50 protein-coding genes and 1 pseudogene (1 of these 51 running past the window's edge) are annotated in these 56,264 nt (G+C 74.4%); 27 read left to right on the plus strand and 24 right to left on the minus strand.

Features of this window, described 5'->3' with window-relative positions; all coding sequences use genetic code 11:
* From HNR61_RS12075 to HNR61_RS12085, 3 genes and pseudogenes are all read right to left on the minus strand, one after another.
* Positions 1-182, minus strand: a pseudogene (locus tag HNR61_RS12075) (MFS transporter); the annotation flags it as partial.
* Positions 183-510: 328 nt separating this feature from the next.
* Complete coding sequence (locus HNR61_RS12080; protein ID WP_182843242.1) at positions 511-1,161, minus strand: 3-oxoacid CoA-transferase subunit B; 651 nt, start codon at positions 1,159-1,161, stop codon at positions 511-513.
* A complete protein-coding gene (locus tag HNR61_RS12085; RefSeq protein WP_182843243.1) occupies positions 1,161-1,940 on the minus strand; it encodes a CoA transferase subunit A in 780 nt (259 codons plus the stop codon). Before HNR61_RS12085 ends, HNR61_RS12080 begins: the two co-directional genes overlap by 1 nt.
* A 454-nt stretch (positions 1,941-2,394) precedes the next feature.
* On the opposite strand from HNR61_RS12085, the gene HNR61_RS12090 reads away from it, so the two are divergent.
* Positions 2,395-3,321: a 3-hydroxyacyl-CoA dehydrogenase family protein gene (locus HNR61_RS12090; protein WP_182843244.1), complete on the plus strand. Its 927-nt coding sequence runs from the start codon at positions 2,395-2,397 to the stop codon at positions 3,319-3,321.
* Between the two features lie 37 nt (positions 3,322-3,358).
* Entirely contained in the window at positions 3,359-5,248 is a 1,890-nt protein-coding gene (locus tag HNR61_RS12095; protein ID WP_182843245.1) for a helix-turn-helix domain-containing protein, read from the plus strand.
* Between the two features lie 45 nt (positions 5,249-5,293).
* On the opposite strand, the gene HNR61_RS12100 is transcribed toward HNR61_RS12095, so the two are convergent.
* Together HNR61_RS12100 and HNR61_RS12105 are read right to left on the minus strand one after the other, a co-directional pair.
* A complete protein-coding gene (locus HNR61_RS12100) occupies positions 5,294-6,634 on the minus strand; it encodes an MFS transporter (protein WP_312897866.1) in 1,341 nt (446 codons plus the stop codon).
* 586 nt (positions 6,635-7,220) lie between these two features.
* Positions 7,221-7,820 (minus strand): TetR/AcrR family transcriptional regulator, encoded by a 600-nt coding sequence (locus tag HNR61_RS12105; protein ID WP_182843247.1) that lies wholly within the window; start codon positions 7,818-7,820, stop codon positions 7,221-7,223.
* Positions 7,821-7,911: 91 nt separating this feature from the next.
* Between HNR61_RS12105 and HNR61_RS12110 the strand changes: the two genes are divergently transcribed.
* From HNR61_RS12110 to HNR61_RS12120, 3 genes are all read left to right on the plus strand, one after another.
* Positions 7,912-9,342, plus strand: coding sequence for an MFS transporter (locus HNR61_RS12110; protein WP_182843248.1), 1,431 nt, complete (start codon positions 7,912-7,914; stop codon positions 9,340-9,342).
* Positions 9,343-9,426: 84 nt separating this feature from the next.
* On the plus strand, positions 9,427-10,350 hold the full coding sequence (locus tag HNR61_RS12115) for a YobF C-terminal domain-containing protein (RefSeq protein ID WP_182843249.1): 924 nt from the start codon (positions 9,427-9,429) through the stop codon (positions 10,348-10,350).
* A gap of 172 nt (positions 10,351-10,522) precedes the next feature.
* Positions 10,523-10,723 (plus strand): hypothetical protein, encoded by a 201-nt coding sequence (locus HNR61_RS12120; protein ID WP_182843250.1) that lies wholly within the window; start codon positions 10,523-10,525, stop codon positions 10,721-10,723.
* 96 nt (positions 10,724-10,819) lie between these two features.
* Here the strand turns inward: HNR61_RS12120 and HNR61_RS12125 are convergent, their stop codons facing one another.
* Positions 10,820-11,464, minus strand: coding sequence for a flavin reductase (locus tag HNR61_RS12125; protein WP_182843251.1), 645 nt, complete (start codon positions 11,462-11,464; stop codon positions 10,820-10,822).
* A gap of 122 nt (positions 11,465-11,586) precedes the next feature.
* Positions 11,587-13,044 carry an MFS transporter gene (locus tag HNR61_RS12130; protein ID WP_182843252.1) on the minus strand — a complete coding sequence of 486 codons (1,458 nt, stop codon included), beginning with the start codon at positions 13,042-13,044 and terminating at the stop codon, positions 11,587-11,589.
* Between the two features lie 134 nt (positions 13,045-13,178).
* Here HNR61_RS12130 and HNR61_RS12135 point away from each other — a divergent pair, with 134 nt between their 5' ends.
* The gene (locus HNR61_RS12135; protein ID WP_182843253.1) at positions 13,179-13,592 is read left to right on the plus strand and encodes an ArsR/SmtB family transcription factor; all 414 of its coding nucleotides are present in this window, start codon (positions 13,179-13,181) and stop codon (positions 13,590-13,592) included.
* Positions 13,593-13,777: 185 nt separating this feature from the next.
* Here the strand turns inward: HNR61_RS12135 and HNR61_RS12140 are convergent, their stop codons facing one another.
* A complete protein-coding gene (locus HNR61_RS12140; protein WP_220509283.1) occupies positions 13,778-14,377 on the minus strand; it encodes an ABATE domain-containing protein in 600 nt (199 codons plus the stop codon).
* Positions 14,378-14,466: 89 nt separating this feature from the next.
* Between HNR61_RS12140 and HNR61_RS12145 the strand changes: the two genes are divergently transcribed.
* The 3 genes from HNR61_RS12145 to HNR61_RS12155 all read left to right on the plus strand — a co-directional run bounded on the left by HNR61_RS12145 (position 14,467) and on the right by HNR61_RS12155 (position 17,233).
* On the plus strand, positions 14,467-15,258 hold the full coding sequence (locus HNR61_RS12145) for an MBL fold metallo-hydrolase (protein ID WP_312897868.1): 792 nt from the start codon (positions 14,467-14,469) through the stop codon (positions 15,256-15,258).
* Positions 15,259-15,355: 97 nt separating this feature from the next.
* Positions 15,356-16,615 (plus strand): MFS transporter, encoded by a 1,260-nt coding sequence (locus HNR61_RS12150; protein ID WP_312897869.1) that lies wholly within the window; start codon positions 15,356-15,358, stop codon positions 16,613-16,615.
* A gap of 339 nt (positions 16,616-16,954) precedes the next feature.
* The gene (locus HNR61_RS12155; RefSeq protein WP_067828776.1) at positions 16,955-17,233 is read left to right on the plus strand and encodes a GlsB/YeaQ/YmgE family stress response membrane protein; all 279 of its coding nucleotides are present in this window, start codon (positions 16,955-16,957) and stop codon (positions 17,231-17,233) included.
* Between the two features lie 68 nt (positions 17,234-17,301).
* Here the strand turns inward: HNR61_RS12155 and HNR61_RS12160 are convergent, their stop codons facing one another.
* The 3 genes from HNR61_RS12160 to HNR61_RS12170 form a co-directional block, all read right to left on the minus strand.
* Positions 17,302-19,230, minus strand: coding sequence for a CASTOR/POLLUX-related putative ion channel (locus HNR61_RS12160; RefSeq protein WP_182843255.1), 1,929 nt, complete (start codon positions 19,228-19,230; stop codon positions 17,302-17,304).
* A gap of 230 nt (positions 19,231-19,460) precedes the next feature.
* Positions 19,461-20,405, minus strand: a complete 945-nt coding sequence (locus HNR61_RS12165) for a DUF11 domain-containing protein (protein ID WP_182843256.1) — start codon at positions 20,403-20,405, stop codon at positions 19,461-19,463.
* A gap of 277 nt (positions 20,406-20,682) precedes the next feature.
* Positions 20,683-21,150 carry an Lrp/AsnC family transcriptional regulator gene (locus tag HNR61_RS12170; RefSeq protein WP_312897870.1) on the minus strand — a complete coding sequence of 156 codons (468 nt, stop codon included), beginning with the start codon at positions 21,148-21,150 and terminating at the stop codon, positions 20,683-20,685.
* A gap of 124 nt (positions 21,151-21,274) precedes the next feature.
* Here HNR61_RS12170 and HNR61_RS12175 point away from each other — a divergent pair, with 124 nt between their 5' ends.
* On the plus strand, positions 21,275-22,303 hold the full coding sequence (locus HNR61_RS12175) for a zinc-binding dehydrogenase (protein ID WP_182843257.1): 1,029 nt from the start codon (positions 21,275-21,277) through the stop codon (positions 22,301-22,303).
* A 3-nt stretch (positions 22,304-22,306) separates the two neighbouring features.
* On the opposite strand, the gene HNR61_RS12180 is transcribed toward HNR61_RS12175, so the two are convergent.
* Positions 22,307-23,221, minus strand: a complete 915-nt coding sequence (locus tag HNR61_RS12180; protein ID WP_182843258.1) for a VOC family protein — start codon at positions 23,219-23,221, stop codon at positions 22,307-22,309.
* Positions 23,222-23,528: 307 nt separating this feature from the next.
* Between HNR61_RS12180 and HNR61_RS12185 the strand changes: the two genes are divergently transcribed.
* From HNR61_RS12185 to HNR61_RS12220, 8 genes are all read left to right on the plus strand, one after another.
* Complete coding sequence (locus tag HNR61_RS12185) at positions 23,529-24,551, plus strand: MvdC/MvdD family ATP grasp protein (protein ID WP_182843259.1); 1,023 nt, start codon at positions 23,529-23,531, stop codon at positions 24,549-24,551.
* Positions 24,552-26,390, plus strand: coding sequence for an ABC transporter ATP-binding protein (locus HNR61_RS12190; protein ID WP_182843260.1), 1,839 nt, complete (start codon positions 24,552-24,554; stop codon positions 26,388-26,390).
* A gap of 93 nt (positions 26,391-26,483) precedes the next feature.
* Positions 26,484-27,596 carry an FUSC family protein gene (locus tag HNR61_RS12195; protein WP_182843261.1) on the plus strand — a complete coding sequence of 371 codons (1,113 nt, stop codon included), beginning with the start codon at positions 26,484-26,486 and terminating at the stop codon, positions 27,594-27,596.
* A 7-nt stretch (positions 27,597-27,603) separates the two neighbouring features.
* Positions 27,604-28,368, plus strand: a complete 765-nt coding sequence (locus HNR61_RS12200; RefSeq protein ID WP_182843262.1) for a helix-turn-helix domain-containing protein — start codon at positions 27,604-27,606, stop codon at positions 28,366-28,368.
* A complete protein-coding gene (locus HNR61_RS12205) occupies positions 28,368-29,213 on the plus strand; it encodes a hypothetical protein (RefSeq protein ID WP_182843910.1) in 846 nt (281 codons plus the stop codon). Before HNR61_RS12200 ends, HNR61_RS12205 begins: the two co-directional genes overlap by 1 nt.
* 226 nt (positions 29,214-29,439) lie before the next feature.
* Complete coding sequence (locus HNR61_RS12210) at positions 29,440-30,117, plus strand: helix-turn-helix transcriptional regulator (protein WP_182843263.1); 678 nt, start codon at positions 29,440-29,442, stop codon at positions 30,115-30,117.
* 47 nt (positions 30,118-30,164) lie between these two features.
* The gene (locus HNR61_RS12215; RefSeq protein WP_246442632.1) at positions 30,165-30,521 is read left to right on the plus strand and encodes a DUF3703 domain-containing protein; all 357 of its coding nucleotides are present in this window, start codon (positions 30,165-30,167) and stop codon (positions 30,519-30,521) included.
* A 10-nt stretch (positions 30,522-30,531) separates the two neighbouring features.
* On the plus strand, positions 30,532-30,969 hold the full coding sequence (locus HNR61_RS12220; protein WP_182843264.1) for a GNAT family N-acetyltransferase: 438 nt from the start codon (positions 30,532-30,534) through the stop codon (positions 30,967-30,969).
* 36 nt (positions 30,970-31,005) lie between these two features.
* Here the strand turns inward: HNR61_RS12220 and HNR61_RS12225 are convergent, their stop codons facing one another.
* Positions 31,006-31,506, minus strand: a complete 501-nt coding sequence (locus HNR61_RS12225; protein ID WP_246442634.1) for an Lrp/AsnC family transcriptional regulator — start codon at positions 31,504-31,506, stop codon at positions 31,006-31,008.
* A 155-nt stretch (positions 31,507-31,661) separates the two neighbouring features.
* On the opposite strand from HNR61_RS12225, the gene HNR61_RS12230 reads away from it, so the two are divergent.
* Positions 31,662-35,108: an indolepyruvate ferredoxin oxidoreductase family protein gene (locus tag HNR61_RS12230; protein WP_182843265.1), complete on the plus strand. Its 3,447-nt coding sequence runs from the start codon at positions 31,662-31,664 to the stop codon at positions 35,106-35,108.
* A gap of 297 nt (positions 35,109-35,405) precedes the next feature.
* Here the strand turns inward: HNR61_RS12230 and HNR61_RS12235 are convergent, their stop codons facing one another.
* A complete protein-coding gene (locus tag HNR61_RS12235; RefSeq protein WP_182843266.1) occupies positions 35,406-36,179 on the minus strand; it encodes a metallophosphoesterase in 774 nt (257 codons plus the stop codon).
* 242 nt (positions 36,180-36,421) lie between these two features.
* Entirely contained in the window at positions 36,422-37,396 is a 975-nt protein-coding gene (gene dapD, locus HNR61_RS12240; protein ID WP_182843267.1) for a 2,3,4,5-tetrahydropyridine-2,6-dicarboxylate N-succinyltransferase, read from the minus strand.
* Between the two features lie 218 nt (positions 37,397-37,614).
* Between dapD and HNR61_RS12245 the strand changes: the two genes are divergently transcribed.
* Together HNR61_RS12245 and HNR61_RS12250 are read left to right on the plus strand one after the other, a co-directional pair.
* On the plus strand, positions 37,615-39,285 hold the full coding sequence (locus tag HNR61_RS12245; RefSeq protein WP_182843268.1) for an alpha/beta hydrolase: 1,671 nt from the start codon (positions 37,615-37,617) through the stop codon (positions 39,283-39,285).
* A 114-nt stretch (positions 39,286-39,399) separates the two neighbouring features.
* Positions 39,400-39,924: a hypothetical protein gene (locus HNR61_RS12250; protein WP_182843269.1), complete on the plus strand. Its 525-nt coding sequence runs from the start codon at positions 39,400-39,402 to the stop codon at positions 39,922-39,924.
* A gap of 6 nt (positions 39,925-39,930) precedes the next feature.
* Here HNR61_RS12250 and HNR61_RS12255 read toward each other — a convergent pair whose 3' ends face one another.
* Entirely contained in the window at positions 39,931-42,276 is a 2,346-nt protein-coding gene (locus HNR61_RS12255; RefSeq protein WP_182843270.1) for an ATP-binding cassette domain-containing protein, read from the minus strand.
* A gap of 102 nt (positions 42,277-42,378) precedes the next feature.
* A complete protein-coding gene (locus tag HNR61_RS12260; protein WP_182843271.1) occupies positions 42,379-43,002 on the minus strand; it encodes a helix-turn-helix domain-containing protein in 624 nt (207 codons plus the stop codon).
* Between the two features lie 239 nt (positions 43,003-43,241).
* On the opposite strand from HNR61_RS12260, the gene HNR61_RS12265 reads away from it, so the two are divergent.
* Positions 43,242-44,684 (plus strand): carbon-nitrogen hydrolase family protein, encoded by a 1,443-nt coding sequence (locus tag HNR61_RS12265; protein ID WP_182843272.1) that lies wholly within the window; start codon positions 43,242-43,244, stop codon positions 44,682-44,684.
* Positions 44,685-44,689: 5 nt separating this feature from the next.
* Here the strand turns inward: HNR61_RS12265 and HNR61_RS49890 are convergent, their stop codons facing one another.
* Entirely contained in the window at positions 44,690-45,484 is a 795-nt protein-coding gene (locus HNR61_RS49890; protein ID WP_182843273.1) for an IPT/TIG domain-containing protein, read from the minus strand.
* 54 nt (positions 45,485-45,538) lie between these two features.
* Positions 45,539-45,919, minus strand: a complete 381-nt coding sequence (locus HNR61_RS12275) for a winged helix-turn-helix transcriptional regulator (RefSeq protein ID WP_312897871.1) — start codon at positions 45,917-45,919, stop codon at positions 45,539-45,541.
* Positions 45,920-45,995: 76 nt separating this feature from the next.
* Here HNR61_RS12275 and HNR61_RS12280 point away from each other — a divergent pair, with 76 nt between their 5' ends.
* Positions 45,996-46,652 (plus strand): NADPH-dependent F420 reductase, encoded by a 657-nt coding sequence (locus HNR61_RS12280; protein WP_220509284.1) that lies wholly within the window; start codon positions 45,996-45,998, stop codon positions 46,650-46,652.
* A gap of 20 nt (positions 46,653-46,672) precedes the next feature.
* Here the strand turns inward: HNR61_RS12280 and HNR61_RS49130 are convergent, their stop codons facing one another.
* Positions 46,673-48,553, minus strand: a complete 1,881-nt coding sequence (locus HNR61_RS49130) for a WD40 repeat domain-containing serine/threonine protein kinase (protein WP_182843276.1) — start codon at positions 48,551-48,553, stop codon at positions 46,673-46,675.
* 79 nt (positions 48,554-48,632) lie between these two features.
* Positions 48,633-49,520 (minus strand): LysR family transcriptional regulator, encoded by an 888-nt coding sequence (locus tag HNR61_RS12290; protein ID WP_182843277.1) that lies wholly within the window; start codon positions 49,518-49,520, stop codon positions 48,633-48,635.
* A gap of 84 nt (positions 49,521-49,604) precedes the next feature.
* On the opposite strand from HNR61_RS12290, the gene HNR61_RS12295 reads away from it, so the two are divergent.
* Positions 49,605-50,159, plus strand: a complete 555-nt coding sequence (locus tag HNR61_RS12295; protein WP_182843278.1) for a NuoB/complex I 20 kDa subunit family protein — start codon at positions 49,605-49,607, stop codon at positions 50,157-50,159.
* Between the two features lie 410 nt (positions 50,160-50,569).
* On the opposite strand, the gene HNR61_RS12300 is transcribed toward HNR61_RS12295, so the two are convergent.
* Positions 50,570-51,817 (minus strand): macrolide family glycosyltransferase, encoded by a 1,248-nt coding sequence (locus tag HNR61_RS12300; RefSeq protein WP_376770253.1) that lies wholly within the window; start codon positions 51,815-51,817, stop codon positions 50,570-50,572.
* A gap of 63 nt (positions 51,818-51,880) precedes the next feature.
* Here HNR61_RS12300 and HNR61_RS12305 point away from each other — a divergent pair, with 63 nt between their 5' ends.
* Together HNR61_RS12305 and HNR61_RS12310 are read left to right on the plus strand one after the other, a co-directional pair.
* Complete coding sequence (locus HNR61_RS12305) at positions 51,881-52,492, plus strand: TetR/AcrR family transcriptional regulator (protein WP_182843280.1); 612 nt, start codon at positions 51,881-51,883, stop codon at positions 52,490-52,492.
* A gap of 104 nt (positions 52,493-52,596) precedes the next feature.
* Positions 52,597-54,294 carry an ExeM/NucH family extracellular endonuclease gene (locus HNR61_RS12310; protein ID WP_182843281.1) on the plus strand — a complete coding sequence of 566 codons (1,698 nt, stop codon included), beginning with the start codon at positions 52,597-52,599 and terminating at the stop codon, positions 54,292-54,294.
* 58 nt (positions 54,295-54,352) lie between these two features.
* On the opposite strand, the gene HNR61_RS12315 is transcribed toward HNR61_RS12310, so the two are convergent.
* Entirely contained in the window at positions 54,353-54,589 is a 237-nt protein-coding gene (locus HNR61_RS12315) for an EF-hand domain-containing protein (protein ID WP_067815634.1), read from the minus strand.
* Between the two features lie 256 nt (positions 54,590-54,845).
* Here HNR61_RS12315 and HNR61_RS12320 point away from each other — a divergent pair, with 256 nt between their 5' ends.
* Entirely contained in the window at positions 54,846-56,207 is a 1,362-nt protein-coding gene (locus HNR61_RS12320) for a serine/threonine-protein kinase (protein ID WP_182843282.1), read from the plus strand.
* A gap of 7 nt (positions 56,208-56,214) precedes the next feature.
* On the opposite strand, the gene HNR61_RS12325 is transcribed toward HNR61_RS12320, so the two are convergent.
* On the minus strand, positions 56,215-56,264 hold the 3' portion of the coding sequence (locus tag HNR61_RS12325; protein WP_182843283.1) for an STAS domain-containing protein. The gene runs 325 nt beyond the window's last position; only the last 50 of its 375 coding nucleotides appear in the window; its start codon lies beyond the right edge, outside the window; its stop codon occupies positions 56,215-56,217.

A 56,264-nucleotide genomic window follows, 5' to 3' on the forward strand; every position in this document is an offset into this window, starting at 1 on the left:
AACGTCCCCACCAACGGATCAGCGGTGGGAAAGAACAACTTGTTGAACACCAGCGCCGCGGCGCTGCCGTACAGGAAGAAGTCGTACCACTCGATGGTCGTGCCGATCAGGCTGGCGCCGACCACGCGGCCGATGCCGCCCGAACGGGGCGGTCGAGGTGCGGAGACGGTGTCGTCGGTCATGGGATCGCTGCTTCCTGGGTCGCGGTGGGACCGGTGTGAGGGATGAACGGTCACGGGACGGGCGCTGGAAGTGATCTGAATCACGTGCGCGGCTGTGACAGGGAACGTTAGGTGCTGGCCGTATCAGGGGCTACGTGAACGACGCCCACATTTCGGCGCCGGACCAGTGGACGGACCACACACCGTTGACGGGGCGGAGCGCGGAAGGCCGGCGGGGACGGCCGCCCAGCTACCGCCTCTGGTGTGGGCGGCCGTCCGGTCCGTGCCCGTAGAGCCTTCGTGTCGTCGCCGTGGGATGGGTGAAGGCCCTACGGGCGGTCAGGGGTGATCAGGCGCCTCGGACGTGCTCGGGGACGGCGACCGGCGCGCCGGTCGCGGCCCTGACGTCGTCCGGGGTGACGCCGGGCGCGGTCTCCACGAGCCGCAGGCCCTCGGGGGTGACGTCCAGGACGCACAGGTCGGTGATGATCCGCTGGACGCAGCCGACGCCGGTGAGCGGCAGGGCGCACTCGGCGACGATCTTGGGGCTGCCGTCCCGCGCGGTGTGCTCGGTCAGGACCAGCACGCGGCGGGCGCCGTGCACCAGGTCCATCGCGCCGCCCATGCCCTTGACCATCTTGCCGGGGATCATCCAGTTGGCCAGGTCGCCGCGGGCCGAGACCTGCATCGCGCCGAGGACGGCGATGTCGATGTGGCCGCCGCGGATCATGCCGAACGACAGCGCCGAGTCGAAGAAGCAGGCGCCCGGCAGGACGGTGACGGTCTCCTTGCCCGCGTTGATCAGGTCGGGGTCGACCTCGTCGTCGGCCGGGTAGGGGCCGGTGCCGAGGATGCCGTTCTCCGAGTGCAGGACGATGCGCACGCCCGGCGGGAGGTGGTTGGGGATGAGCGTGGGCAGCCCGATGCCGAGGTTGACGTAGCTGCCGTCGGTGAGCTCGGCCGCGGCGCGGGCGGCCATCTGCTGGCGGGTCCAGGGCATCAGCGCGGGGTCCTCTCGGGGGCCGGTCCGGTGACGGTGCGGCGCTCGACGGGCTTGTCGGCGGCCTGCTCGGGGGTGAGCGCGACGACGCGCTGGACGAACACGCCGGGCAGGTGGACCTGGTCGGGGTCCAGCTCCCCCGGCTCGACCAGCTCCTCGACCTCGGCGATGGTGACGCGCCCGGCCATCGCGGCCAGGGGGTTGAAGTTGGCGGCCGAGCGGCGGAAGACCAGGTTGCCGTGCCGGTCGCCGCGGGCGGCGTGGACGAGGGCGAAATCGCAGGTGATCGCCGGTTCCAGGACGTACTCGCGGCCGTCGAACCGGCGGGTCTCGCGGCGCGGGGAGGCCACCGCCACCTCCCCCAGGGCGTCGTGGCGCCAGGGCAGGCCGCCGTCGGCGATCTGCGTGCCGACCCCGGCCGGCGTGTAGAAGGCGGGGACCCCCACCCCGCCGGCGCGCAGCCGCTCGGCGAGCGTGCCCTGGGGGATCAGCTCCACCTCCAGCTCACCGGCCAGGTACTGGCGGGCGAACTCCTTGTTCTCCCCCACGTAGGAGGCGGTGACGCGGGCGACCCGGCCCGCCGCCAGCAGGATGCCCAGGCCCCGGCCGTCCACGCCGCAGTTGTTGGAGACCAGCCGCAACCCGCCGGGGCCCCGCTCGTGCACGGCGCGGATCAGCGTTTCGGGAACGCCGCACAGCCCGAACCCTCCCACGGCCAGGGACGCCCGGTCCCCGATGTCGGCCACCGCTTCGGCGGCGGTCGCGATCACTTTGTCCATACGGGATCTCTCCATGTTCCGAGCGGTCATGAGGGGATGGGGGAAGGGGGCGCCCACGCGGGACCGGAAAGCGCGGCCTATGCTCTCGGGCGAGCGGGTCGCTGGAATGGGCGCCGAGACGCCGACCATTACAGAGCGCCGTTCCCGGAACCATCTATGGCGTTCGCCCACACAATTCGAAACTCCGGGTGGATTCCACTCACATTGCCGAGGGAAGCCCGCCTCCGGCGCCCGGGGCGCGTCACCGCCCGCTGAGGGCCGCGGATCCGCCCGGCGGGGCAGGGGCCGGTTCACACCCCGCGGGAACAGAGGTGTGAACCGGGCACATTGAACCGGTTCCACCCCCGGCCTAACGTGTGGATCCGGGGAGCCGCGGGGCTGCGGTCACCGCCGCGACAGGGCGGCCGACCAGCGGTCGGGCTCCATCATCGACCCACGGAACGGGGCTTGGCTCATGACTCGGTTCGGCATCGTCGGCGGCGGCCTCATGGGCCACGGGATCGCCGTAGCGCTAGCGAAGGCCGGCCACGATGTCGCCGTTCACGACGTGGATCCCCGGACCATGGCCACCTTCCACCACCGCGTCGGGCCGGCGCTGGCCCAGTGCGGGGTCCCGAGCTCCCGGTCCGGGCCGATCGGCGCCCGCATCACCACGGCGTCCACGCTGGACGGCGTCGCGCGGGAGGTGGACGTCATCGTGGAGGCGGTGCCCGAACGGCTGGAGGTCAAGCACCAGGTGCTGGCCGCGCTGGAGGCCGCCGCCGCGCCCGCGACGCCGATCTGGACCAACACCTCGGTCCTGTCGATCACACGCGTGGCCGAGGCGATGGCGCATCCCGGCCGGCTGGCCGGGGTGCACTGGTGGAACCCTCCCTACCTGATCCCGCTGGTCGAGGTCGCCCCGGGCGCCCACACCGACCCGCGCGTCCTGGACGACGCCTGCGACCTGCTCACCGCCATGGGCAAGACCACCGTGCGGCTGCGGCGCGACGTTCCCGGGTTCGTCGGCAACCGCCTGCAGTTCGCGCTGGTGCGCGAGGCGCTGCACCTGCTCGACCAGGGGGTGTGCGACCCGGAGACCATCGACACGGTCATGCGGTCCAGCCTGGGGCTCCGCTGGTCGGCCGTGGGCCCCATGGAGAACGCCGACTACATCGGCCTGGAGCTGACCCGCGACATCCTCCGCAACCTGGCGCCCCACCTGTCGACCGAGGGGGAGGCGTTCCCCAGCCTCGACAAGCCGCTGAACGAGGCCCGGAACGGGCGTTCCACCGGGGAGGGTCTACTGCCCTGGCCTCCGGGGAAGGAAACCGAGGTCGCGCGGCGTCTCGGCGCCGGAATCCGCCGCAACCTCGCCCGGCCGACGACGGTGCCGGGCTGAGGACGGCACCGAACAGACCCGACTTCACGATGAGGTGATGACGGTGGTCCCAGAGGATTCGTTTCTCCGGCTGCTTCTCGAGGACGCCGACGTCGACGCGTTCGACGCGCTGGTGGAGCGCGCGCGGGCGGCGGGGGCGTCCGCCGAGCGGCTGGCCCACCTGAAGCGGGAACGGGCCGTCGGGCTGCGGCTGCGCGAGCTGCTGGCCCGGCACCGCCGCAACGAGGCCGAGCTCCAGCTGCTCAACGACACCGCCAACGACCTGGCCTCCATGCGGGACCTGGACTCGATCCTGCAGGCGATCTCCGATCGCGCCCGCCGCCTGCTGGACTGCGACCTGGCCTACATCAGCCTCAGCGACCGCGATCGCGGGGACTGCTACATCAAGGCCGCCTCGGGCAACATCTCCGGGCTGCTGCACGAGCTGCGCCTGCCCCGGGGCACCGGGGTGGGCGGCATGGTCGCGCGCACCGGCGAGCCCTACAGCGTGCCCTCCTACATGGAGGACGAGTCGATCATCCGCACCCCCGAGATCGACCGCACCGTGATCGCCGAACGCATCGACTCCCTGGTCGGGGTGCCCCTGAAGATCAAGCAGGAGGTCATCGGGGTGCTGCTGGCCGCGCACCGGGGCATGCGCGCCTTCAGCGGCCACGACATCAGCGCGCTGGCGATGCTGGGCGCCCACGCGGCGGTCGCGATCGAGAACGCCCGGCTGCTGACCGCCTCACGGTCGGCGGTGGAGGACCTGCGGGTCGCCAACGCCACCATCGGCTCCCACATCAAGGACCTGGAACGCGCCGCCGACGTCCACGAGCGGCTCACCAAGCTGGTCCTGCAGGGCCGGGGGGTCGACGACGTGGCCCAGGCCACCGCCGACGTGCTGCCCGGCGAGGTGGTCGTGGTCAACGAGCACGGCGGGGTGGTCACCGCCACCGGCGCCGTCACCGCCACCGACGCCCAGGAGCTGGCCGCCGTCAGCGCCCGCGCCCGCGCCTCGGGCCACACCCTGGTCCAGGACGGCCGGTGCGCCGTCCCCCTGATCACCGAGTCCGAGGACCTGGGCGCGGTGGTGCTGCTCGGCCAGACGCCCATCGGCGACACCGACCGCCGCATCCTGGAGCGCGCGGCGCTGGCGGCCTCGCTGGTGCTGGTGACGCGGCGGCGCGTCGCCGAGGCGCAGGCCCGGGTCGGCGGCGAGCTGCTGGCCGAGCTGCTGGCCAGCGAACCCCACGACCTGGACCTGCTCCAGCACCGGGCCCGGATGCTCGGCGTCGACCTGGACGCCTGCCGCACCATGATCGTCGCCCAGACCGACGGGGCCTTCCACGAGGGCGTCCACACCATGACCGCGGCGCTGGCGCGCCGCCAGCGCGGCCTGGCCACCCACCACCAGGGGGCGGTGGTGCTGCTGCTGCCCGGCGAGGACGCGACCGCCGTCGCCCACGCCGCCGTGCGCGAGCTGGCCCGCGCCTGCCACCATCCGGTCACCGCGGGCACGGCGCGGGCCACCCACGTCACCCGGATCGCCGCCGCCCACGCCGAGGCCGCCCGGTGCATGCGCACGCTGCTGGCCCTCGACCGGGTCGGGGACATCGCCGACGCCCGCGATTTGGGGTTCGTGGGGACGCTGTTCAACGGGCGGCCGGACGTCCCCTCGTTCGTCCGCGCCACGATCGGCCCGGTCATGGACTACGACCGCGCCCACCGCTCCGAGCTGCTCCACACCCTCGAGGTGTTCTGCGCCAACAACCAGAACACCAGGAACACCGCCCAGATCCTCCACCTGCACGCCAACACCGTCACCCAGCGGCTGAACCGCATCACGCAGCTTCTGGGCGAGACGTGGCGGCAGGCCGACCACCTGCTGGAGATACAGATCGCGCTGCGCCTGCTCAAGGTCAGCCAGCAGGAGACCCCGCGGTGACCGGCGCGGTGACCGGCGCGCGGTGACCGCGGCGAGGGTCCGCGTTCAGCGGGGGTGCGCCGAGCGCCTCGGCCGGTGCCTGCCCCGCCGGGCCCGGTGGCTGGTGCGCGCCGCGGGGCGGGTCAGGTCGTGGCCGCGGGTCTCGACCGCCAGCGCGACCGCGACGCTGGTGATGGTCGCGGCGAGGCACAGGTAGAGGGCCACCGGGACGAAGGAGCCGTGGTCCTTGAGGAGCTTGATGGCGGTGACGGGGGCGAGGGCGCCGGCGAAGACGGAGGCCAGCTGCGCCCCGACCGACGCCCCCGAGTAGCGCACGGCGGTGTCGAACAGCTCCGCGATGAACGCGGCCTGCGGCCCGTACATCGCGCCGTGCAGCAGCAGCCCCACGGTGACCGCCAGCGTGATGGCGGCCGGGTCCCGGGTGTCGAGCAGGGCGAAGAACGCGAAGGACCACAGCGTCATGCCCACCGAGCCGACCAGGGTGACCGGCTTGCGGCCGACGCGGTCCGACAGCGCGCCCCACAGGGGGATGGCGACGAAGTGGACCGCCGAGGCGATCAGGACGGCGTTCAGCGCGGTGCTCTGGGGCAGGCGCAGGTGCGTGGTGATGTACACCAGCAGGAACGAGGTGAGCAGGTAGTAGGAGACGTTCTCCCCCACCCTGGCGCCGATCGCGGTGAGGACCTGGCGCCGTCCGGTGCGGAGCACCTCCAGCAGGGGCGCCCGCCGCCGGACGCCCCGCGCGGCCTCCGCCCTCGCCCTGGCCCGCGCCTGGAGGAAGATCGGCGTCTCCGACACCGACAGGCGCATCCACAGGCCGAGCAGCACCAGGGCGCCCGACAGCAGGAAGGGGATCCGCCAGCCCCAGCCCAGGAAGGCCGCCTCGGACTGGACGGCCACCAGCGCGGCCAGCACCCCGGTGGCCAGCAGGTTGCCGCCGGGCGCCCCGGCCTGCGGCCAGGCCGCCCAGAACCCGCGGTGCCGGTCCCCGCCGTGCTCGGAGACGATGAGCACCGCGCCGCCCCACTCGCCGCCGAGCGCGAACCCCTGGAGCAGCCGGAGCAGGCTCAGCAGGACCGGCGCCCAGACGCCGATCTCGGCGTAGGTGGGCAGCAGCCCCATCGCGAACGTGCAGCCGCCCATCAGCAGCAGGCTGCACACCAGCAGCCTCTTGCGGCCGAGCAGGTCGCCGAAGTGCCCGAACACCAGCCCGCCCAGCGGTCGCGCCACGAAGCCGAGCGCGTAGCTGGTGAAGGCCAGCAGCGTGCCGGTCATCGGGTCGGAGGCGGGGAAGAACAGCTTGCCGAACACCAGCGCGGCGGCGCTGCCGTACAGGAAGAAGTCGTACCACTCGATGGTCGTGCCGATCAGGCTGGCACCGACCACGCGGCCGATCCCCCCGGGGGGTGCGTGCCTGCCTCCGGCGAGGGATCGCGCCCGCGCCACGAGATCACCGTCGTCTTTCCGCCGGTCGTGCCAGGGCATGGGGCGTCGGGCGGGGCGTGGTCCCTCTCCCCCGCGCCGATGCCCTTCCCTTCCGGCGCGTCGAGCACGGCCGAGGCGACGGCCGCGTTCACGGTCAGGGTCTGGGTGTTTCCCCGTACGGGCCCGTCACGGCCCGCCGGTGCTGGGCTGCGGCCGGGCCGGGGGGATCGTCACCCGGCCCGGCCACAGGTCTGGAGGTGTTCCGCGGGTCAGGCCCGCGGTGCCCGGTCAGGCGCGGGTGCCGCCGATGACGTGGTGGGGGTGGGGTGCGGCATCGAATTCTCCTATCCGTCGGCGCCCGCATGAGGGAAACGAATCACGCGGCTCGGTCGGGCGGACGGAAGGCCAGGGGTGGGCCCGAGTTGGTTCCAAATTAGAAACCCGGGATTCACCGGCCGCTATGGGGATCGGCCCCACTCTTTTCGGCCGGACATGTGCGCCGTGCCGGTTGGCGGCCGTCACGCCGCGATTCCGGCACCGTCATCGATCATGGCCGGGGCGGCGGAGAGGGCTCGGTCAGCACCGACAGGACCGTCCTCGTCACGACGTCGCCGGCGTCCTGCGCCGCCAGGCGGCCCGCGCGGAGCTGTTCGGCCGCCCCGTGCAGGATGTACTGCACGACGTTGACCAGCCAGTCGGTCGGCAGGTCGGTGCGGAAGACGCCCTGCCGCCGCCCGCGGCGGATCAGGTCGGCCATGCGCCGGGCCGGCTCGTCGTGCAGCTCCCGCACCCGCCCCGCGGGCAGCGCCTCCTCGGCGGCGGCCAGCAGGGCCGCGGACTCGGCCACCAGTTCCCAGCTCGGCGCCAGCAGGCGGGTCATGGCCTGGCGGGGGTCCCCGGTCAGGTCCAGGGCCGACAGGGTCCGCTCGCCGTCGCGCAGCGCGTCGGTGAGCGCGGCCTCGACCAGGTCGGCCCGGGTGCGGAAGTGCCCGTACAACGTCATCCGCCCCACGCCCGCGGCCTTGGCGATGTCGTCGACGGTGGCGCCGGGGACCGAGCTCAGGCAGGCGCGCGCGGCGGACACGATGCGGGCGATGTTGCGTTCGGCGTCGGCGCGGCGCCTGCCGCGGACGGTGGGTTCGGCCATGCCGTCACCCTATCTCGTACTCACGGATACGAGTTATAGTCCTCCCATCAACTCGTACATGAGAGTACGAGTTACTGCGTGGAGGGATCCGATGACCCGACAGTCAGCAGAACGGGCGGGCCAGGCACCGCCGGACGGGCCGCACCCGGCGCGGTGGCGCATCCTGGGCTTCCTCGGGGTGGCGCAGCTGATGCTGATCCTGGACGTCACCGTCGTGGCGATCGCGCTGCCCCACATCGAGACCGACCTCGGGCTCAGCCGCGAGGCGCTGACCTGGACGGTCAGCGCCTACACCCTCACCTTCGGCGGGCTGATGCTGCTCGGCGGCCGGATCACCGACCTGCTGGGCGCCAGGCGCGTCGTGCTCGCCGGGCTGCTGGTGTTCACCGCGGCGTCGCTGGCCACCGGGCTGGCGGGATCGGCGGGGACGCTGGTGGGCGGCCGTGTCGCCCAGGGGGTCGGCGCGGCGCTGCTGTCACCGGCGGCGCTGTCGCTGGTGGTGGCGCTGTTCGACGGCCAGGAGCGCAACAAGGCGCTGGGCGTGTGGTCGGCGCTCGGCGGCGGGGGCGCCGCGCTCGGCGTCCTGCTCGGCGGCGCGCTGACCGCCGGTCCCGGCTGGCCGTGGGTGTTCCACGTCAACGTCCCCATCGGGCTGGTGATCGCCGGGGCGCTGGCGGTCCTGCTCCCGGCGCGGCGGGTGGCCGCGGCGCGGCCCGGGCTCGACGTCGTCGGCGCGGTGGTGGTGACGGCGTCCTCGGCGTCGTTGATCTACGCGCTCATCGCCGCCGGTGAGCACGGCTGGCTCACCGCGCTCACCGGGGGTCTCGCGGCGGCGGCCGCCGTCGGCTACGCATTGTTCGTGGCGTGGCAGCGGCGGGCGCGCTCGCCGCTGATGGACGTGCGGCTGCTGGCCCGGCGGCCCGTGGCCACCGGCGCGTTCCTGATCTGGATGGCCACCGCGCTGATGATCGCGGTGTTCTTCCTCGGCACCTTCTACTTCCAGCACGCCCGCGGCTACGGCGCGATGCGCACCGGGCTGCTGTTCCTGCCGGTGGCGCTGGCGACGATGGCCGGGGCGGACCTGACCGGACGCGTGATCGGCCGCCGGGGCGCGCGCACGCCGGCCGTGGCGGGACCGGCGATCGCGGCGGCCGGCATGGCCGTCCCGGCGTTCTGGACGCATCCGGTCGGCGTCGTGGCCGGGGTGACCGTCGCGGCGGCGGGCACCGGCGCGATGTTCGTCGTCGCCTCGGCGACCGCGCTCGGCCAGGTGGCGCCGCACGAGGCGGGGATCGCGTCGGGCATCGTGAGCACCTTCCACGAGTTCGGCGCCTCCTTCGGCGCCGCGGTCGTGTCCAGCGTCGCGGCCGCCAGCCTCGTCGGCACCACGCTGAGCGGCTTCACCAGGGGGTTCACGGTGGCCGCCGTGGCAGCGGCGGCCGGCGCGATCGCCGCCGCGCTGATGACCCCCGGCCGTCAGGACGCTCCTCCCCCGGCGACCGCCGCCCCCGGGGAGGTCTAGGAACGCGGCTGGGCCGACCACACTCCGGCCTGGAACGGGGACGGGCTTGACCCTGACACCGTGTCAGGCGGGACGGTGCCGGGCATGGACGTCACCTACATCGGCTCCGGGCCGTACTGCTACGCCAACTCCCTCGCGATGCTCCTGGGCGGCGAGGCGCCGCCGCCCGCCGTGATCGAGGTCCTGACGGGCTCCCCGTACGGGATGGAGCTGATCGGCGGCCGGCTGCCGCTGTTCGACCCGTTCGGCTGGGATCCCGAGATCGGGCTCGACGCCGCGATCGGCCTGCTCGGCTGGGAGTGCGAGCGCGTGGACGGGGGGACGGCCGCGGAGGCGCTCGACCGGCTGCGCCGGGCCGTCGCGGCCGGTCCGGTGCTGGCCGGGCCGCTGGAGATGGGCCTGCTGGCCTTCCAGCCCGGGTCGGGCAAGGCGGTCGGCGCCGACCACTACCTGGTGGTGCTGGAGGTGGGCGACGGCACCGTGCTCGTGCACGACCCGCAGGGCTACCCGTACGCCACGCTTTCGGTCGACGCCTTCGCCGAGGCGTGGCGTGGCGAGTCGGTCGCCTATCTGGACCGGCCGTTCCGGATGCGGCACCGGTTCGTCCGGCGCGAGCGGGTCGGCCCGGAGGAGGCGTTGCGGCGGTCCCTGCCCGCCGGGCTGGCCTGGCTGGGCGGCCGGACGGACGTGGCGGTCCCGCCCGGCACGCTGGGGCAGGCCGAGGCCGCCGAGCGCACGGCCGAGCTGGTGGAGGCGGGGCTGGATCCCGAGATCAGGGGGCTGTGGGAGGCGTTCGCGGTGCGGGTGGGCGCCCGCCGCCTCAACGACCTGGCGGCCTGCCTGTCGTCCCTCGGCCTCGACGCGGGCGCGGCCGTCGCCGCGGAGCAGGCCCGCATCGTCGGTGGCTTGCAGGGTCCGCTGGTGGCGGGTGACGACGTCGCGGTCGCGGCGGGCCTGCGCCGCCTGGCTCCGACGTACGAACGCCTGCGGGCCGTCCTGTCCCGATGAAGCCGCGGATAACGAACGAGCGTGACATGTCCGCCTCGCGACAGCGTTTCGTGAATACGGATCACTTGGCGGAGCGTGGAGGCCGTGCTGACGCGGTCTCGTTGCCCAACTGAGAGCACGGTCGTGGCACGGCAGGCGGCGGATCCGCGTCGGGTCGGCCATGATGGACCCGATGAACGCGCAGTACCAGGGTGGTCACGAGAACGGTCCGTCGTCGGCGCAGGACGGTGCGGAGGACGTGGTGGCCCGGCTGAAGGCCGAGGTCGCCGCCGCGGTGACCTCGCTGCGCCGCCAGGTCACGCAGTTGCGCGCCCTGACCGCCGAGGGCGAGGCGGCGCGGCGTCCGGCGTCCGCGCCCGATGCCGCCGAATGACCGGCGGGCCGGGCCCGCGCGTCAGGTGCCGTTCCGGTCGGCGGCGGGCAGCGCGGGCGGTGGCTGCCGGTGCCGTGAGCGTGGCGCGCGGAGGGGCTACCGTGACGCGGCGCGGGCGAGGGACCCGTGCGGCATGTCCCAGCCCTCGGCGAGCCTGGACGGGTGCACCACCCGCCCCTCGCCGAAGAACTCGCAGAACTTCATGATCAGCGGGTCCCAGGCGAGCGGGTCCACGTGGCCCGTTCCGGGGATGACGAGCTCCTCCTCGACGTGGGCGCGGAGGACCTCCACGTGGAAGGCGGTGGCGCTGACGGAGGGACCGGCGAACGGGTGGTGCGCGACCAGGCGGCACTCCAGCTGGATCGGGCACTCCGCCACCCGGGGCGGGGCGACCAGCTCCGACTCCTGCTCGGTCAGTCCGGCGGCGGAGAACTTGTCCGGCTCGTAGCGGTATCCCTGCGCGGCCTTGTGGTCGGGCACGACCGGCCTTCCCGTCGTCAGCGCGAGCCGGTCGACGGCGCCGGCCATCGAGGACGAGGGCAGGTTCAGCACGCACTCCCGTTCACGCAGCAGGTTCGCCGCGGTCTGGGCGCTGTCGCCCAGGCCGAGCATGCAGTGCCGTCCCAGCCACCACGCCGAGGACATGGGGGCCAGGTTCGCCGTGCCGTCCTCGTTCCGCGAGCTGATCAACACCACCGGGGTCCCGAAGTACAGCACCTTGAGACCGGGGACCACGTGCATTCCTCCGCCTTTCCTCGAAAGCCTCGCCGGACGGGCCCGTCGCCGCGTACGGGCCCGTCCGACCCTCCCTCCCGGTGGGCCGGGCGCGCTGGCGGGAATCCGACCGGACGTTCTCCGCGGCGTCAGCGCGAGGCCACGGCCTCCGGCGCGGACGGCTCCCCCGCGGTGGGCGCCGGCGCCGCCGCGCGCGGCAGCGCGAGCGTGACGAGCAGGCCGACGACCATTCCGGCCGCGGTCAGCAGGACCACGACGGACTGCCCGTGCGCGGTGGCGGCGCGCAGCGCCTCGCCGGTCCTGCCCTCGGTGCCGAGGTCGGCGAGGACGGTGAGGACCGCGAGCCCGATGGCGTTGCCGATGTTGAGGGCGGTGGACGCGATCCCGTTCGCGACGCCCTGCTCGCGCGCGGCCGTGCCGGTCGCCGCGGCGATCCACATGGCCGTCCAGACGACGCCCTGCCCGACGCCGGAGACGACGAGGCCGGGCACGAGCAGCCCGTACCCGGCCTCGGGGGCGAAGCCGGGCGCCATCGCGGCCGTGCCCACGGCCCCGACGCCGAAGCCGATCAGCAGCGTCGCGCGGGTGCCGATCCGGGTGGCGAGCCGCTCGCCGAGCTGGGTTCCGGCGGCGATCGCGAGCGAGGGGACGAGGAAGGCCAGCCCCGTCCGCAGGGCGCCGTAGCCGTGCACGCCCTGCATGAGGACGGTGAGGAAGTAGGGCAGGACGCCGAACGTCGCCATGTAGAGGAACGTGACGCCGGTCCCGACGGTCAGGCTGGGGTTGCGGAACAGCCGGAAGGGCATCAGCGGGTCGGCGCTGCGCCGTTCGATCACCGCGAACGCCGCCAGCAGGGCCAGGGCGAGCACGGACGCGCCGGTCACCGGCGGGCTCGTCCAGCCCAGCTCGGGCCCTTCGACGAGGGCGAACACCAGCAGCGTCGCGCCGCCGGTGACGGTCAGCGAGCCCGGCAGGTCGAACCGCCGCCGTTCCCGGCGCGCCGGGCCACGGGGGATGACCGCCAGGGCCGCCAGCGCGACCAGCCCGGCGAGCGGGACGTTGACGTAGAAGACGGCCGGCCAGCCGAAGTTCTCGGTGAGCACGCCGCCGAGCAGCGCGCCGATGGTCAGGCCGCTGGCGCCGGCGCCGCCCCAGACCGCGAGCGCGCGGTTGCGCGGCGGCCCCTCGGCGAACAGCGTGTTGATCAGTGAGAGCGTGGCGGGCAGCAGCAGCGCCCCGCCGACGCCCTGCACGGCGCGGGCGGCGATGATGACGGCCGGGCCGCCCGCCAGGCCGCCCGCCAGCGACGAGACGGCGTACAGCGCCAGGGCGAGCACGAAGACGCGGCGGCGGCCCAGCAGGTCGGCCGCGCGGCCGCCGAACAGCAGGAAGCCCCCGGCGAACACGACGTAGGCGCTGACCACGAGCTGCTGGGTCTGGCCCGGGAAGCCCAGGTCGGAGCCGATCTCGGGCAGCGCGACGAACACGATGTCGAGGTCCAGCGCGTAGATGAGCTGGGCCAGCGCCAGCAGGGCCAGGGTCCAGCCCGGCCGGTGTCCGGCGGCCTGTCTCTGCGGAACGGACATGCGGATGCGCCCTCCACGGGATGGGGGGTCGGCGGGGACGCCGCCGACGTACGACTGTACGCATACTTGCGTACAGTCGTACGAACGGCAACCGTTCGCGGCGGATTGTTCGTCAGTAGTAGTACGGTGGGACCGTGAGGTACCGGCATCCCGACCGCGACCAGATCCGGATCGACGGCGTCCTGTCGGCCCTGGGCCATCCGGTGCGGCTCGCCGCCGTTCGCGTACTGGACCAGGGCGGGCGGCGCAACTGCGGCAGCGTCCTGGAAGCCCTCGGCGTGGCGGCGAAGTCGACGATGACGCACCACTGGCGCGTCCTGCGCGAGAGCGGCGTCATCCGGCAGGAGCCGTCCGGCCGGGAGAACCTGCTCACCCTGCGCCGCGACGACCTCGACGCCCGGTATCCGGGCCTGCTGGACGCCGCTCTCGCCGGCGCCCGCACCGACGGGGCGGAGCCCTCGGACGCTCCGTCCACGTCGGGCGGTGACGCGCGTTCGACCACGGGCGACAGGCCCCGCCCGCAAGCCGGACCCGGTTCGACGCGCTGATCGAGCGGTTTCCAGCAACCGCCACGGAGTGGCGGAAGCCCTCCCACCCACCTCCGGCGGAATCGGCGCGCCGCACGGCCGCCGGGCCGGTCAGCCCCCCTTCGACCGGGCGCGCCGGGCGCATCGACGCGCTGATCGAGCAGCTTCGGGCGATCGCGACGGGGCGACGGAGGCCGCCAGGCCGGTCAGTCCTCCTTCGGCTGGGCGCGCCGGGCGTAGGCGCGGGCGGCGCGGGCGCGGTCGCCGCAGCGGACCGAGCACCAGTGCCGGCGGCCGTGGCGCAGCAGGTAGCGGTTGCAGGGCGCCGAACCGCAGGCGGTGAGGCGCTCGGCGTCGGGGCCGGTGAGGAGGTCGGCCGCGTTGGCCGCGAGGACGGCGAGCGCGCGGTCGAGGATCTCGTTGGTGGGACACGGGACCGCCCGGTAGGGGCCGTCCTTGTCGTCCCAGTACAGCAGGGGGGCCGTGGGGGCCCTGGTCAGCGCGTCGTTGACGGCCGCCAGGGCGGCGGGCAGGGCGGGCACCCCGGCGACGCGGGAGGCGAACAGTCCCCTGACCTGCTCGCGCAGCGAGCGCAACTGCGTCGCGCACATCTCCTGCACCCCGGCGTCCTCCGGGGCGAGCCCGCGTTCGGCGAGCCACCGGTTCACCGCCGCCGGAGTGCCGAGGAGGTCGACGAACTGCCCGCCGGGCAGCGCGATGACGCTGTTGACGAAGTCCAGGGCGAGGTACTGCTCCGCCCCCGGAGCGGGGGGCAGCACGGAATCGGCGGTCGGGGGCTCGCTCATGCTCCTCATGGTACGGGTTGCGTTCATCCATGAGAAACAACTACGGTCACTTCACGGTTGAACAAGCACCAATCCGTGAGGAGATCCCTGTGTCCTCTGCCGACCCCACCGGCGGGCGGTTCCCCGTCCGCGTCTTCGGCGGCCCGACCGCCCTGTTCGAGTACGGAGGGCTGCGCTTCCTCACCGACCCGACCTTCGACGCCCCCGGCGACTACCACCAGGGGGGCCGCAAGATCCTGACCAAGACCGCCCCCGCCGCGGGCGGCCCCGCCGACCTCGGCCGCGTCGACGTGGTCCTGCTCTCCCACGACGAGCACCCCGACAACCTCGACGTCTCCGGCCGGGCGCTGCTCGCGGACGTCCCGCTCACCCTCACCACGCCCGGCGGCGGGCGGCGCCTGGGCGAGGGCGCCCGGGGGCTGGCCGACTGGGAGTCGGTCGAGCTGGACCGCCCCGGCGGCGGCACGGTCACCGTGACCGGCGTGCCGGCCGTCCACGGGCCCGGCCCGCGCGAGGAGGTCGAGCCGGTCACCGGCCAGGTCGTCGGGTTCGTCCTGACCGGGCGGGACCTGCCCACGGTCTACGTCAGCGGCGACAACGCCTCGCTCGACGCGGTGCGGGAGATCGCCGACCGGTTCGGCCCGGTGGACACCGCCGTCCTGTTCGCCGGGGCGCCCCGCTTCCCCGTCCTGTTCGACGGCGCGCTCATCGTGCTCGACAGCGCCCAGGCCGTCGAGGCCGCGCGGATCCTCGGCGCCCGCCGGGTGGTCCCCGTCCACTACGACGGCTGGGCCCACTTCACCGAGGGCCGCGCCGAGCTGGTGGCCGCCTTCACCGCCGCCGGGCTGGCCGACCGGCTGGACCTGGGCGACCGGGGCTGACCGGACGGGCCGGGCCCTCCCGCCCGGCCCGCCGGGTCCGCCCGCCGTGACCACGGCGCCGTCCGGCCGGATCGCGCCCACCGAAAGAGCTGATCTCGTGACGAGTACCGTGCCCGGCCGGGCGGAGGCCCCGCCGCGCTCCCGGGAGCAGCGCCGCGTCCTGACCGTCCTGGTCGCCGCCCAGATCCTCAGCGGCGCCGGGCTGGCGGCCGGGGTGACCGTCGGCGCCCTGCTCGCGCAGGACATGCTCGGCTCCACCGGCCTCGCCGGCCTGCCCAGCGCGCTGGGCACCGCCGGGTCCGCGCTGGCGGCCGTCGCCGTCGGCCGCCTGTCCCAGGCCCGGGGCCGCCGCCCCGGCCTCGCCGCCGGATACCTGGCCGGCGCCGCCGGCAGCGCGGGCGTCGTCGCCGCCGCCGTCGTGGGCAGCCCCGTCCTGCTGTTCCTCGCGCTGTTCGTCCACGGGGCCGGAACGGCCACCAACCTGCTGGCCCGCTACGCCGGAGCGGATCTGGCCGCCCCCGCCCACCGCGCCCGCGCCGTGTCCACCGTGCTGGTCGCCACCACCCTGGGCGGCGTGGCCGGTCCCGGTCTCGCCGCTCCCGCCGGGCACCTCGCCCACGCCCTCGGCCTCCCCCGCCTGACCGGGCTGTTCCTCCTCGCCGGCGTCGCCTACGCGACGGCCGCCCTGGTCCTGGTCGTCTGGCTGCGTCCCGACCCGCTGCTGCTGGCCCGCGACCTGGAGGCCGAACGCGCCGCCACGGCGCACGCGCCGCCGGAGGAGCGGCCGCGTCCGGCGTCCGGAAGCCGCCGCTCCGGCGTGCTGGCGGGCACGCTGGTCATGGCGCTCACCCAGCTCGTCATGGTCGCGATCATGACGATGACGCCCGTCCACATGCACGGCCACGGCCACGGCGCCGCCGCCTCCGGCCTCGTCATCGCCCTCCACCTCGGCGCGATGTACCTGCCCTCGCCCCTGACCGGCCGGCTCGTCGACCGCCACGGCCCCCGCGCGGTCGCCGCCGCCTCCGGGCCGGTCCTGCTGGCCGCCGGGGCCGTCGCCGCCGTCGCCCCCGACGGCTCGGTCGCCCCGCTCGCGGTGGCGCTCGCGCTGCTGGGGCTGGGCTGGAACCTCGGTCTCGTCACCGGCACCGCGATCGTCACCGACGCCGTCCCGCCGGCCACCCGCGCCCGGGTCCAGGGCCTGGCCGACGTGGTCGTCGCCATCGCGGGGGCCACCGGCGGCATGGCCTCGGGCCTCGTCGTCGCCGTCGCCGGGTACCCGGCCCTGGCCCTCGGCGGCGGCGTCCTGGCGCTGGCCATCGTGCCGGCGGCCGTCGCCGCCGAACGCGGCCGATGAGCACGGCCCCTTCGGCCACGACGGCGAACGGCGGTGCGGACCGGCCGGTCACCGGCCCGACCCGGCGCCGGTCGTGGCCGACGCCCGGGATCCGCGCGGAGCCTGATCATCGTGGTCTTGCCCGCGCTCTCCGAAGGCCGTCGGAGACAGGACCGCCGATCGGGATTCCCGGCAGATCCACGCCCCTCCCGCGCCGGCGACGGCCCCCTTCAGCGGGCTGTCACGGGTCACGGGCGGCCTTATCGGCGGCCGCCGCGCGGTACCGCTGTCGAGTTCGAAGGTGAATATCGCCAAATTCGGGCATAGGGGGTGCGGCAGCTCAGACAAGGAGGACGGACAGTGACCGTTACCGGCATCATCACCGCGATCGTCATCGGTGCGATCATCGGCGCGCTCGGACGGCTGGCGCTGCCGGGGCGGCAGCCCATCGGCATCCTGCTGACCATCGGCGTCGGCATCGTGGCCGCGCTGCTCGGCACCGCGATCGCCCAGTCGGTCGGCGTCGCCACCACCGACGGCATCGACTGGATCGAGCTGGTCTTCCAGATCGGCCTGGCCGCCGTCGGCGTCGCCGCCGTCGCCGCGTTCCGGCGACGGGGCCACGGCACCCACCGGTGACGGAACGCGAAGCGGCGGCGCGGAGCCGAGGCTCCGCGCCGCCGCTTCGCGTTCGGCGGCGCGCCGCCTCACTCCTCGGTCAGCACGATCACCCGGTCCGAGGCGGTGAGGGTGAAGGGCGCGGCCTTGTCGGGGTTGAGGACGACGCCGTAGTCGGGCGGCTGGTGGAAGCGGCCGCCGAGCCGGTATCCGAGCGCGGTCTCGCCGCGCCGCCGGGCCGCCTCGATGAGGGTGGCGAAGTTGGCGGTCACCCCGGGCCGCAGGTAGGCGGGGGCGGGCTTGAGGTAGATCTCGGCGCCCTCGGGGGACAGCAGCTCCATGAACACGTCGTAGAGGTGCCGGTCCTCGCTGACCTGGGCGAGGACCTGGTTGATGAGCTTGTCGCTGACCACGAAGTCGTCGGCCTTGGTCACCACCGCGATCTCCCGGTTGGTCTCGTCGTTGATCTCGCTGACGATCGAGTAGGGGTCGCCGAGCCGCTCGGCCATGTCCCGCAGGTGCAGCAGCGTGACCAGGGTGCGGGCGTCGGAGTGCTCGGGGGGAAGGTCGAGGTCGGCCAGCACGATGATGCTCTGGTAGGAGCCGACGTCCAGGCCCTCCAGGCTGGGGCGGTCGGTGGGCGCGCACCGGGTGAAGCCGAACGTCGTGTTGACGGGCCGGGGCAGGTCCGCGGTCGGGTCGGGGCGGTCGGCGGCGACGTGCAGCGTCGAGCCGGGGCGGGCGAAGCCGTCCAGCTGCCTGATGATCTCGGGGGCGCGGTGGTTCCAGCCGATCAGCAGCGTGCGCTCGGGAAGGCGGCGGCCGGGGCCCGGGGCGGCGATGGCGTCCTCGACGACGGGCGGCGCGGCGCGGGACGCCAGCTTGATCAGCACGTCGTCCTCGGCCAGCACGATGACCTTGTCGTCGGACCGGGCGACGGTGTCCATCGGCGGGTTCAGCGTGACCGCGCCGTCGGCGTGCCGGAACCCGATGGGGACGCCGAGCTCGTAGGCGTCCAGCAGCCGCCCGAACGTGCGTCCGGCCAGCGCGGGCTCGGCGTGCAGGTACAGCTCGTGGCCCTCGAAGTCGAGCAGCTCGGTGAAGACCGCCGACAGCCCGGCCTCGCGGTGGGACTGCACGATGAGCCGGATCGCCAGGTCGTCGGCGTCGATCACCTGGGCGGCCGGTCCGGCGGCCAGCCGGGCGGCGGGCAGGTTGGTCGAGTCGTGCATGGCCGCGATCACGTGCGGCCGGTGGTCGGGCTCCCAGGTGCGCGCGCCCAGGGCCAGCAGCACCTTGATCACATGGGTGTCGGGGTCGTCGACGGGCGGGGACAGCACCACGATCGAGCGGGCCGTGGCGGGGCTGACCAGTTCCAGGTCGGCGACCTTGAGCGGGTCGCCGCGGCGGCAGATGACCTTCGTGCGGCCGGTGCCGCCGATCCGGGCGCGGATGGCCTCCTCCATGTCGACGCGGTCGCGGTCGGCCAGGATCGCCACATACGAGCTGCTCCGGCTCTTGTTGGCCTCCACCAGCTCGGCGACCACGGTGAACACGTGCTCCGACCAGCCCAGCAGGACGGTGTGGTCGCGTTCGATGATGCGCGACCGCCCCTTGCGCAGTTCGGCGATCTTGTTCTCCAGGCCGGTGGTCAGCACGCCGATCAGGGCGCTGACGATGAAGATCCCGCCGACCGTCGCCGTCAGCATCAGCGCCAGGTAGGGGCCGCTGCCCCGGTCGTCCCCCATCGTGCCGGGGTCGAGCGTGCGCAGCAGGCTCCGCCAGACCACGCCCGGCCAGTGGCCGTTGTCCCGCGTGTCCCGGGGCGCGATCAGCACGGCCGCCGACGCGACGGTCAGCACCAGCGCCAGCGACGCCAGCCCGAGCCAGCCGATGAGGGCGGGGGTGCCCTTGGCCATCGTGTTGTCGAACCAGTACCGGAGACGCTCCCGGACGCCGACGCGGCTCACCGGACGCCCCCGGCGCGGACGCGGAACCCCGGACTCCGAGTTCGCCATGCCCCGTTCCCGCCCCCTCTGTGACCGGGGCGCCAATCTACTGCAAAGATCACGCCAAGAAGGGGCGGCCGGTGATGCGCCCGGCCCGGCCGGCTGGACATCACCCGCGACGCCCGCCGCCGCCAGGCGTTCGGCGTGAGCGGCCACCACTGCCCGGGGCGGCCGTCACGTGGTGACGGCCGCCCCGGGGCGGGAGCGGCCGTCAGCGGTCGTGCGGCGGGACGCGGCCGTCAGTGGCGGGACCGCGACGAGCGGACGTGCGAGCCGATGACGATCACGCTGCCGGCCCCCAGGACCAGCAGCGACAGGACGACGAGCCAGTTGACCGACGCGCCGGTGCGGGGCAGGCCCTGGACCGGCGCGCAGGCGCCGTCCGGCTGCTGGGCCCGGGTCATCCCGGGCGGGCACGGCGACGGCGCCGGGTCGACCGGGGCGGGCTTGGACGTGGGCGTGGGCTTGGGCGTCGGCGTGGGCTTGGGCGTCGGCTTGGGCTTGGGCGTGGGCTTGGACGTCGGCTTGGACGTGGGCGTGGGCTTGGGCGTGGGCGTGTTGGCCGGTTCCGTGCGCCTGGCGGGCTGCGGACGGTGGGGCTGGGTGACGTGGCGGGTCTTGGGCGTGGCCTCCGCCTTGGTGACCGCGGCCTCGTCGCGCTCCTTGGCCCGGGTGGCCACCGCCTTCTGCGGCTTGACCGGCTTGGGCCGCGCCACCACGAACGACGCGCGCGACCTCGCGGTGCGCCCCCCGTAGGTGAGGACGGCGGTGTTGGTCAGCCGTTTCCCGGGGCGGGCCTTCTTGTCCACCACCGCGGCGATCGCGACGGTCATCGAGCCGCGGTACCGCAGGTGGGCCCACCGGCACCGCACCACGGTCCGGGCCGCCCGGCAGCCCCGCGCCCGCGCGGACGTGGCCGAGACCCCCTCGGGCAGGCGGTCGGTCAGCCGCACGTTGTAGGCGGGCACGAGGCCGACGTTGCGGATGACGACGGTGTAGGTGATCCGTTGACCCGGCAGCGGCGTGCGGTCCGACACCCGCTTGGACACCTTCAGTCGCGGTGGGGTCGGCGCTCCGTCGGCGGGCGCGGCCGCCGTGGCGGCCGCCGGAAGGGCGAACAGGGTGGCCGCCGAGACCAGGGAAGCGGTGGCGGCGCGTTGCTGTGAGCGTCGGGTGACGCGCATATGGAGGTTCCCATCGTGCTGGACCGGCAGAGATGCGGAAGGTCGACGCGGCGATCCGACCTCGTGGGAGGCCGCCACGACTACTCTCTGTATTCATGCGTTCCGGCGTGGTCTTCGGCAACAGGGCACGCGCGGACGGCGGGTCCCGATCGGGCAAATTCGAGTTCCAGAGCCGGTCCGGCGCCGGCCGCCACGCCCTCGAAGTCCGTTCTGACCGTAGAGTTCTCACGCGCGCGTGCTGCTGGTGGAGACGGGCCGGACGTGTGCCGCGAGCCCGCTAGGCGGCCGGGCCGCCGGGGTCGGGGAGCCATGCCGTGACGTCCACGTCGCGGACGTGCACGGGCTCGGAGAGCACCACGCCGGTGGTGGTGTCGCCCAGCTCGGCGAGGCGTTCGATGACCTGCTCCAGGTGCGGGGCGTCGCGGACGGCGATCGCCAGCTCGTAGCAGTTCTCCCCCGTGACGTGGGCGCACGACAGCACGTTCCCCATCGCCAGCAGCCGGTCCCGCAGGTCCCGCGCGCTCCCGACCGAGCGGTGGCGCGGGCGGAGCGAGACGTGCGCCCGCAGGCCGAGTCCCAGCCGGGCGAGGTCGAGGTGGGCGCCGTAGCCCCGGATCACCCCGGAGTCCTCCAGCCGCCGCACCCGCTCGGCGACGGCGGGGCGGCTGAGCGAGACGCGGCGCCCCAGCTCGGCGAGGCTGACGCGGGCGTCGCGGGACAGCTCGCGGAGGATCGCCAGATCCACCGCATCCACGTTCGACGATCCGGAGACGGACACGCGGTATCACCTTCCAACCGTCGGTTCCGGCGGCGATATCCCGTCGTTGTGCCATGGGCGGACGGGTGGTCGCAGCCTACTGTGATCGTCCGTGAGAGCCACTGTTCTGGAGGCGGCCGGGCAGGTCCGTCTCGCCGACGTCCCCGACCCGGTGATCGAGCGGCCGGGCGACGCCCTGGTGAGGGTGGTCCTCGCCGCCGTGTGCGGGTCCGACCTGTGGCCGTTCCGGGGGCGGGAGCCGTTCACGCCGGGCGACCGCATGGGCCACGAGTGGATCGGGGTCGTGGAGGAGACCGGCGCGGACGTCGGGCGCCTGCGCCCGGGCGACCTCGTCCTCGCGCCGTTCGCCTTCGCCGACGGCGCCTGCGGGCCGTGTCGCGACGGGCTGTTCACCTCGTGCCCCGACGGGGGCTTCTGGGGCGGGCGCAACGACGGCGGGCAGGCCGAGGCCGTGCGCGTCCCGTTCGCCGACGCCACCCTCGTGCCGGTGCCCGGGGGCGCCGACGACGGGCTCCTCCGGCGGCTCCTCCCGCTGACCGACGTGATGGCGACCGGCGTCCACGCCACCGTCCTGGCCGACGTCCGGCCTGGGTCGGCGGTCGTGGTGATCGGGGACGGCGCCGTCGGGCTCTGCGCCGCCCTCGCCGCCCGCCGGGCCGGGGCCGAGCGGATCTTCCTGGTCGGCCGCCACCCCGGCCGCGCCGACCTGGCCCGGCGCATGGGCGCGACCGACGTCCTGGACGCCGGCGACCCCGCGACCGCCGCGTTCGTCCGGGAGGAGACCGGGGGCGGCGTCCGCGGCGTCGTCGAGTGCGCGGGCACCCAGTCCGCGCTGGACCTCGCGCTCGACCTGGTCCGGCCCGGCGGCGTCATCGGCTCGGTCGGCGTCCCCAACGGCGTGGACGGCGTGGACCTCTACCGGCTGTTCCGCCAGAACATCGCCCTGCACGCCGGGGTGGCGCCGGTCCGCCGCTATCTGGAGCCCCTGCTGAAGGAGGTCCTCGCCGGGCGGTTCGACCCGTCGCCGGTGCTCTCGGCCGAGCTGCCCCTGCGCGACGTCGCCCACGCCTACCGGGCCATGGACGCCCGGCAGGCGGTCAAGGTGGCGGTCCGTCCCTGAGCCTCAGGGTTCCTGGCGGAAGACGATCGCGGCGCCCAGGGCGGCGGCGGACGGCACGAACACCTCCCCCGCGCCGGTCCGGGCGGTCGGGACGTCGTGGTCGCGGAGGAGCCGTTCGGTGGCGGTGATGTCGCGCACCGCCACCGTGTAGGCGGCGAACGCCGGCAGGGCGGCCGGGCGTTCGCCGGGGAGCAGGTCGCCGAGCGCGGACGCGGCCACGAGGGTGACGTTCGCGCGGCCCTCCCGCGGCTCGCCGAGGTAGGCGCCGTAACGCTCCCTCACCTCGGGCACCTCCCGGTCGGCGACGCAGAGCACGCATCCGACCAGGCCGGTCGCGCCGTTGGGATGGTCGGTGCCCCGCGGGTCCTCGACCGGGGCGTTCTCGGCGAACCCGACCCTGCCCTCCGGCACGCGCCCGGGAGGCAGGCCGGGGGCGGAGATCTCCAGGTAGCGGGCGGGCTCCATCACCGTCCCCGCGGCGGTCTCGACCGGGCGCTGGACGGCGTGCACGCCGCCGTGGGGCACGCCGGCCGCGGTCAGGCGCGCGGCGACGGCGTCGATGTCCGGGGTGTCGACGATCGCGATGTGGAGGCCCTGGAAGCGCCGCAGGAACGACGCGATGTTGTCGGTGGTGGCGCGGATGACGGCCGCGAGGCCCGGCAGCTTCCCGTCCGGCACCCGGAGCGGGAGCGGGCGGGCCCCGGCCGGCGTGCGGTCGGGGTCGATCACGGCCACCAGCTCGACGAAGTCGCGGGGGAAGTACACGTGGGCGTTGGCCACCCCGCACGGCCCCTCCCCCGGAAGGACGGGGTAGGCGGGCGGGGACACGGTGAAGCCGAGCCTGCGGTACCGCTCCGTCGCCGTGTCCATGTCGTGGACGACGTGTCCGACGTGGTGCAGGCCCTCGATGTCGCCCATGGGGGCCACCTCCGTTGCCAAAATTCTGGTAGTTACTGTCACTTGAGAGTAAACCATCATCATTGGGTGCGACAGAAGAGCGAGTCTCCACGCGAGCACAAGAGGGTGGGACGGCCGGATGCGGCCAAAAGGGCGGCTTGTTCGACGAAGATGATCTATGTCACGGTGATCGCGAGTTCGATCGGCGATCTTCGGCAGGACCGGTCGCCCGCTGACGCACCTCTCGCACGAGAAGGGCACGCCCATGAACGTCGTCCTCCTGCGTCCCCCGCCCGCCCGCCTCCCCGACGACGTCCGCGCCTGACGCATGGCCCGCGAGCGGAGCCAGGTCCTGATCCTCACCCAGGACTTCGACCCCACCGTCGACCCGGTGGTGCGGAGCCTGGACGAGCGGGGGGCACGGGTCGTCCGGATCGACCTCGGCTACTTCCCGAGGCGGCTGACCCTCACCGCCTCCGACTTCGACGGCGGCCACCGGCGGCTGCGGCACCGCGACGGCCGGATCGACCGCGAGCTGGACCTCGACGCGCTGTCCGGCGTCTGGTACCGGCGGCCCACCTCGTTCGACTTCGGCGAGGAGATGACCGAGGCCGAGCGGGAGTTCGCCCGGAACGAGGCGCTGATCGGCGTCGGCGGGATCCTCCGGTCCACCGACTGCCTGTGGGTCAACCGCCCGGACCTGGACGCGGTCGCCGACCTGAAGCCGTACCAGCTCACCCTCGCCCGGAAGGCCGGGATGCGGGTGCCGCGGACCCTGCTGACCAACGACCCCGACGAGGTCGCCCGGCTGCTGGACCGTGGCGAGCACCGGCTCGTCCACAAGTCGCTGAGCGGCGGCGTGGTCCACCACCCGGGGGCGTCCCCGTCGGGGCTGTTCACCACCGTCGTCGGCGCGGAGACCCGCGAGCACGTCGAGCGGGTGCGGCACACCGTCTGCCAGTTCCAGGAGTACGTCGAGAAGGCCCACGAGGTGCGGCTCACCGTCATCGGCGACACCTACTTCCCGGTGACGATCGACTCGCAGTCCGACGACCGGACGCGCGTCGACTGGCGGGCCGAGCCGGAGGTCCGTTACGGCGACTACCGGCCGCTTCCGGACCGGGTCGTCGAGCAGACGCGGGAGCTGCTGGACGGGCTCGGGCTCGTCTACGCCGCCGTGGACTTCATCGTCACGCCCGAGGGCGAGCACGTCTTCCTGGAGGTCAACACGAACGGCCAGTTCATGTGGATGCAGAACGACCTCGGGCTGCCGATGACCGACCGCATCGCCGACCTGCTGGCGGAGGGGGGAGCCTTCCGGCGCGGCGAGGTGCGGCAGGTCGGCTACTAGATGGACGACCCCGCCTCCGCGCCGGTCACCGCCGCCGAGCTGACCGAGCCGCCCCGGATCGAGCTGCGGCGGCTGCCGTCGCTGGTCGGGTCGGCCGTGCGGCTCGTGCTGGCGGCGGCCCGCCGGGAGTTCCTGCTGGTCACCGTCTTGCAGGCGGTGGCGGGGCTCGGCCTGATGCTGCCCATCCTGGGCGGGCACGAGCTGCTGAACCGGATCCTGGCGTCCGGGAACGGCGCGGAGGCGCGGAGCGTGCTGGTGCCCGGGGTGGTCGTGCTCGGGCTGCTCGGCGTCATCGGCCTGGCCACCGCGGTCGCGGCCTCCCGCGACGACGTGCTCAGCGAGCTGATCAACCGGCACGCCATGGGGCGCATCCTGGACGTCGCCTGCGCGGCCGACCTGGAGCGGTTCGAGCGGCCCGAGTTCCACAACCGGCTCGAACGCGCCTCGATGAGCGCGCGGATCCGCCCCCACCAGCTCGTCCAGGGGCTCGGCGCGCTGAGCAACGCGCTGATGGGCACCGCGGGCGTCGCGCTCGCGCTGCTGACGATCGAGCCGCTGCTCGTCCCCGCCACGCTGCTGGCGGGCGTCCCGCTGTGGCTGGCGGGGCTGCGGAGCGGGCAGCTGCTGTTCGACACGCTGTTCCGGCTCACCCCGGCCGAACGCGAGCGCAGCTACCTGCTGGAGATCCTCACCAACCGGCGCTCGGCCGTGGAGATCCGGGCGTTCGGGCTCGCCCCGTACCTGCGGGGCCGCTGGGACCGCCGCACCGACGAACGCCTCGCCGAGATCCGCGGCACCGCGCACCGGCGGCTGCGGATCACGCTGGCGGCCCGGTTCGTCAGCGGCGCGGCGCTGGCGGCGGTGCTCGGCCCGGTGGTCGCGCTCACGGCGGCCGGGCGGCTGCCGGTCGCCGACGCGGGCGCCGCCGTCACCGCCGTGCTGCTGCTGGCGTCGCGGCTGCGGACCGCCGCGGCGGGCACCGACCAGCTGTTCGAGGCGGCCCCGTTCGTCGAGGACCTGCGGCGCTTCCTGCGCCCCACCGCGCCGCCGGCCGCGCCGGTCCCGGCGCCGCCGCCGTTCCGCAGGCTCACGGTGGAGGGCCTCGCCTTCACCTACCCGTCGGCGGACCGCCCCGCGCTCCGGGGCGTCGACCTGGAGATACGCGCCGGGCAGGTGGTGGCGCTGGTCGGCGAGAACGGCTCGGGCAAGACCACGCTCGCCAAGCTGCTGTCCCAGCTGTACCGGCCGCAGGCGGGCCGGATCCGCTACGACGGCGTGGACGTCACCGACGCCGACCCCGACGAGCTGCGCCGCTCCATCGCGGTGCTGTTCCAGGACTACCTGCGTTACCTGCTGCCCGCCGCCGACAACGTCGCGATGGGCCGCTGGGAGAGGGCCGACGACCGGGCGGCGGTCGAGGAGGCCGCCCGGACCGCCGGGGCCCACCGTTTCCTGGCGGCGCTGCCGCAGGGCTACGAGACCCTCCTCGGCCCCGAGTTCTCCGGCGGCGTGGACCTGTCCGGGGGGCAGTGGCAGCGGGTCGCGCTCGCCCGCGCGTTCTTCCGGGACGCGCCGTTCGTCATCCTCGACGAGCCCACCGCCACCCTCGACGCCCGCGCCGAGCACGAGCTGTTCGAGCGCCTGCGCACGCTGCTGACCGGGCGGACGGTGCTGCTCATCTCGCACCGCTTCGCCACCGTCCGCATGGCCGACCACATCTACGTCCTGGCCGACGGCCGGGTGGCCGAGCACGGCACGCACGAGGAGCTGATGGCGGCGGACGGGCGCTACGCCGAGCTGTTCGCCCTCCAGGCGGCGGGATACCTCGACGCGGTCTGACCCGTGCCGGGCATGTGATCCATCTCTCCGAATGGCGTTCCGCCGGGTGGGGATGGGGGCGGGATGGATCAGCGAGGATCATGGAGACGAAGGGTGCCGTCGTGGCTGGTCCGGGAGTGGAACAGCCCACGGCGGCGGTGGCCCGAACGGGTCCATGTGATCGTCAAGGCCGTGCTGGCGGGCGTGCTGGCGTGGCTGGCCGGCCACCATCTGCTGGGCCATCCGCAGCCCTACTACGCGCCGCTGGCCGCCCTGCTCGGGGTGTACCCCACCGTGGAGCGGTCGCTGCGGGAGAGCCTGTCCTACGCCGCGAGCTTCGTGCTGGCGATGGCGCTGGCGGTGCCGGTGGGGATGCTCCTCGGCCCCGGGCCGGTCGGGCTGGCGCTCGTGCTGACGCTGGCGCTGGCGCTGTCGAGCTGGTGGCGCCTTGGCGAGCAGGGGACGCAGATCCCGTTCATCTCGCTGTTCACCCTGCTGATGGGCGGTCACGACGGGTTGTCCTACGCGGGACCCCGGCTGGGCGACGTCGCGGTGGGGCTCGCCGTCGGGCTGGCGGTGAACCTGCTGGTGTTCCCGCCGCTGCACCTGCGGCGCGCCGAGTACGCCCTGGCCGAGGCCCGCGACGGGATGGTCGGGGCGCTGTGCCACCTGGCCGGCGCCGTGATCGACCCTGACGAGTGGGAGGGGTGGGAACGGCGCGAGCGGCGGCTGGTGCGCAGCGTCGACCGGGCCCGGCGGACGTGCGACCGCGCCTCCGACAGCCTGCGCGGCAACCCCCGGGCCGCGCTGCGCGCCCGCCGCGACGGGACGCACCCGTCCTGGCAGGGCGACTGGCGGGCGCCCCGGCAGATGGCGGTGCTGGAACGCGGGCTGGCCTACGTCCGGTCGATGGCCGGCACGGTGCGCCGGGCCGAGCCGTTCGAGGGGCCGTTCGCCCGCGCCTACGCCCGGCAGCTGCGGCTGCTGGCGGCGCAGGTGCGGCGGCTCCCCCACGGCGGCGACGCCCGGACCACCGAGATCGCGTGCGGGGCGCAGGACCGGCTGGAGCGGCCGCACAGCGACGCCGGGACCGACGCGCCGGGGATCTTCGACCCGCAGAAGGAGCTGATCCGGCTGAGCCGGGTGATGCTCGACGACGTGGGCGTCTCCGACGGCTCCGAGCCCCGGGAGATCGCGTTGACCTTGACGCGACGGCAACGTTTCTAATGGGGGCATGCGAATCGGCGAACTGGCCGGCCTGGCCGGGGTGTCCACCCGGACCGTGCGGCACTACCACCACCTGGGGCTCCTCCCGGAGCCGGAGCGGCGCGCCAACGGCTACCGCGAGTACCGGCTGAGGGACGCGTTCGTGCTGGCCCGGATCCGGCGGCTGGTCGAGCTGGGGCTGTCGCTGGACGAGGTCCGCGACGTGCTGGCCGACCAGGGCGACCGGGACCTGCGGGAGATCCTGGCGGGGCTGGACGCCGACCTGGCGCGGCAGCAGGAGGTGCTGGCGGCCCGGCGGGCGCGGCTGGCGGCGCTGCTGGCCGAGGACGAGCTGCACCCCGACTCGACGGTCTCGCCCGACATCGCCGAGGTGCTGCGCGGGCTGTCCGGCGGCGACGCCTCCCGGTTCGCCCAGCTCGACCGCGAGATGCTGACGCTGGCCTACGCGGGGACCGGGCCGGAGGACCAGGAGCGGATGACCGCGATGCTGCGGCCGCTGATGGAGCCGGAGGCGCTGGCGCGCGGGCACGAGCTGTACACCCGGCTCGACGAGATCGCCCACGCCGAGCGCGGCGATCCGCGCCTCGCCGTCCTGGCCCGCGACATGGCCGACCACCTGCCGCCGGAGATGACGGAGGCCATGGTCGAGCACCTGCCCGACGGGACCCGCCCCGAGCACGGGCACTGGCTGGAGGCGCTGGCCGACGAGATGACGCCCGCGCAGACGGAGGTCTTCCGGCTGCTGGTGGCGATCCTGAAGGAGGAGCGGTGATGCTGGGAGCCGCGCGGGCCGTGCTGTACGCCGTGATCCCCGCCGAGCTGCTGCTCGGGATCCTGCTGGTGTCGGGGGTGCCGCTGCCGGGGCCGGTGGTCGTCGCCGCCGAGGCGGTCGTCGCCGCGGCGCTGGCGCTGGAGGCGGCCGTGGTGTCCCGGCTGTACCGGGCCGGACGGAAGCGGGGGCTGGGCCGGCGGGCGGCGGCGCGGGCCGTGCGCGACCGGCTGGTGCCGCCGAAGGTGAGCCGTCTGATGATGTTCGACCTGCACGGCATGGTCTCCCTCGGGCTGTGGGCCGCGCGGCGCCGCGACGGGGTGCCGCCGGGGGCCGTCGCCGTCCCCTACGCGGGCGGCCAGAACCCGATGCTGCTGATGTGGCTGTTCGCGATGGCCGTGGAGGCGGCCGTGCTGGAGTTCCTGCTGCGGGGGCTGGGCGCGCCGGCCGGGCTGCGCTGGCTCTTCCTGGTGTTCGGGATCTACTCGGTGGTGTTCGTGCTGGCGTCCATCGCGGGCGGCGTCACCCGGCCGCACGTGGTCACCGAACGCGAGCTGCGGGTGCGGTACGGGGTGTACTTCGACGCGCGGATCCCCCGCGAGCTGGTCGCCTCGGTGCGGCGGGTGCGCAACTTCGACGAGGACGGGCCGCCGGTCGAGGTCGACGGCGACCGGCTCGGCGTGGTGGTGGGCTCCCAGACCAACGTCCTGGTCGAGCTGGCCGGGCCGGTGACGGTGGTGCGGCCGTTCGGCAGGACCGCCGAAGTGCGGTCGGTGCGGTTCTACGCCGACGATCCGGAGGCCGCCGTCGCCTCCCTGCGGGTCCGGCCCGCGACCCGCGCCGCCTGATCCGCCGCCCTGGCCTACCGTTGGGGCATGAAGGCTTGGAGCGTCCGGTCGCCGGGACCGACCGCCACCGGCCCGCTCGCGCCCGCCCGGCGCGAGGCGCCGGACTCCGGGCCCGGCTGTCTGCGCGTGCCGGGCGACCGCGCCGGCGTCGCCTGGCTGCGCAGGTCGCGGTGGCCGAGGGGCGCGTCAACGGCGCCGCGGTCCTGCTGACCTGACGGGGGACGGGATGGAGTGGCGGGGAGCGGCGACGCTGCGACCGGGGCGGCTGCGCTACGCGGGGGCGATCGCACCGGCCGCCGAGCACGCCCACCACGCCGTGCAGATCCTCGTCGCGAACGCCGGGGAACTGGTGCTGGGCGACGCGGACGGGACCCGGCTGGCGTGCCGTTCCGCGGTGATCCCCGCGAACGTCGCGCACTCGATCGTCCGGGGCGTCGAGGACGGGGTGCTGGTCCTCCTCGCGCCCGAGTCGGCGGCGGCCCGGCGGCTGGGCCGGGCGGGCGGCGACGTCGCCTCCTGGACGCGGGCGGCCGCGGCACCGCCCGGCGGGGACGCGCCGCCCGCCCCGCGCCACCCGGCCCTCCGGGAGGCGGTGCGGATCCTGCCCGGCCTGCTGCGCGACGGGCCCGTCCGGCTGGGGGCGGTGGCGCGGGCCGTGCACCTGTCGGAGGGGCGGCTGGCGCACCTGTTCACCGAGGAGGTCGGGCTGCCGTTCCGGCCGTACGTGCGCTGGCTGCGGCTGCAACGGGTGATCGAGCTGGTCGCCGACGGGGCCTCGCTCACCGACGCCGCGCACGAGGCCGGGTTCGCCGACGGGGCGCACCTGAGCCGCGCCGCCCGGAAGATCTTCGGGATCGCCCCGTCGGACTTCACCCGCGGCGTGCGCTGGACGGTGGAGACGTAGCAGGTTCGTTCAAGCGCGGGCGGGACCGGGGGCGTCAGCCTGGGGGCATGGCTTTCACGCTCGCCCCCATGCCCGCCCCGGTCCGCGCCGCGTTCGAGGCGGAACTGCGCGCCGCCCGCGCCGCCCGGGACCTCGACGCCATGTGGACCGCCCTCGAACGCGCCCACATCCTCTCCCAGTCCTGGGCCTGGCCGCACACCCGCTCCCACTGGCACATGTTCCTGCTGGCCCTGCGCCGCCGCGACCGTCGCGAGGCCGTCGGGCAGGCCGTCCGCCTGACCGTCGCGGGGCCCAGCTCCCTGCTGGACCTCGCCCCGCCCGGCAACACCGGCCGCGCCTCGGTGGGCCTGCGGACGGAGATGCCGGTCCCGGGAGATCTGGCGGCGCTCCTCGCCAAGGCGTGAGACTGGCCTCATGGCAGTCCTCGTCAGACCGGCCGCCCACCATGACGCCGCCCGCATCGCCGAACTGCTGGACCAGCTCGGGCACCCGGCGACCGCCGGGGAGGTGCGGGCACGGCTGACCTACTGGCTGGGCGACCCGCACAGCGCGCTGCTGGTGGCCGAGGTGGACGGCGGGGTCGCGGGCTTCGCGGCGCTGCACGCCTCGCCCCTGATCGAGCGCACGGCGCGCCGGGGCCACCTGGTCGCGATCGCGGTGGACGCCGCCGCCCGCGGCCGGGGCGTCGGACGCGCGCTGGTGGAGGCCGTCGAGACCGCCGCCCGCCGGCTGGACTGCCACGACCTGGAGGCGGCCGGCGCCCGCACCCGGGCCGAGGCCCGGCGCTTCTACGCGGGCCTGGGCTTCGAGGAGCAGTGCGACCGGGCGTCCCACCTGCTCAAACCCCTGTGACCCGCCCGCGCCGGACCGGCGGCCGCGGGGCGCGGGTCACTTCGCGCCCTGGCGGGTGCGGCGCTTCTCCTCGTCCTCCAGCAGGGGGCCCACACGGAACGGCACCGGGGTCGTCAGCGCGATCGAGGTGGTGCTGCGCCGGACGCCGGGGCAGGCCAGGATCGCGTCGATCACCTCGTGGAGCTGCTTGCCGTTGGGGGCGGCGGCGCGGACCAGCAGGTCGCCCTGCCCGGTGATGCCGAAGACCTCCAGGACGCGCGGGATCGTCGCCAGGGCGGCGGACGCCTCGTGCAGGCGGCCCTGGGCCACTTCGAGGGTGACGAACGCCGTCAGCTCGAACCCCAGGGCCCCGAGGTCCACCTCGCGGCCCCGGTGGCCGATCACGCCGTCGCGTTCCAGCCGCTCGACGCGGGCGTGCGCGGTGTTGCGGGCGATGCCCAGCTTGGCGGCCAGCTCGGTGACGCCGATCCGGGGCTGCTCGACCAGCCGGCGCAGGATCCTGATGTCGAGCAGGTTGACGTTCATCACAACGCTCATTTCTCGTAACCATGATCAAGTGGATCTGAGCAATCCGCTCAAAATCGTAAGTGACATCTTGCAGACCGCTCAGTGTAGAGAGTGAATGATCCGGATCACACCTGTTTGTGCGCCCGATCACTCGTTCGGGCCGGATCGATGCCGGAAGGTGTCACATGAGCGTTGCCTCCCCGCTCCGGGACCGGCTGGAGCTGGAGAACGGCCGGATCGCGCTGGGCGGCGTCCAGGCCCTCGTCCGGTTGCTGCTCGACCAGAAGCGGGCCGACGCCGCGCGCGGCTGGACCACCGCCGGGTTCGTGTCGGGCTACCGGGGGTCGCCGCTCGGCGGGCTGGACCAGCAGCTCTTCCGCAACGAGAAGCTGCTCGGGGCGCACGACATCAAGTTCATCCCCGGGGTGAACGAGGAGCTCGCGGCGACCGCCGTCTACGGCTCGCAGCTCGCCCAGCAGCTCCCCGACCCCAGGTTCGAGGGCGTGTTCGGGCTCTGGTACGGCAAGGCCCCGGGCGTGGACCGGTCGCTGGACGCGTTCAAGCACGCCAACTGGCTGGGCACCGCCGAGCGCGGCGGTGTGCTGGTCGTGGCGGGCGACGACCCCTCCTGCAAGTCCTCCACGCTGCCGTCGGCGACCGAGGGGGCGCTGGCCGACTCGTTCATGCCGGTGCTGGTGCCCGCGTCGGTCGCGGACGTGCTGCGACTGGGGCGCTACGGCTTCGAGATGTCGCGCTTCTCCGGCGCGTGGGTCGGGTTCAAGGCCGTGACGGACGTGTGCGACGCGCACGAGGTCGTGGACGTCACGCCGGTGCCCGTCCCGGTGATCCCCGAGTTCACCTGGCGGAACCGGCCCTGGAAGCCCACCCGCAAGCCCGGCATCGACATCAAGACCACCGTCGCGATGGAGCCGGAGGTGCTGGAGGGGCGGCTCGCCGCCGCCGCCGCGTTCGCCCGCGCCAACGGCCTCAACGTCGTCGAGGGCGCGCGGGGCGAGGCCCGGATCGGGCTGGTCGCCGCCGGCCGCACCTACCTGGAGCTGCGCGAGGCCCTGGACCGGCTCGGGCTCGACGACGCGGCCCTGGAGCGGCGCGGCGTCCGCCTGCTGCGCCTGGCGATGATCCACCCGCTGGACCGGGACGAGATCCGCGGGTTCGCCGCCGGGCTGCGCGAGATCGTCGTGGTCGAGGAGAAGCGCGCGTTCGTGGAGACCCAGATCCGCGATCTCCTCTACGACCTGCCCGAGCGCCCGGCCGTGCTGGGCAAGCGCGGCCCCGACGGCGCTCCGCTGGTCCCCGCCGACGGCGGCCTGGACGCCGACCGGATCACCAAGGCCCTGGCGCGGCTGCTGGCCGACCGGATCGGCGAGGAGCACATCGACCTCGGCCACCCGGCGCTGGCCAGGCGCAAGCCGCAGATCAACCTGCTGGCCCCGGCCCGCACCCCCTACTTCTGCTCCGGCTGCCCGCACAACCGCTCCACCAACGTCCCCGAGGACTCGCTGGCGGCGGGCGGCATCGGCTGCCACATCATGAGCGTGTTCATGGACCGCAGCCTCGGCACCACCCAGATGGGCGGCGAGGGCGTCATGTGGGTGGGCGCCGAGCCGTTCAGCGGCACCACGCACATGTTCCAGAACATCGGCGACGGCACGTTCTTCCACTCCGGGACGCTCGCGGTCCGCCAGGCCGTCGCCGCCGGGACCAACATCACCTACAAGCTGCTCTACAACAACGCGGTCGCCATGACCGGCGGGCAGGACGCCGACGGCGGGGCCGACCCGGTCACCGTGACCCGGATGCTGCACGCCGAGGGCGTCGCGAAGATCGTCGTGGTGGCCGACGACCCGGCCAAGTACCCGCGCGGCACCGCCTGGGCCCCGGGCGTGACCGTGCGGCACCGCGACGAGATGGACGCCGTCCAGCGCGAGCTGCGGGAGATCCCCGGCGTCACGGTGATCCTGTACGACCAGGCGTGCGCGGCCGAGACCCGCCGCAAGCGCAAGCGCGGCCAGGCCCCCGACCCGGCCACCCGCGTGGTGATCAACGAGGCGGTGTGCGAGGGCTGCGGCGACTGCGGCGTCAAGTCCAACTGCCTGAGCGTGGAGCCGGTCGAGACCGAGTTCGGCCGCAAGACGCAGATCAACCAGACGTCCTGCAACAAGGACTACTCCTGCGTGGACGGCGACTGCCCGTCCTTCCTCACCGTGATCCCCGGGGAGAAGAAGAAGGCCAGGGCCGCCGGGCTCCCGGCGATGACCGAGCTGGGCGAGATCGACGCGGTGCCCGCGTCCGGGAACGTGCTGCTGGTCGGCATCGGCGGCACCGGCGTCGTCACCGTCAACCAGGTGCTCGCGACCGCGGCGCTGCTGGACGGCCGCTACGCCCGCTCCCTCGACCAGACCGGCCTCAGCCAGAAGGCGGGCGCGGTGGTGTCGCACCTGCGGGTCGGCCCGGACGACCGCGACCGCCCCGGCCTGATCGGCGCCGGCGAGGCCGACGCCTACCTGGTCTTCGACGCCCTCGCCGCGACCTCGGAGGTGAACCTGCGGCGCTGCTCGGCCGAGCGGACCGCCGCCGTGGTGTCCACCAGCGAGGTCCCCACCGGCAAGATGGTCGTCGACGTGACCGAGAAGCTGCCGCCGAGCGCCGCGCTGATCCGGCAGATCGCGGGCCGCACCCGCGGGGAGCGGCTGGTCGCGTTCGACGCTCTGGCCCTGTCGGAGCGGTGGTTCGGCAGCGGCACCCCGGCCAACTTCGTCATCGTCGGCGCCGCCTACCAGGCCGGCCTGCTGCCGCTGTCGGCCAAGGCGATCGAGGAGGCCATCACGGTCAACGGCGTCGCGGTCGACGCGAACGTGAAGGCGTTCCGCGCCGGACGGCACCTGGTGCTCGACCCCGGGTTCGCGCAGGTCGAGGAGACCGTCACGGCCGCGCGGGCCGACGAGGCCGAGGAGGCCGGGGACGACCTGGCGCGGGTGCTGTCGATCCGCGTTCCGGAGCTGGTGAAGTACCAGGACGCCCGGCTCGCCCGGCAGTACCTGGACACCGTGCGGCGCGTCGAGCGCGCCGAGCGGGCCGCCGGGGTCGAGGGCGGGCGGCTGGCCGCCGCCGTCGCGCGCAACCTCTTCAAGCTCATGGCCTACAAGGACGAGTACGAGGTCGCGCGCCTGCACCTGGACCCCGAGCTGCGGCGGCGGGTCGAGGAGCAGTTCGGCGAGGGTGCGGAGATCCGCTACATGCTGCACCCGCCGATCCTGCGGGCCCTCGGCATGGACAAGAAGATCGCGCTCGGCCGGTCCGCCAAGCCCGCCTTCCACGCGCTGCGGGCGATGCGGAGGCTGCGCGGCACGCCGCTGGACGTGTTCGGGCAGACCGGGCACCGCCGGATGGAACGCCGCCTGGTCGCCGAGTACCTGACCGTCGTGGACCGGCTCGCCGCCGAGCTGACCGCCGGCCGGCACGACCTGGCCGTCGAGATCGCCGAGCTGCCGGACCTGGTCCGCGGCTACGAGCAGATCAAGGAGGCCAACGTGGTCCGCTACCACGAGCGGATGCGCGACCTGCTCGCGCGGTGGTCCGCCGCCCGCACCGGAGACCCCGCTCCGGCCTGACCCGCGCGGAACGGACGCCCGGTCGCCGATTCAACGGCGACGCGGCGACCGGGCTCCGTCCCCGCGCGCTACGCCGCCCCGGCCCGTCCACGGGCCGGGGCGGCGCTCGTTCGTGCGGCTAGGGCCTGTTTCACAGTGGGCCTCAGCCACGCACGCGAGCGCGTTACCTGACCTGCGGGCCCGCAGCCGAAGGCGAGGGCCCGCAGGTCAGATCGCGAAGCGATGCCGCGCTCGCCAAGCCCTGGTGAGGCGCGAGCCCCCAGGCGAGCGCCGTAGGCCAGGGCTTTGAAACACGGCCTAGCCCGGGACCACCTGGTAGTGGGTGGTCAGGCGGCCGGTCGCGTCCAGCGCGTGGAACGCCACCATCGGCGGCTGGTCGAGGCGCAGCACGTCGCGCGGGCCGTCCTGGCGTTCCCAGGGGTACCTGAGGGCGGAGGCGACGCCCGGCGCGATCCGCAGGGGCCGCCCGGCGAACGTCGTGGCCGCCGGGGTGTGGGCGTGCCCGCACAGCAGGCCCGCGACGTCGGGGTGGCGCTCCACCAGCGTCGCCAGGCGTTCGGTCCCGAACTGCCGCATGCCGTCCAGGTAGGGGACGTGGATCGGCACCGGCGGGTGGTGGAAGCCGATCAGGACGGGGACGCCCGGCGGGTTGCCGGCCAGGACCCTCTCCAGCCAGTCCAGCGTCTCGTCCGCCAGCGTCCCCTCGTCGCGGCCGGGGATCGTCGAGTCGCACAGCGCGAGGGTGAAGCGTTCGGCGCGGTGCACCCGGTTGACCGGGGCGGACGGGGCGGGCGGGGCGGGCGGGGCGGGCTCGCCCAGCAGGACCGAGCGGAACGCCGCGCGGTCGTCGTGGTTGCCCGGGCACGCCAGCACCGGGTGCCGGGAGGCGAGCGCCGCCGCGGCGCGCTCGTACTCCTCGGCGCGGCCGTGGTCGGCGACGTCCCCGGTCACGACGACGGCGTCGAGATCGACCGCCAGCGCGTCCAGGTGCGCCATCACCGCCCGGAGGCGGTCGACGCCACGCGCGTCGTCACCGATGTGGACGTCGCTGAGATGGGCGATCAGGGTCATGGCGCCCCCTGGCCCGGTCTGGGGAATGTCACGACCGGGGGCCTGCGGGCGATCGTGGAAGCGACGAGGGGGGACCTGGCGGCCAGGCGCCAGGACCCGCCGCGCGGGGGCGCGGTGATGAGCACGGTCACGGGTGGTCCTTCGGTTCCGGGGTCTGCGGTGACGGTAGGCGCCGGGCGGACCGCCGGGGCAGGGCCACTTCCCCCCGGAAGCGGGGATCCACTTCCGGGGGGCGCGGGCGCTCAGTCGTTGGCGTGCAGGGCGGCGTTCAGCTCGATGCCCCTGCCCTCGCGCGGGACGGCCTCGACCGCGCCGGTCACCGAGTTGCGGCGGAACAGCAGGCCGGACCTCTTGGACAGCTCGCGCGCCTTGACGGCCTCGCCGCCCGGCAGCACGACCTTGGTGCCCGCGGTGACGTACAGCCCGGCCTCCACCACGCAGTCGTCGCCGAGGGAGATGCCGATGCCGGCGTTCGCGCCGAGCAGGCAGCGCTCGCCGACCGAGATGATCTCCTTCCCGCCGCCCGACAGCGTGCCCATGATCGACGCGCCGCCGCCGATGTCGGAGTCGGCGCCGACCAGCACGCCCGCGGAGATGCGGCCCTCGACCATCGAGGAGCCGAGGGTCCCGGCGTTGAAGTTGACGAAGCCCTCGTGCATGACGGTGGTGCCGGAGGCCAGGTGCGCGCCCAGGCGGACGCGGGAGGCGTCGGCGATGCGCACGCCGGACGGCATCACGTAGTCGGTCATGCGGGGGAACTTGTCCACGCCGTTGACGACGACCTGGCCGCGGGCGCGCAGCCGCAGCCGGACCTGCTCGAAGCCCTCGACCGCGCAGGGGCCGAAGTTGGTCCACACGACGTTGGCGAGCAGGCCGAACACGCCGTCCAGGTTGATCTCGTGCGGCTTCACCTGCCGGGACGACAGCAGGTGCAGGCGCAGGTAGACGTCGTGGGCGTCCGCCGGCGGCCTGCTGAGGTCCTCGATGCCGACGCGCACCGCGACGACCTCCACGCGGCGGGCCTCGTCGCGGCCCAGCGCCATGTCGGCGCCGAACGCCCGCGCCGCCTCCTCGGCGGTCAGCCGCCGGGTCTTGGACTCGGGCGGGGCGCCCAGGGCCGGGGTCGGGAACCAGGTGTCGAGGATCGTGCCGTCCTCGGTGATCGTGGCGATGCCGTCGCCGAACGCACCGGAGTCGTTGAGCTTCACTTCAGTCACGTCGCAACGGTATCCGGGACGCGCCCCGCACGCCGAAACCGGTGGGGCGTCCCGCCCCGCGACACCTCCTGGAAACTGCGGAAAGTCCACTTTTGGCGACACGCTCACCAGATGGACCTTTGGTCACACTTGCCCCCATATGATCAGCGCGGACCAATCCCGTACGCGGCCTCCGGCGGACCCCCGGGGGCCGCGCGCACCCCGATCGAGGAGGCCGAATGCGCCGTCTCACCCTCGCGGTGGGCTCGGCGGCCGGGGCCCTCGCGCTGACGACCACCGCGTCGCCCGTGCTGGCCGCCCCGTCCCCCCAGACTCCCCAGGCCCGGTTCGCGGCCCAGCGGATCGACTGGAAGCCCTGTATCGAGGACCCGGGCGCGCCCCCGGTCATCAAACGGCTCGACTGCGGCACGATGACCGTGCCGCTGGACTGGAACGCGCCGGACGGCGCGACCCAGCTCAAGATCGCGGTGTCCCGGCTGCGCGCCGGCGGCGGCAAGGCCCGGGGCGCGGTGTTCACCAACCCCGGCGGGCCGGGCGGCCCCGGCCTGACGCTGCCGCTGGCGCTGGCGGGCCCCGACGGGAACGCGCGTCTGTCCCAGGCGATGGACATCATCGGGATCGACGTGCGCGGCACCGGCCAGAGCACCAACGTCACCTGCGCCCTCACCGATCCCCTCGAACCGCTGAACGTGCGCGACCGCGGCAAGCGCAACACCGCCAAGCTGCTGGGGCAGGCCCGCACGATCGCGCAGGCCTGCCAGAAGAACTCCGGCACGCTCGGCCGGCACATCACCACCTGGCAGACCGTCCGCGACCTGGACCTGCTGCGCACGCTGCTGGGCCAGAAGAAGGTCCACTGGATCGGGTACTCGGGCGGCTCCTGGCTCGGCGCGCACTACGCGACCGCGTTCCCCAAGAACACCGGCCGGTTCGTGCTGGACTCCAACACCGAGTTCACCGCCCCCTGGCAGAAGGTGTTCGCCAACCAGCCGATGGCCTTCGAGCGCCGCTTCCGCAAGGACTTCACCCCGTGGGCGGCCAAGTACGGCAGCCGCTACAAGCTCGGCAAGACCGGTGAGCAGGTGCGGCGCACCTACGAGGCGATGCGCGCCGACCTGGCCAGGGAGCCGCTCCCGCTGCTGGAGGGCGGCTACTTCTACGCCGGCGACCTCGACAACCTGATCGCCGGGGCCCTGTACGCCAAGGCCAACTTCCCCGAGCTGGCCCGGATCATGAGCGTGCTGCGCCGCTACACCGGCGTGAAGGCGCGTTCGGCCGCCGGGACGCGGGACCTGTCGCAGTCGATCCGCGCGCTGCGCGACCGGTGGACGCCGCTGCGCCCCGCCGGCGAGGGCGACGCCCCGGACGCCGACATCGCCACGTTCTACGGCATCACCTGCAACGACACCCCGCGCACGGGCACCCCCGCCGACCTGGCCAAGCGCACCGCGGCCTCGGGCCGCAAGTACCCGCTAGTCGGCTACGCGCGGATCATCGACCCGTGCCAGTACTGGAAGCGCCCGAACGTGAAGCTGCCGGTCCCGACCGGCAAGGGCGTCCCGCCGACGCTGATGGTGCAGTCCGCGCACGACCCGGCCACCCCGTACGAGGGCGCGGTCACGGCGCACCGCAAGTTCGCCGGCTCCCGGCTGCTGTCGGTGACCAGGGAGGGTGACCACGCCATCTACGCGGGCGGCAACGCCTGCGTGGACAAGGTCGTCGACGCGTTCGTCATCGACGGCGTGCTGCCCAGGAAGGACCTGTCCTGCAAGGGCATGCCGCTGCCGGTGCCGCCCAAGGACGTCCAGAGCCAGTCGGCCGCCACCGCGCCGCAGCACCCGCTGCTGCGCGCCGACGAGCTGGCCGACCGTTACCGGCTGAAGGTCTGACCCGCGCGTTCACTCGCATGACGCGGCCCCCGTCCCCTCCGGGCGGGGGCCGCTTCGTTCCCGTCACGGCCGGGTATGGGGCCCTGCGTCGACCACCAGGATCGGGGGATCTGCATGCGACTCGGGCTGTGCGCGGTGCTCACCGGAACCGCCCTGACGCTCGGAACGTCCGGAACGGTCACGCCCGCCGCCACGGCGGCCGAGGGGGCGGGCCGGGAGGCGGGCCAGAGGGCGGGCAAGGAGCGGTTCGGGCCGCGCGGCTTCGGCGGGGTGCGGCTCGGGATGTCCGCCGCACGCGCCAGGGCCACCGGCCGGATCAAGCCGAAGCCGACGGGCGGCGCCTGCTCGGGCTGGGACCTGAAGGCGTACCCGACGGGCCGCGACCGGGTCGGGCTGTACGTCTCCAGGCGGCACGGCGTCGCCCTGATCTTCGCCCCGAGGGGCGCGCGCACCCCGCGCGGCATCGGCGTCGGCTCCACGTTGCGCCAGGTGAAGCGCGCCTACCCGAGGGTCAGGCACGACACCTTCCACTACGTGACGGTCCCGGGCAACAGGAGGGCCCACTACTACTTCATGCTGGACAGGGGCCGGGTCCAGGAGATGGCGCTGGCCCTCAAGCGGCAGGACTGCGTCAACTGACCGCCGTCAGCCGAGCACCGGCGCGAGGTAGGGGGCGGTCCGGCTGTCCGGGTCGGCCGCCACCCGCGCCGGGGTGCCCCGCGCGACGATCCGGCCGCCCCGGTCGCCGCCCTCGGGACCCATGTCGATGACATGGTCGGCGCCCGCCACCACCGTCATGTCGTGCTCCACCACGACGACCGTGTTGCCGCTGTCCACCAGCGCGCGCAGGTGGCGCATCAGCAGGTCGGTGTCGGCCGGGTGCAGGCCCGCGGTCGGCTCGTCCAGCAGGTAGAGGGTGCGGCCCCGGCCCGCGCGCTGGAGTTCGGCGGCGAGCTTGATGCGCTGGGCCTCGCCGCCCGACAGCTCGGTGGCCGGCTGGCCCAGGCGCAGGTAGCCGAGGCCGACGTCGCGCAGGGTGCGCAGGGAGCGGGCGGCGGGGCGGACGTCGGCGAGGAACCCGGCCGCCTCGTCCACCGTCATCCCCAGCACCTGCGCGATCGTGGCGTCGCGGTAGCGGATCTCCAGGGTCTCGGGGTTGTAGCGCGCGCCGTGGCAGACCGGGCAGGGCGAGTAGGTGGAGGGCAGGAAGAGCAGCTCCACGGTGACGTGGCCGTCGCCCTGGCAGTTCTCGCAGCGGCCTCCCGGCACGTTGAACGAGAACCGGCCCGCGTCGTAGCCGCGCCGCCTCGCCTCGCCGGTGTCGGCGAACAGCTTGCGGACCGCGTCGAACAGGCCCGTGTAGGTCGCCAGGTTGGAACGCGGCGTCCGGCCGATCGGCTTCTGGTCCACGCGGACGACGCGGTCGCCGTTCTCCTCGGCCGTCTCCCCCACGACGTTCACCAGGGTCGTCTTTCCCGAGCCCGAGACGCCGGTGACGGCGGTGAGGACGCCCAGCGGGACGTCGGCGTCCAGGCCCCGCAGGTTGTGGCGGGTGACGTTCCGCAGCTTCAGCCGGCCGGACGGGACGCGCGGCTCCCGGGGCGCGCGGGCGGCCTCGCCGAACAGGTGGCGGCGGGTCACCGACCCGGGGACGTTCCGCAGCTCCTCCACCGGTCCGCTGTGCAGGATCCGCCCGCCGTGCGCGCCCGCCGCCGGGCCCACGTCCACGATCCAGTCGGCGTGGCGGACCACGTCCATGTGGTGCTCGACGAAGAACACGCTGTTGCCCGACGCCCGCAGGCGCCGCAGGACCGACAGCAGCGCGACCGTGTCGGCCGGGTGCAGGCCCGCCGACGGCTCGTCCAGGACGTAGACCACGCCGAACAGTCCCGAGCGAAGCTGCGTCGCCAGGCGGAGGCGCTGCAGCTCGCCGGAGGAGAGCGTCGGGCTGGACCGGGCCATGGACAGGTAGCCAAGGCCCAGCTCCACCAGCACCTCGATGCGGGCGCACAGGTCCCGGCACAGGACCGCCGCCGGGCCGTCGCCGTCCGTGTGGGGACGCAGGATCTCGGCCAGCGCCGACAGCGGCAGCGACGCCAGCTCCGCGACGTCGCGCCCCGCGAACGTGACGGCCAGCGCCTCCCGCCGCAGGCGCAGTCCCCCGCACGCCGGGCACACCGCGCTGACCAGGAACCGCGCGGCGCGGTTGCGCTGCGCCTCGCTCCTGGAGTCGGCGAACGTGTGCATGACCAGGCGTTTGGCGCTGGAGTAGGTGCCCTGGTAGGTCCGGTGCGTGCGGTGCGCCTCGCGGACCGGGTGCACGGTCACCACCGGCTGCTCGTCGGTGAACAGGATCCAGTCGCGGTCCTCCCGCGGCAGGTCCCGCCACGGCCGGTCGATGTCGTGGCCGAGCGTCGCGAGGATGTCGCGCAGGTTCTTGCCCATCCACGCGCCCGGCCAGGACGCGATCGCGCCCTCGCGGATGCTCAGCGACGGGTCCGGGACCAGGGACTCCTCGGTGACGTCGTGGACCTCCCCCATCCCGTGGCAGGTGGGGCAGGCCCCGGCGGGGGTGTTGGGCGAGAACGCGTCGGAGTCCAGGCGCTCCGCGCCGGGCGGGTGCTCCCCGGCCCGCGACATCAGCATGCGCAGCGAGTTGGACAGGGTCGTGACCGTGCCGACCGAGGACCGCGACGACGGCACCGACCGGCGCTGCTCCAGCGCCACCGCCGGGGGCAGGCCGGTGATGTCGTCGACGGCGGGCGTCCCGGCCTGGTTCAGCAGCCGCCGCGCGTACGGGGCGACCGACTCCAGGTAGCGGCGCTGCGCCTCGGCGTAGATCGTCCCGAACGCCAGCGACGACTTGCCCGACCCCGACACCCCGGTGAACGCCACCAGCGCGTCGCGCGGCACGGCGACGTCCACGTTCCGCAGGTTGTGCTCGCGGGCGCCCCGCACCCGCACGAACGGATCATCGCTCCCGGACTCCATGATCCCAAACTACCCACCCGTCCCCGCAGCTCAGGCCGGGGTCGCCGCCTCCGTCGGCAGCCGGGCCGCGCCCGGCGGGCGCGGCCGGTCAGGCGCGGCCGGTCAGGCGAGGTCGGGGCGACGGGTCGGGGGCGGCAGGGTGTCCGGAGAGCCCTCGTGGTGCGGGGCCTCGGTGAGCAGGCCCGCGCGTTCCAGGTACTCGCGGCCGCGCGGGGTGATGTCCCAGGCGTTGTGCCGCCACTCCTTGCGCCGCCAGACCACGCCCGCCGACAGCAGCTTGCGGCCGACGCGGCTGACCTCGGTGGCGTCGGTGCCGAGGGCATCGGCGAGCTGCTGGTTGTTCATGCCGGGGTGGCTCGCCACGCTCTGCAGGAAGCGCGCGGCGTGGCCGCCGGGCTGCAGGCCGAGCTGGAGGCCCGAGGGCAGGCGGCGCAGCGCCCAGTGCGCGACGTCGATGAGGCCGAGGATGCGGCCGCGTTCCTCGCGCTGGTCGGGGTCCAGGTTGGCCTTGTCCAGGTAGTGGGCGCGGTGCAGCCACTGGAGTCCGTCCTGCACCGCCACCAGCGCGGCCTCGTCCGCGCACAGCGACGCGTCGTTGATGAGCATGCCGAGGGCGCTGAAGTGGCCCTCGCCGATGCTCTTGGCGTGCTCCATGGAGTCGATCAGACGGCGCGCCTCGCTCGCGCGGTCAGGTCCGGCGGGCGGCGTCTCTGTGCGTCCGGTCACGGGTCACCTCACGGTCGTCGAGTGCGCGGACCCCTCCAGCATGCGCCGATGCCAAGTGAATGTCAAGTGATGGGCCGGGCGCTTTTCCGGGCCACGAAAACCCAGGTCGGCAACGCTTTGGTCACACTCGCAAACTTTCTTCGTACGATGTGTATCGCATGTCACTGATGACCCTGACGCCCGGCGGTTAGCATCGGGCGACCCGCCCCTGACCGCCCCGCTCCCCCCGGAGGGCGCCCATGACGGACCGGACGGCTTCGGCTGTCTACCCGGCCGAACCCGCCGACCTGTTCGTGCTGCTGTACGACGACCTCCCCGACGAGCTCTTCCGGCAGTGGACGGCCACCGAGTGGTACGCCGACGACGAGGTACGGCGACGCGCGCTCGAACTGTCGGAACAGGTGCTGGAGGACGGCGAGCCCGACACCGGGACCGTCCGCGCGCTCATCGCGGAGGACGGGTACCGCGGGCAGTTCACCGTCCTGCTCGCGCTGGACCAGGCGCTCGCGCATGTGAACCCGTTCGGCCCCTACCACAACGCGCCCGCCCTGGTCGGCACGCTCACCCGCTACCTGACCGAGGGGCGGTTCAACACCGACGGGGTCCCCGGGGCGCTGCTGCCCCGGTGCGCGTTTCCGGGGCGTCCGCTGGGGCGGCGCTCCAAGGCCGACTTCTTCGGCGTCCAGCGGGTGCCCGCCGGACGCTGGGACGCGCTCGACCACCGCGTCCTCCCGGCGGTGAACGACCCGCACTTCCCCCGGGAGGAGCCCGTCGCCGTCGGCTGCGCCCCGATGCTGGAGACCCGCGACGAGGTGGACTTCCGCATCGAGCGCCACCACCGCCTCGACGTCTACCGGCTGGGCCCGGTCGAGCACGCGGTCTCCGGCGGCCGGATCGAGACGGTGCTGCGGCGGCTGGACGAGGCGGGCGCGCAGATCGCGGTGATGCCCGAGGCCACGCTGACCGACGGGATCGTGGAGCGGTGGAAGGAGGCGGCGTTCCGCACCGCCGGACGGGACCGGAGCCGCCACCCGCTGCGGCTGATCCTGCTGGGCAGCGGCCCGGTCGGCGGCGGCGACCCGCCCGCCAACCGCGCCGTGCTGATCGACCGCTGGACCGGCGAGGAGCTGCTGACGCAGGACAAGCTGTCGGGGTTCACGCTGGACGCCCGGCAGCTCCGGATGTGGCGGCTGTCGGACCGGCCGGTCGCGGGCGCGGTCGACGAGTACGTCGCGCACGGCGACCGGATCGGGCTGCTGGACTGCTCACTGGGCCGGCTGGCCGTCCTGATCTGCGAGGACCTGACCCGGTCGACCGGGTGGGAGCCGGAGTTCGCGGCCTGCGGGGTGTCGCACCTGCTCGTTCCGATCTTCTCCAAGCCGATCCTGCGGTTCCGCTGGGAGCAGCAGGCCGCCGAACGCCAGGTGAACGTGCTGGGGAGCTGGTCGGTGGTCGCCAACAGCCTGGCGGTCGGCAACGCGATCCCGGCCGAGGAGCTGGACGAGCCGCGCTACACCTGCCTGGTCGTCGGCCCCGAGGACGCGGGCCGCGACCGCCACGGCGCCTCCCTCCAGTTCGGGCGGGCCAAGTCCGCCGACGAGGTCGCGGTGACCGACGAGGGCGAGCTGCCGCGCGTGCTGCCCGGCGCCGCCCACGAGGCGTGGTTCCCGCACTGGTCCTGACCGGCTCACTCCACGGTGAAGTCGGCGGGGCCGGTCGCCGACCCGGCGGGCGTCAGCACGGTCGGCCGCCCGCTGGTCGCGCCCACCGGGACGGTCGCCCGCACGCTGTCGTCGGTGACCTCGGCGGCCGGGGCGTCGGCCCCGCCGAACCGCACCGCCGTCGCCGACCGCAGCCCGCTCCCCCGGACCAGCACCTCGGTCCCGACCGGGCCGGAGGCGGGCTCGACCGAGTGGACCTGCGGCGGCAGCGCCTGGTCACGTCCGGCCTGCGCGGGGGCCAGCAGCGTCGCGAACACCGCCCGCAGCTTCTCGGAGGTCTCCCGCGAGAACAGCCCGACCAGCGCGGCGATCGCGGCCATCCCGTAGGGGTTGACGTCGGTGGAGCCGCCGGTCGGGGAGGTCAGCCCGCCGCGCAGCACCAGGTACACGACCAGTGCCAGCAGCGCGCCGGTGAACGGCAGGAACAGGTACATCATCAGCCAGCTGCGGCGCAGCGACCGGTTGCCGACGTACCAGAACAGCGACCGCATCGCGTGCACGGTCGCGCCGACCGCCCCGGCGGCGAGCACGACGACGAACAGGCTGGCCTCCCGCGAGACCCGCGCCGTCCACCCGAACAGGTCCACGCGGACGGCGGGGACGCGTTCGGGCTGGGCGGCGGCCGACGCGGGCAGCGGCGGCGGCCACACCTGCACCAGCACGACGAGCAGCCCCACCACCAGGACGACCAGCAGCCCCGCCACCGCCACGATGTCCCGGGTCCGCGCGAACCCCGACCCCACCGGAGACTCAATACCCACGCGGGGTTATCGCGCCCTCCGGCACTCCCGTTTCGCCCATCCGCCCGTTATGGGTCATGACGTCGTCGGCGGCTCCACGAGTTCGGCCTGGTGGTCGGCGGCCCACCGCGCGAGGTGGGCCAGGGGCCCGTTCGCGAAGGACTCGCCGAGCGGTGTGAGCCGGTAGACCGCGGCCCCGCGGGCAGGCGCCCCCTCGGCGTCGCGGACCCTGGTGACGAGCCCGCGCGATCGCAGGCGCCGCAGCGCCTGGGTCAGCACCTTGTCACTGATCCCCGCGATGCGCGGCAGGAGGTCGTTGCGTCGCGTCGGCCCCGCGCGCAGGGCGGAGAGCACGACGGGATCCCAGGTGTGGTGGATGAGTTCGGCCGCCGCGCGCACATGGCAGTCGGACGCGAACGCCGGGCAGTTCTCCTCGATCACGGGTTCCAGTGTCACACCGGCCTCCTACCAATTGGTAGGAGCCGCGTTCGTAGCGTTCCGAGGGCATCGCTTCCGAACGAAGGAGATCGCTGTGAACGTGGGGATCCTGGGCACCGGCGACCTGGCCGTGACGCTGGGCCGGGTCTGGGCCGCGGCCGGCCACCCGCTGTCGGTGACGGGGCGGAACGGGCGGCGCGCCGACGAGGCCGCCGGCCGGATCGGCCATGCCGCCGCCCCGGTGGCCCCCGCCGGCTTCGCGGCTCGGGCCGACGTGGTCGTGGTGGCGCTCCCCTGGGAGGGCCTGGAGACGGGGCTGTCCCTCGTCGGCGGCCCCCGGGGGGCGCTGGCCGGCAAGACCGTGCTCGACTGCACCAACCCGGTCGACTACGGGACCGGGACGCTCAAGCCCGCGACCGGCTCGGCGGCCGAACTCGTGGCCCGCACGGCCGCGGGGGCGCACGTGGTGAAGGCGCTCCACCTGTTCGCGGGCGCCTCGTGGCCGTACGAGGGGCCGCGGGACACGGCGCCGGTCGTGGCCCTGTGCGGGGACGAGGCGAGCGCGCTCGATCACGCCGCGGCGCTGGTCCGGGACCTCGGCGGGCGGGCCGCCGTGGTCGGGGGGCTCGACGGCTCGCGGCAACTGGAGGAGGCGGCGGGGTTCGTCATGAGGGTCGTGGCCGCGGGTCACAACCCGCGGTTCGCCGTCCCCGACGTGGACCCGGCCGCCCTTCGGGCCGCGACCGGCTGAACCGGCCGGCACCGGTGGTGTCAGGGGCGCCACAGGCGGACGGTGCGGTCGCCGCCGCCGGTGGCCAGGGTCCTGCCGTCGGGGCTGAACGCCACCGACAGGACGGGCTCGATGTGGCCGGTCAGGGGCTGGCCGACGGGGGCGCGCGAGGCGACGTCCCACAGGCGCACCGTCCTGTCCTCGCCGCCGGTGGCCAGCGTCCTGCCGTCAGGCGTGAACGCCACCGACCAGACCTCGCCGGTGTGACCGGTGAGGGGCTTGCCGATCGGGGCGCGTGAGGCCACGTCCCACAGCCGCACCGTCCGGTCGACGCCGCCGGTGGCCAGGGTCTCCCCGTCAGGGCTGAACGCCACCGACAGGACGGTGTCGGTGTGCCCGGTGAGGGGCTTGCCGATCATGCTGCGCGAGGCGACGTCCCACAGCCGCGCCGAGTCGTCGGCCCCGCCGGTGGCCAGGGTCTCGCCGTCGGGGCTGAACGCCACCGACCAGACCCAGCCGGTGTGACCGGCCAGGGGCCGGCCGATCGGGGCGTGCGAGGCGGCGTCCCACAGGCGCGCCGTCCTGTCCTCGCCGCCGGTGGCCAGGGTCCTGCCGTCGGGACTGAACGCCACCGACCGGACCCGTCCGGTGGCGAGGGGCTGACCGGTCGCGGTGCGCTGGGCGGCGTCCCACAGCCGCACCGTCCCGTCGGCGCCGCCGCTGGCCAGAGCCTTGCCGTCGGGACTGAACGCCACCGAGAAGACGGCGTCGGTGTGGCCGGTGAGGGGCCGGCCGGCCGGGGCGCGCCGGGCGACGTCCCACAGCCGCACCGCCTTGTCCTCCCCGCCGCAGACGGCCAGGGTCCTGCCGTCGGGGCTGAACGCGAGGGCGTTGACGCTGCCGAGGTCGCCGGTGGGGAACTGGCCGGCGGCGACGGGCGTGCGGTTCCAGCGGGGGTGGTCGGGCGGACGGGTGAGCAGGTAGACGGCGGCGGCGATGAGCGCCGCGACCGCGACGACGGCCGAGAGGATCTTCAGGCGGCTGCCGCGGGGCGCGCGGGGGGCGCGGGCGGGCCGGTGCAGGACCTTCGTCGGCTCGGCGGGCCGCGCGGCGATCCGGCGCAGGGCGACGGCGGCGGCGACGGCGGTGGGCCGCCGGGCGGGTTCGCGGCGCATCAGGTCGCGCAGGACGGGTTTGAGCTCCTGGGCGCGGGCCGTGGGGGCGGGGGCGCCGCGGCTGACCGCCAGCAGCAGCGCCGCGGTCGTGTGCCCGGTGAACGCGGGACGGCCCTCGACGGCGTGGTAGAGGGTCGCGCCCAGGGACCACAGGTCGGACGCCGGGGTGGCCTGGTGGTCGTTGATCTGCTCGGGGGCCATGTAGGAGGGGGTGCCCAGCAGCGCCCCGTACGGGGTCAGGGTGGCCTCGCCCGTCACCGCCGCGACCCCGAAGTCGGTGACCACCACCCGGTCGCCCTCCAGCAGCACGTTGGCGGGCTTGATGTCGCGGTGCACGATCCCGGCCGCGTGCGCGGCGGCCAGCGCCTCGCAGATCCCGGCGCCGATCCGGGCGACCTCGGCCTCCGGCAGCGGCCCGCCGTCCTTGACGATCCGGTCCAGCGAGGGGCCCCGCACCAGCTCCATCACGATCCAGGGCAGGCCGTCCCGGTCGTGGAACTGGTCGTGGACGGTGATGATGCCCGGATGCTTGAGCATCCCCGCCGCCCGGCCCTCCCGGTCCATCCGCGCGACCATCGCCGCCCGCGTCTCGTCGTCCATCCCGGACGGGAGCTTGACCTGCTTCAGGACGACCTCGCGCCCGATGCGCTCGTCCATCGCGCGCCAGGCCGCGCCCATACCGCCCTCGCCCAGCACTTCCAGCAGGCGGTAACGGCCGATGACCAGCCTTCCCGCGTCCCTCGTCACATCCTGTACGTAACCATTCACGCCGGACCCATCCACGCCGGGCCCCGGGAACATGCCCGCGATGACCTGGCCGGCGGCCTCACCCGCCCCGCGCGGTGATCCGGGCGAAGTCGTCGATCACCGCGCCGCCCGCGTCGGCGGACCAGACCGGGGCGCAGACCATCGGGGGCAGGCCGGACACCGGCACGGTGACCACGCGGGGGTCGTGCGGGCTCACCGAGGTGACCGTCAGGTGGATCACGTCTCCCCCGGCGACCAGGACGACCGCCTCCTCGAGCGAGGCGGACCTGTGCCGGGGCACCCGGCGCAGCGGGGTCCCGCCGGGGGTGGCCGGGGGCGTCCACAGGTCGGCGAGCCGCTGCGGCATGCCGCTCGGGTACAGGAGGTCCTGGCCGGCCAGTTCCTCGACGTCGACGCCGGCGCGCCGCCCCAGCGGGTGTCCGGCAGCCACCAGCGCCGCCCGCTCCCGGTGGAACCACGCCGGGCCGACGTGGAAGCCCATGGCCTCGACGCGCGCGGGATCGGCGGGCAGCCAGCCGACGAAGACGTCCACCGGCCAGCGGTTCCCCCACCGGGCCGGGTCGGTGTTGGGGTGCGCCGAACGCACCACGGCGCAGCGGGGGCGGGCGCGTTCGAACGCCCGGATCGGCCCGTCGACCGCGGCGGCGGGCAGGCTGGTCGCGACGCCGACGCGCAGCACCTCGGTGCGCGCGCCGCTCCGCGCCTCCTCCAGCGCCCGTTCCATCCGCCGGTACGCGGGCTGGAGCTCGGCGCGCAGCCGTTCGCCCAGCGGCGTCAGCCGGACCCGCCGGCTCGTCCGCTCGAACAGCGGGGCGCCGACCCGGCGTTCCAGCGCGCGCACCGCCTGGCTCACGCGAGGGGCGGACACGCCGAGCCGCGCGGCCGCGCGGCCGAAGTGCAGCTCCCGGGCCACCTCCAGGAACGCCTCGATCTCGCGCATCTCCATGCACCCATTGTGACGCCGGGCTTAACGACCGTGGCGGGATCCGTCGTTGATCGCGTTACGCCGCGCGGCCAGCCTGGAAGGACTATGGGACTCGAAGAGCACCTTCCCGGGGACTTCCTGCTCACGACCGTCGAGGCGATGGCCGGCCGGGCGCGCAGGTCGTCGATGTGGCCGATGACGTTCGGGCTGGCCTGCTGCGGCATGGAGCTGATGGCCGTCGGCGATCCGCGGCACGACTTCTCGCGGTGGGGGATGGAGCGCGCCTCGGCCACCCCCCGCCAGGCCGACCTCATGGTCGTGGCCGGGCGGGTGAGCCAGAAGATGGCCCCGGTGCTGCGGCGGCTGTACGACCAGATGGCCGAGCCCAAGTGGGTCATCGCGATGGGCGTGTGCGCCTCCTCGGGCGGCATGTTCAACAACTACGCGGTCGTGCAGGGCGTCGACCACATCGTCCCGGTGGACATCTACCTGCCCGGCTGCCCGCCGCGGCCGGAGATGCTGCTGGACGCGATCCTCAAGCTGCACGACAGGGTCCAGGACACGAAACTGGGCGCCCACCGCCGCGCCGAGATCGCGATGCGGGAACGGGCCCGCCTCGCCCGCCTCCCCCTGATCAACACGCGCCCCGACCTCCGCTGACGCGCGTCGGCACGTCCACCGGCGGTCGAGCCGTTCCCTGAGGCGGTGCCTCAGGCTCTCATCGCCGTGCCCGGGAAAGGCGTCGGGGCGGAGCTCCCGGCGAAGCGCCGGCGACCAGCCCTTCGGCCTGTTCGGCGAGGGGCGCCCCGCTCACGCGTCACGCGCCACCGCCCCATCGGTGGTGGTCGACGAGGGCCGCAGCGGACGATTCGGGTGTCCCTGTGGGGGTGGCATGAACGTTCCCGCGCCGGGCGGCCGCGCACTTGAGTGCGCTGCGGCTCAGATCGTGGGCGGTCGTCGGTCTCCGGCGTCGGGGCCTCCCGGATCGCGAAGCGATGTCGCGCTCGCCAAGATCTGGTGAGGCGCGAGCCCCGGGGCGAGCGCCGTGGGCCAGGGCTTTGGAACACCGGCTAGGAGAGGTACGTCTCGATCAGGTCGGTGGCTCGGCGGGTGCCTCCCTCTTCGGCGGTCTCGGTGCGGATCCCCTTCAGGGCCGTGGCGACGTCGGGGGACGTGGTCAGGTGGTCCAGGGCCTCGCGGAGGGCCGGGGCGGTCGCCTCGCCGGTGTCCAGGCGGCGGGCGACGCCGAGCTCGACGAGGCGGTCGGCGTTCATGAACTGGTCCACCGCCTGGGGTACGGCGATCATCGGGACGCCGTAGTACAGGCCCTCGTTCGCGCCGCCGCTGCCCGCGTGGGTGACGAACAGGTCCGCCTCCTTCAGGACGGCCTTCTGCGGCACCCAGCGGTGGACCTCGACATTGCCGGGGATCGGGCCGAGGGCGGCCTCGTCGACGTGCTTGCCGATCTGGAGGACCAGGTGCCAGCCGGGCAGGTCGCCGAACGCCCGCAGGCACTCCCGGTAGAAGTCGGGCTGGTCGGTGAAGGTCGAGCCGAGGGAGACCAGCGCGACGCGGGAGCCGTCGGCGGGGCGCCGCCAGCTCTCCTCCAGGTCGAGGGGCAGGCAGGGGCCGACGAACGTGTAGCGGTCCGGGTCGACGCGGTCGGCGTTGGGCTGCATGGCGCGCGGGATCAGCGCCAGGCAGCGGTCGGGGCGGCCGGAGAAGCGCTGGGGGTCGGTGTCGGCGACGCCGTTGTCGGCCAGCCACCGTTCGAAGCGTGCGAAGTAGGAGGCCCCGGTCGGGGTGGCGCGGACCGAGTCCATGAACTCGGCCATGTCCTCCTCGTAGCCCTCCCAGGCCACGGCGGACGGCGACAGCTGGACGGCGGGCACCCCGTAGCGCTCGGCGAGCACGCGGCCGGTGTAGCCGGTGATGTCGTAGAGAACCAGGTCGGGGCGGTCCTCGTCGTAGACGGCGGTGAGCTGCGGGAGCATCGCGATCGAGTCGTCCAGGAAGACGGCCATCTGGCCCGCGGGGTCCTCGGGCCAGTCGGAGGGGTGCTCGGTCCCCTCGTGCGGGAGCGTCGAGCGGTAGACGACGGGCTCGGCCCCGGTCGCGGCGATGCGGTCGGCGTAGACGGCGTCGTTGGCGTAGGTGACCCGGTGGCCCCGGGCCGCCAGCTCCCGGATGATCTCCAGGCTCGGGTTGACGTGCCCGGGGAACGGGGTGCTGACCATGGCGATGTGGGCGGGACGGGTCATGCGTCTGCTCCGATCACTCCGAGACGAGACGGTTCGTCTCGTTGTGTGCTCCACCATGCCGGAGGGACGGTCGCGTGTCAAGACGAGACGTCTCGGTTCGTTCGGGGGTAGGTTCGGGGCATGACGCGATCACCCTCCAGTGGCGCCCCGGGCCGGGGGCCCGATCCGGGACGGCGCAGCGAACGGTCCCGCCGCGCGATCCTCACCGCCACCCGCGAGCTGGTCTTCGAGGTCGGGTATCCCGGGCTGACGATCGAGGCGATCGCGGCGCGGGCCGGGGTCGGCAAGCAGACGATCTACCGCTGGTGGCCGTCCAAGGGCGCGGTGATGTTCGACGCGCTGCTGCACGAGGCGCGGCAGGAGGGCCCGGCGCTGCCCGACACCGGGGACCTGGCCGCCGACATGCGGACGGTGCTGCGCGCGATCGTCGACGAGTTCGACGACCCGGTGCTGGACCGCATGACCCGCGCCCTCGGCAACGAGATCAACAACGATCCGCGCCTGGGCGCCGACATGCTGGAACGCCTCCTCGGCCCCCAGCTGGAGGTGACCGCGGAACGGCTGCGCGCCGCCCAGCGCGCCGGCCAGGCCGCCTCCGGCATCGACCTGCCGGCGGCGGTCGAGATGTTCTACGCGCCGCTGTTCTACCGCTGGATGCTGCGCACCGGCCCGCTGACCCACGCCTACGCCGACACGGTCACGGCGATGGCCGTACGGGCGATCGCCCCCTGACCGGAAGCCCGATATCTCCCTGAATCACCCCAATCAATTACAAATTGGTGGAGTCTTCACGATTACGCCATCCCCGGGGGTGCGGCGGCCCTACGCTCGCGCGCATGCGCCGAACAGCAGCAGCATTCACGACCGTCCTGGCCGCCGGTCTGGTCACCGCGACCGGCACCGGGACGGCCCAGGCGGAGCCCGGCCCCTGCGCCGTGCCCGCCACCCACCAGATCGCCCAGGTCCAGGGCGACGGCAACGCCTCCCCGCTCGCCGGACAGACCGTCCGCGTCGAGGGCGTCGTCACCGGGGACTTCCAGCGGGCGGACCAGCTCAAGGGCTTCTTCGTCCAGGACCCCACCCCCGACGCGGACCCCGCGACCTCCGACGGCCTGTTCGTCTACTCGACGCAGGACGTCAAGCCCGGTGACCGCGTGCTGGTCACCGGCAAGGTGGTCGAGTTCAACAAGCTGACCGAGCTGTCGCCGGTCACCGCCGTCGACGTGTGCGGGACCGGCAAGGCCACCCCCGCCAAGGTGCGGCTGCCGCTCGCCAAGGGCGCGACCCTGGAGCGGTACGAGGGCGTCCTGGTGCGCTTCACGCAGAAGCTCACCGCCACCGAGACCTACGGGCTCGGCCGGTACGGCGAGATCGCGCTGTCGCAGGGCGGGCGGCTGTTCCAGCCGACCGAGGGCCACGGCGACACCCAGGCGGGGAACAACGCCCGCCGCGTGCTGCTGGACGACGGCTCCACCGTGCAGAACCCCAAGCCGGTGCCGCACAGCCGGAAGGGCCGCGTCCCGCGCGCCGGCGACACGGTCTCCGGGCTCACCGGCGTGATGCACGAGGCGTTCAACGCCTACCGCGTGCAGCCGGTGGGGTCGCCGCGCTTCGCGCCCACCAACCCGCGCCCGAAGAAGCCGCAGCCGGTCGGCGGTGAGATCCGCGTCGCCAGCTTCAACACCCTCAACTGGTTCACCACGCTCAACAAGCGCGGCGCCGACTCCACGGCCGAACAGGAACGCCAGATCGCCAAGCTCGTCTCCGCCCTCAAGGGCCTGAACGCCGACGTCGTCGGCCTCATGGAGGTCGAGAACAACGGCGACACCGCGATCAAGGCCCTGGTGGACCGGCTGAACGCCGCCGTCGGCGCCGGCACCTACACCTGGGTGAAGCACCCCAGGCCGGGCACCGACGAGATCCACGTCACCGCGATCTACAAGCCCGCCAAGGTGAGGCCGGTCGGCGCGCCCTCCTCCTCCGACGCCCCGGTGTTCGAGCGCCCGCCGCTGGTGCAGACGTTCCAGAAGGTGCGCGGCGGCGTGCCGTTCACCCTGGTCGTCAACCACTTCAAGTCCAAGGGCTGCGGCGGCGCGACCGGCCCGGACGCCGACCAGGGCGACGGCCAGAGCTGCTGGAACGCCCGCCGCGTCACCCAGGCCAAGGCCATCGCCGACCTGGCCCGGGGGCTGCGCAACCCGATCGTGCTCGGCGACCTGAACGCCTACTCCGCCGAGGACCCGATCAAGGCCCTGAAGACGGCGGGCCTGGCCAGCCAGACCGAGCGGTTCGTCCGCCGGGAGCAGCGCTACAGCTACGTGTTCCAGGGCCAGTCCGGCGAGCTGGACCACGTGCTGGCGGCCAGGAGCCTGGCCAGGCGGGTCACCGGCGCGACGATCTGGCACGTCAACAGCGACGAGCCGACGATCATGGACTACAACACCGAGTACAACCCGCCGGAGATGTACGCGCCCGACGCGTACCGCTCCAGCGACCACGACCCGGTGCTGATCGGTCTCGACCTGCGCAAGTGACGCCTCCGTCCCCGACGCCCCGTCCGGTCCCCGGGCGGGGCGTCGCCCGTCCGCGGGGTCAGGAGGCGGGCAGCCCCCCGAACAGGCCGAGGTACTCCTCGAAGTCCAGCCGCCCGTCGCCGTCGGTGTCGGCCTCGGCGAACAGCTCGCGCAGCAGGTCCTCGGGCGCGTTCATGCCGAGCGCGGCGACCGCCCGCCGCATCTCGTCGAAGCTGACCGTTCCGTCGGAGTCGGCGTCGAAGTCGTCGAACGCCTGGCGCAACTCGGCACGGGCGGTGTCGTCCAGCTTGGCCATGGCCGGGTCTCCCCTTCGTCGTCCGGCGCCCGTCTGCGGGCCCCTCCCACCTTGGCAGAATCCGCCCCCTCGTGCGGCGCCCCGCGCGCCGCACGGCGTTCCCGCAGGAAGATGACCTTTTCCCGGGGCCGAACCCGCCCGGAGGGGCGCGCATCGTAGGGGTATGAGCGCCGGGCCGGCCGCTCGGAACGTCGGGCACCTCGCCGACGGCGGCCCACGGGGAACGTGACGTCCGGCGGGAACAGGGGCACGGAGCATGGCAGTGGCGGCACTGCGCAGGGACGACCCGGTCCGGCTGGGCGACTACCACCTGCTCGGCAGGCTCGGAGAGGGCGGGCAGGGCACCGTCTACCTGGGGCGGCGCGGGGACGCCGGGGAGCAGGCGGCGGTCAAGCTGCTCGGCGCGCAGGCGGCCGAGAGCGAGACCGCGCGGATGCGGTTCATGCGGGAGTTCGAGGTCGCGATGCAGGTGGACGACTTCTGCACCGCGCGGGTCCTGGACGTGGGGATGCAGGACGGGCGGCCGTTCATCGTCAGCGAGTACGTGCCGGGCCCGTCGCTGTACCGGCAGGTCACCGAGCACGGCCCGCTGACCGGCGGCGAGCTGCAGCGCGTGGCGATCGGCATGGCGACCGCGCTGGTGGCGATCCACCAGCGGGGCATCGTGCACCGCGACCTCAAACCGCAGAACGTGCTGCTCGGCCCGTCCGGCGCACGGGTGATCGACTTCGGGATCGCGCGGGCGCTGGACGTGTCCACCCAGACCACCCGGATGATCGGCACCCCGCTCTACATGGCCCCCGAGCAGGTGCGGGCCGAGTCGGCGGCCCCGCCCATCGACGTGTTCGCCTGGGCGACGACCGTGGTGTTCGCGGCGACCGGCGCCCCGCCGTTCGGCGCGGACTCGCTGCCCGCCGTGATCAACCGGATCCTCAACGACGAGCCCGACCTCGGCGACCTCACCGGCCGCCTCCGGGAGATCGCCGCGCTGTGCCTGGCCAAGGACCCGGAGCGGCGGCCCGACGCGGCGCAGGTGCTGCTGTGGCTGCTAGGCAAGGACCTGGCGCCGCCGCGGCCGCCCGCCGCCGCGCCGGCCTCGGCCGAGCTCCAGGCGATCCCGCGGGAGGTCCTGGTGGAGGGGCGCAAGCTGGCGGAGCTGCGGCGGTCCGACGCCGCGACGCGCTCCACCGGGGGGACGGCGACGGACCCGGCGGACCTGTCGTTCGGGGAACGCGGCCGGACCAGCCCCGCCGGGGGCCGGGCCGACTGGGGCGGTGCCCCGACCCCGCCGCCCCAGATGCCGCAGACGCCGCTACCGCCGCACACCCCGCCTCCGGCCGGGGGCTACCCCATGGCGCCCCGGCCGCCGCACGGCGAGGCGACCTGGCCTCCCCCGGCGCCCCGGGCGCGGAAGGGCTCGGGGCTGCGGTGGGTGATCGCCGCCTCGGTGGTCGCGGTGCTGCTGGCCGGAGCGCTGGCGCTGCTCCTGCTGCTGCCCCGGCTGCTGGCCTCCGACGGGAACGGCGGCGGGTACGAGACCCGCAGCCCGCAGCCCACGCACACGGTGACCAGCAGCCCCTACGGCGGGCAGGGCGACGGTTACGGCACCCACTACTGAGCCGGGCTCAGGGCCTTCCGGGTTCGGTGCGCGGCTGGGCGGGGGCCGGGCGGCCGG

Source organism: Actinomadura kijaniata (assembly GCF_014138665.1).
GTDB lineage: Bacteria > Actinomycetota > Actinomycetes > Streptosporangiales > Streptosporangiaceae > Spirillospora > Spirillospora kijaniata.

Bases quoted from the DNA above. Each gene is read 5' to 3' on its own strand.
- HNR61_RS12110 (WP_182843248.1), top strand. From the start codon at position 7,912: ATGACCCGACAGTCAGCAGAACGGGCGGGCCAGGCACCGCCGGACGGG.
- HNR61_RS12255 (WP_182843270.1), bottom strand. From the start codon at position 42,276: ATGGAGTCCGGGAGCGATGATCCGTTCGTGCGGGTGCGGGGCGCCCGC.
- HNR61_RS12215 (WP_246442632.1), top strand. From the start codon at position 30,165: ATGGCTTTCACGCTCGCCCCCATGCCCGCCCCGGTCCGCGCCGCGTTC.
- HNR61_RS12180 (WP_182843258.1), bottom strand. From the start codon at position 23,221: ATGGGCGACATCGAGGGCCTGCACCACGTCGGACACGTCGTCCACGAC.
- HNR61_RS12095 (WP_182843245.1), top strand. From the start codon at position 3,359: ATGACGGTGGTCCCAGAGGATTCGTTTCTCCGGCTGCTTCTCGAGGAC.
- HNR61_RS12305 (WP_182843280.1), top strand. From the start codon at position 51,881: ATGACGCGATCACCCTCCAGTGGCGCCCCGGGCCGGGGGCCCGATCCG.
- HNR61_RS12160 (WP_182843255.1), bottom strand. From the start codon at position 19,230: ATGGCGAACTCGGAGTCCGGGGTTCCGCGTCCGCGCCGGGGGCGTCCG.
- HNR61_RS12185 (WP_182843259.1), top strand. From the start codon at position 23,529: ATGGCCCGCGAGCGGAGCCAGGTCCTGATCCTCACCCAGGACTTCGAC.
- HNR61_RS12265 (WP_182843272.1), top strand. From the start codon at position 43,242: ATGACGGACCGGACGGCTTCGGCTGTCTACCCGGCCGAACCCGCCGAC.
- HNR61_RS12245 (WP_182843268.1), top strand. From the start codon at position 37,615: ATGCGCCGTCTCACCCTCGCGGTGGGCTCGGCGGCCGGGGCCCTCGCG.
- HNR61_RS12300 (WP_376770253.1), bottom strand. From the start codon at position 51,817: ATGGTGGAGCACACAACGAGACGAACCGTCTCGTCTCGGAGTGATCGG.
- HNR61_RS12235 (WP_182843266.1), bottom strand. From the start codon at position 36,179: ATGACCCTGATCGCCCATCTCAGCGACGTCCACATCGGTGACGACGCG.
- HNR61_RS12105 (WP_182843247.1), bottom strand. From the start codon at position 7,820: ATGGCCGAACCCACCGTCCGCGGCAGGCGCCGCGCCGACGCCGAACGC.
- HNR61_RS12140 (WP_220509283.1), bottom strand. From the start codon at position 14,377: ATGAGCGAGCCCCCGACCGCCGATTCCGTGCTGCCCCCCGCTCCGGGG.
- HNR61_RS12320 (WP_182843282.1), top strand. From the start codon at position 54,846: ATGGCAGTGGCGGCACTGCGCAGGGACGACCCGGTCCGGCTGGGCGAC.
- HNR61_RS12200 (WP_182843262.1), top strand. From the start codon at position 27,604: ATGCGAATCGGCGAACTGGCCGGCCTGGCCGGGGTGTCCACCCGGACC.
- HNR61_RS12080 (WP_182843242.1), bottom strand. From the start codon at position 1,161: ATGCCCTGGACCCGCCAGCAGATGGCCGCCCGCGCCGCGGCCGAGCTC.
- HNR61_RS12220 (WP_182843264.1), top strand. From the start codon at position 30,532: ATGGCAGTCCTCGTCAGACCGGCCGCCCACCATGACGCCGCCCGCATC.
- HNR61_RS12310 (WP_182843281.1), top strand. From the start codon at position 52,597: ATGCGCCGAACAGCAGCAGCATTCACGACCGTCCTGGCCGCCGGTCTG.
- HNR61_RS12230 (WP_182843265.1), top strand. From the start codon at position 31,662: ATGAGCGTTGCCTCCCCGCTCCGGGACCGGCTGGAGCTGGAGAACGGC.
- HNR61_RS12130 (WP_182843252.1), bottom strand. From the start codon at position 13,044: ATGTCCGTTCCGCAGAGACAGGCCGCCGGACACCGGCCGGGCTGGACC.
- HNR61_RS12315 (WP_067815634.1), bottom strand. From the start codon at position 54,589: ATGGCCAAGCTGGACGACACCGCCCGTGCCGAGTTGCGCCAGGCGTTC.
- HNR61_RS12250 (WP_182843269.1), top strand. From the start codon at position 39,400: ATGCGACTCGGGCTGTGCGCGGTGCTCACCGGAACCGCCCTGACGCTC.
- HNR61_RS12225 (WP_246442634.1), bottom strand. From the start codon at position 31,506: ATGAGCGTTGTGATGAACGTCAACCTGCTCGACATCAGGATCCTGCGC.
- HNR61_RS12090 (WP_182843244.1), top strand. From the start codon at position 2,395: ATGACTCGGTTCGGCATCGTCGGCGGCGGCCTCATGGGCCACGGGATC.
- HNR61_RS12115 (WP_182843249.1), top strand. From the start codon at position 9,427: ATGGACGTCACCTACATCGGCTCCGGGCCGTACTGCTACGCCAACTCC.
- HNR61_RS12120 (WP_182843250.1), top strand. From the start codon at position 10,523: ATGAACGCGCAGTACCAGGGTGGTCACGAGAACGGTCCGTCGTCGGCG.
- HNR61_RS12205 (WP_182843910.1), top strand. From the start codon at position 28,368: ATGCTGGGAGCCGCGCGGGCCGTGCTGTACGCCGTGATCCCCGCCGAG.
- HNR61_RS12190 (WP_182843260.1), top strand. From the start codon at position 24,552: ATGGACGACCCCGCCTCCGCGCCGGTCACCGCCGCCGAGCTGACCGAG.
- HNR61_RS12290 (WP_182843277.1), bottom strand. From the start codon at position 49,520: ATGGAGATGCGCGAGATCGAGGCGTTCCTGGAGGTGGCCCGGGAGCTG.
- HNR61_RS12125 (WP_182843251.1), bottom strand. From the start codon at position 11,464: ATGCACGTGGTCCCCGGTCTCAAGGTGCTGTACTTCGGGACCCCGGTG.
- HNR61_RS12295 (WP_182843278.1), top strand. From the start codon at position 49,605: ATGGGACTCGAAGAGCACCTTCCCGGGGACTTCCTGCTCACGACCGTC.
- HNR61_RS12210 (WP_182843263.1), top strand. From the start codon at position 29,440: ATGGAGTGGCGGGGAGCGGCGACGCTGCGACCGGGGCGGCTGCGCTAC.
- HNR61_RS12165 (WP_182843256.1), bottom strand. From the start codon at position 20,405: ATGCGCGTCACCCGACGCTCACAGCAACGCGCCGCCACCGCTTCCCTG.
- HNR61_RS12085 (WP_182843243.1), bottom strand. From the start codon at position 1,940: ATGGACAAAGTGATCGCGACCGCCGCCGAAGCGGTGGCCGACATCGGG.